This window comes from Candidatus Nitrososphaera sp. 86-2 (genome assembly GCF_056726185.1).
Window position 1 is genome coordinate 2,378,272 of the sequence record NZ_JBWZON010000001.1, and the last position, 54,426, is coordinate 2,432,697.

63 protein-coding genes and 1 pseudogene (2 of these 64 cut by a window edge) are annotated in these 54,426 nt (G+C 52.9%); 33 read left to right on the forward strand and 31 right to left on the reverse strand.

Annotated features, from left to right (window positions below):
• From ACYOR7_RS13960 to ACYOR7_RS13970, 3 genes are all read right to left on the reverse strand, one after another.
• Window positions 1-1,677 carry the 5' portion of a type II/IV secretion system ATPase subunit gene (locus ACYOR7_RS13960; RefSeq protein ID WP_479914337.1) on the reverse strand. Its footprint begins 24 nt before the window's first position, so the window shows 1,677 of its 1,701 coding nt (coding positions 1-1,677); its start codon is at window positions 1,675-1,677; the stop codon falls past the left edge of the window.
• Window positions 1,678-1,703: 26 nt separating this feature from the next.
• On the reverse strand, window positions 1,704-3,275 hold the full coding sequence (locus ACYOR7_RS13965; protein WP_479914338.1) for a hypothetical protein: 1,572 nt from the start codon (window positions 3,273-3,275) through the stop codon (window positions 1,704-1,706).
• Between the two features lie 571 nt (window positions 3,276-3,846).
• Entirely contained in the window at window positions 3,847-4,308 is a 462-nt protein-coding gene (locus tag ACYOR7_RS13970; RefSeq protein ID WP_479914339.1) for an archaellin/type IV pilin N-terminal domain-containing protein, read from the reverse strand.
• 337 nt (window positions 4,309-4,645) lie between these two features.
• Between ACYOR7_RS13970 and ACYOR7_RS13975 the strand changes: the two genes are divergently transcribed.
• Entirely contained in the window at window positions 4,646-5,881 is a 1,236-nt protein-coding gene (locus tag ACYOR7_RS13975; protein WP_479914340.1) for a cation:proton antiporter domain-containing protein, read from the forward strand.
• A 94-nt stretch (window positions 5,882-5,975) separates the two neighbouring features.
• On the opposite strand, the gene ACYOR7_RS13980 is transcribed toward ACYOR7_RS13975, so the two are convergent.
• Together ACYOR7_RS13980 and ACYOR7_RS13985 are read right to left on the reverse strand one after the other, a co-directional pair.
• Window positions 5,976-6,407, reverse strand: a complete 432-nt coding sequence (locus ACYOR7_RS13980) for a hypothetical protein (protein WP_479914341.1) — start codon at window positions 6,405-6,407, stop codon at window positions 5,976-5,978.
• Between the two features lie 154 nt (window positions 6,408-6,561).
• Entirely contained in the window at window positions 6,562-8,094 is a 1,533-nt protein-coding gene (locus ACYOR7_RS13985; protein ID WP_479914342.1) for an MCP four helix bundle domain-containing protein, read from the reverse strand.
• Between the two features lie 117 nt (window positions 8,095-8,211).
• Here ACYOR7_RS13985 and ACYOR7_RS13990 point away from each other — a divergent pair, with 117 nt between their 5' ends.
• Entirely contained in the window at window positions 8,212-8,907 is a 696-nt protein-coding gene (locus ACYOR7_RS13990; protein WP_479914343.1) for an RAD55 family ATPase, read from the forward strand.
• A gap of 89 nt (window positions 8,908-8,996) precedes the next feature.
• Here ACYOR7_RS13990 and ACYOR7_RS13995 read toward each other — a convergent pair whose 3' ends face one another.
• On the reverse strand, window positions 8,997-9,191 hold the full coding sequence (locus ACYOR7_RS13995; protein WP_479914344.1) for a hypothetical protein: 195 nt from the start codon (window positions 9,189-9,191) through the stop codon (window positions 8,997-8,999).
• 509 nt (window positions 9,192-9,700) lie between these two features.
• Here ACYOR7_RS13995 and ACYOR7_RS14000 point away from each other — a divergent pair.
• Window positions 9,701-10,432: an MEDS domain-containing protein gene (locus ACYOR7_RS14000; RefSeq protein ID WP_479914345.1), complete on the forward strand. Its 732-nt coding sequence runs from the start codon at window positions 9,701-9,703 to the stop codon at window positions 10,430-10,432.
• A gap of 775 nt (window positions 10,433-11,207) precedes the next feature.
• On the opposite strand, the gene ACYOR7_RS14005 is transcribed toward ACYOR7_RS14000, so the two are convergent.
• Complete coding sequence (locus ACYOR7_RS14005) at window positions 11,208-11,387, reverse strand: hypothetical protein (RefSeq protein WP_479914346.1); 180 nt, start codon at window positions 11,385-11,387, stop codon at window positions 11,208-11,210.
• Between the two features lie 180 nt (window positions 11,388-11,567).
• Here ACYOR7_RS14005 and ACYOR7_RS14010 point away from each other — a divergent pair, with 180 nt between their 5' ends.
• Window positions 11,568-12,125 (forward strand): hypothetical protein, encoded by a 558-nt coding sequence (locus ACYOR7_RS14010; protein WP_479914347.1) that lies wholly within the window; start codon window positions 11,568-11,570, stop codon window positions 12,123-12,125.
• Window positions 12,126-12,277: 152 nt separating this feature from the next.
• Window positions 12,278-12,433 (forward strand): hypothetical protein, encoded by a 156-nt coding sequence (locus tag ACYOR7_RS14015; RefSeq protein ID WP_158384970.1) that lies wholly within the window; start codon window positions 12,278-12,280, stop codon window positions 12,431-12,433.
• A gap of 32 nt (window positions 12,434-12,465) precedes the next feature.
• Here the strand turns inward: ACYOR7_RS14015 and ACYOR7_RS14020 are convergent, their stop codons facing one another.
• From ACYOR7_RS14020 to ACYOR7_RS14035, 4 genes are all read right to left on the reverse strand, one after another.
• The gene (locus ACYOR7_RS14020; protein WP_479914348.1) at window positions 12,466-14,601 is read right to left on the reverse strand and encodes a hypothetical protein; all 2,136 of its coding nucleotides are present in this window, start codon (window positions 14,599-14,601) and stop codon (window positions 12,466-12,468) included.
• A gap of 194 nt (window positions 14,602-14,795) precedes the next feature.
• The gene (gene uppS / locus ACYOR7_RS14025) at window positions 14,796-15,617 is read right to left on the reverse strand and encodes a polyprenyl diphosphate synthase (RefSeq protein ID WP_479914349.1); all 822 of its coding nucleotides are present in this window, start codon (window positions 15,615-15,617) and stop codon (window positions 14,796-14,798) included.
• A 493-nt stretch (window positions 15,618-16,110) separates the two neighbouring features.
• The gene (locus tag ACYOR7_RS14030; RefSeq protein ID WP_479914350.1) at window positions 16,111-16,833 is read right to left on the reverse strand and encodes a HEPN domain-containing protein; all 723 of its coding nucleotides are present in this window, start codon (window positions 16,831-16,833) and stop codon (window positions 16,111-16,113) included.
• Entirely contained in the window at window positions 16,820-17,050 is a 231-nt protein-coding gene (locus ACYOR7_RS14035; protein WP_479914351.1) for a hypothetical protein, read from the reverse strand. The genes ACYOR7_RS14030 and ACYOR7_RS14035 overlap by 14 nt, the downstream gene beginning before the upstream one ends.
• Before the next feature lie 268 nt (window positions 17,051-17,318).
• Here ACYOR7_RS14035 and ACYOR7_RS14040 point away from each other — a divergent pair, with 268 nt between their 5' ends.
• Window positions 17,319-18,284, forward strand: a complete 966-nt coding sequence (locus ACYOR7_RS14040; RefSeq protein ID WP_479914352.1) for a hypothetical protein — start codon at window positions 17,319-17,321, stop codon at window positions 18,282-18,284.
• A gap of 150 nt (window positions 18,285-18,434) precedes the next feature.
• Here ACYOR7_RS14040 and murI read toward each other — a convergent pair whose 3' ends face one another.
• Both murI and ACYOR7_RS14050 read right to left on the reverse strand, forming a co-directional pair.
• Complete coding sequence (gene murI / locus ACYOR7_RS14045; RefSeq protein ID WP_294808274.1) at window positions 18,435-19,235, reverse strand: glutamate racemase; 801 nt, start codon at window positions 19,233-19,235, stop codon at window positions 18,435-18,437.
• 144 nt (window positions 19,236-19,379) lie between these two features.
• Window positions 19,380-19,577, reverse strand: a complete 198-nt coding sequence (locus ACYOR7_RS14050; protein ID WP_479914353.1) for a hypothetical protein — start codon at window positions 19,575-19,577, stop codon at window positions 19,380-19,382.
• 284 nt (window positions 19,578-19,861) lie between these two features.
• On the opposite strand from ACYOR7_RS14050, the gene ACYOR7_RS14055 reads away from it, so the two are divergent.
• The 3 genes from ACYOR7_RS14055 (at window position 19,862) to ACYOR7_RS14065 (ending at window position 22,753) form a co-directional block, all read left to right on the forward strand.
• Window positions 19,862-21,268 (forward strand): polysaccharide deacetylase family protein, encoded by a 1,407-nt coding sequence (locus tag ACYOR7_RS14055; RefSeq protein ID WP_479914354.1) that lies wholly within the window; start codon window positions 19,862-19,864, stop codon window positions 21,266-21,268.
• A gap of 213 nt (window positions 21,269-21,481) precedes the next feature.
• Window positions 21,482-21,694: a hypothetical protein gene (locus tag ACYOR7_RS14060; protein WP_479914355.1), complete on the forward strand. Its 213-nt coding sequence runs from the start codon at window positions 21,482-21,484 to the stop codon at window positions 21,692-21,694.
• 474 nt (window positions 21,695-22,168) lie between these two features.
• Window positions 22,169-22,753, forward strand: a complete 585-nt coding sequence (locus ACYOR7_RS14065; protein WP_479914356.1) for a hypothetical protein — start codon at window positions 22,169-22,171, stop codon at window positions 22,751-22,753.
• Here ACYOR7_RS14065 and ACYOR7_RS14070 read toward each other — a convergent pair.
• Both ACYOR7_RS14070 and ACYOR7_RS14075 read right to left on the reverse strand, forming a co-directional pair.
• Window positions 22,750-23,223 carry a hypothetical protein gene (locus ACYOR7_RS14070; RefSeq protein WP_479914357.1) on the reverse strand — a complete coding sequence of 158 codons (474 nt, stop codon included), beginning with the start codon at window positions 23,221-23,223 and terminating at the stop codon, window positions 22,750-22,752. The two genes, ACYOR7_RS14065 and ACYOR7_RS14070, sit on opposite strands and share 4 nt — an antisense overlap.
• 19 nt (window positions 23,224-23,242) lie before the next feature.
• Window positions 23,243-23,875: a hypothetical protein gene (locus tag ACYOR7_RS14075; protein ID WP_479914358.1), complete on the reverse strand. Its 633-nt coding sequence runs from the start codon at window positions 23,873-23,875 to the stop codon at window positions 23,243-23,245.
• A gap of 11 nt (window positions 23,876-23,886) precedes the next feature.
• Here ACYOR7_RS14075 and ACYOR7_RS14080 point away from each other — a divergent pair, with 11 nt between their 5' ends.
• The 4 genes from ACYOR7_RS14080 (at window position 23,887) to ACYOR7_RS14095 (ending at window position 26,836) form a co-directional block, all read left to right on the forward strand.
• Entirely contained in the window at window positions 23,887-24,177 is a 291-nt protein-coding gene (locus ACYOR7_RS14080; protein ID WP_294804965.1) for a hypothetical protein, read from the forward strand.
• A gap of 189 nt (window positions 24,178-24,366) precedes the next feature.
• Window positions 24,367-25,800 (forward strand): hypothetical protein, encoded by a 1,434-nt coding sequence (locus tag ACYOR7_RS14085; protein WP_479914359.1) that lies wholly within the window; start codon window positions 24,367-24,369, stop codon window positions 25,798-25,800.
• Between the two features lie 166 nt (window positions 25,801-25,966).
• Window positions 25,967-26,614, forward strand: a complete 648-nt coding sequence (locus ACYOR7_RS14090) for a Snf7 family protein (protein ID WP_294804962.1) — start codon at window positions 25,967-25,969, stop codon at window positions 26,612-26,614.
• Window positions 26,615-26,623: 9 nt separating this feature from the next.
• The gene (locus ACYOR7_RS14095; RefSeq protein ID WP_294804960.1) at window positions 26,624-26,836 is read left to right on the forward strand and encodes a hypothetical protein; all 213 of its coding nucleotides are present in this window, start codon (window positions 26,624-26,626) and stop codon (window positions 26,834-26,836) included.
• Between the two features lie 114 nt (window positions 26,837-26,950).
• On the opposite strand, the gene cobM is transcribed toward ACYOR7_RS14095, so the two are convergent.
• The 4 genes and pseudogenes from cobM to ACYOR7_RS14115 form a co-directional block, all read right to left on the reverse strand.
• Complete coding sequence (gene cobM, locus ACYOR7_RS14100) at window positions 26,951-27,727, reverse strand: precorrin-4 C(11)-methyltransferase (RefSeq protein ID WP_294804959.1); 777 nt, start codon at window positions 27,725-27,727, stop codon at window positions 26,951-26,953.
• The gene (gene cobI, locus ACYOR7_RS14105) at window positions 27,714-28,439 is read right to left on the reverse strand and encodes a precorrin-2 C(20)-methyltransferase (RefSeq protein WP_479914360.1); all 726 of its coding nucleotides are present in this window, start codon (window positions 28,437-28,439) and stop codon (window positions 27,714-27,716) included. The genes cobM and cobI overlap by 14 nt, the downstream gene beginning before the upstream one ends.
• A 32-nt stretch (window positions 28,440-28,471) precedes the next feature.
• Window positions 28,472-28,666 (reverse strand): ferredoxin, encoded by a 195-nt coding sequence (locus tag ACYOR7_RS14110; protein WP_479914487.1) that lies wholly within the window; start codon window positions 28,664-28,666, stop codon window positions 28,472-28,474.
• 201 nt (window positions 28,667-28,867) lie between these two features.
• Window positions 28,868-29,101 (reverse strand): annotated as a pseudogene (locus ACYOR7_RS14115) (DnaJ domain-containing protein); the annotation flags it as partial.
• A 292-nt stretch (window positions 29,102-29,393) separates the two neighbouring features.
• On the opposite strand from ACYOR7_RS14115, the gene ACYOR7_RS14120 reads away from it, so the two are divergent.
• The 3 genes from ACYOR7_RS14120 to ACYOR7_RS14130 all read left to right on the forward strand — a co-directional run bounded on the left by ACYOR7_RS14120 (window position 29,394) and on the right by ACYOR7_RS14130 (window position 31,343).
• Complete coding sequence (locus ACYOR7_RS14120; RefSeq protein ID WP_294804953.1) at window positions 29,394-29,633, forward strand: hypothetical protein; 240 nt, start codon at window positions 29,394-29,396, stop codon at window positions 29,631-29,633.
• Between the two features lie 287 nt (window positions 29,634-29,920).
• Complete coding sequence (locus ACYOR7_RS14125; protein WP_294804951.1) at window positions 29,921-30,508, forward strand: HD domain-containing protein; 588 nt, start codon at window positions 29,921-29,923, stop codon at window positions 30,506-30,508.
• Between the two features lie 58 nt (window positions 30,509-30,566).
• A complete protein-coding gene (locus ACYOR7_RS14130; RefSeq protein ID WP_479914361.1) occupies window positions 30,567-31,343 on the forward strand; it encodes an SIMPL domain-containing protein in 777 nt (258 codons plus the stop codon).
• Window positions 31,344-31,393: 50 nt separating this feature from the next.
• Here ACYOR7_RS14130 and ACYOR7_RS14135 read toward each other — a convergent pair whose 3' ends face one another.
• Window positions 31,394-31,696 (reverse strand): hypothetical protein, encoded by a 303-nt coding sequence (locus tag ACYOR7_RS14135; RefSeq protein WP_294804947.1) that lies wholly within the window; start codon window positions 31,694-31,696, stop codon window positions 31,394-31,396.
• Between the two features lie 84 nt (window positions 31,697-31,780).
• Between ACYOR7_RS14135 and ACYOR7_RS14140 the strand changes: the two genes are divergently transcribed.
• Together ACYOR7_RS14140 and ACYOR7_RS14145 are read left to right on the forward strand one after the other, a co-directional pair.
• Entirely contained in the window at window positions 31,781-32,059 is a 279-nt protein-coding gene (locus tag ACYOR7_RS14140; RefSeq protein WP_294804945.1) for a peptidylprolyl isomerase, read from the forward strand.
• 1 nt (window position 32,060) lies between these two features.
• Window positions 32,061-32,309: a hypothetical protein gene (locus tag ACYOR7_RS14145; RefSeq protein WP_294804942.1), complete on the forward strand. Its 249-nt coding sequence runs from the start codon at window positions 32,061-32,063 to the stop codon at window positions 32,307-32,309.
• A 16-nt stretch (window positions 32,310-32,325) separates the two neighbouring features.
• Here the strand turns inward: ACYOR7_RS14145 and ACYOR7_RS14150 are convergent, their stop codons facing one another.
• Window positions 32,326-33,276, reverse strand: coding sequence for a hypothetical protein (locus ACYOR7_RS14150; RefSeq protein ID WP_479914362.1), 951 nt, complete (start codon window positions 33,274-33,276; stop codon window positions 32,326-32,328).
• A 190-nt stretch (window positions 33,277-33,466) separates the two neighbouring features.
• Complete coding sequence (glnA, locus tag ACYOR7_RS14155) at window positions 33,467-34,873, reverse strand: type I glutamate--ammonia ligase (RefSeq protein WP_479914488.1); 1,407 nt, start codon at window positions 34,871-34,873, stop codon at window positions 33,467-33,469.
• 135 nt (window positions 34,874-35,008) lie between these two features.
• Between glnA and ACYOR7_RS14160 the strand changes: the two genes are divergently transcribed.
• From ACYOR7_RS14160 to ACYOR7_RS14170, 3 genes are all read left to right on the forward strand, one after another.
• Window positions 35,009-35,572, forward strand: coding sequence for a DNA replication complex subunit Gins51 (locus tag ACYOR7_RS14160; RefSeq protein WP_479914363.1), 564 nt, complete (start codon window positions 35,009-35,011; stop codon window positions 35,570-35,572).
• 35 nt (window positions 35,573-35,607) lie between these two features.
• Window positions 35,608-35,895, forward strand: coding sequence for a hypothetical protein (locus tag ACYOR7_RS14165; RefSeq protein WP_294804934.1), 288 nt, complete (start codon window positions 35,608-35,610; stop codon window positions 35,893-35,895).
• Between the two features lie 121 nt (window positions 35,896-36,016).
• Window positions 36,017-36,598, forward strand: a complete 582-nt coding sequence (locus ACYOR7_RS14170; protein WP_294804932.1) for a hypothetical protein — start codon at window positions 36,017-36,019, stop codon at window positions 36,596-36,598.
• Between the two features lie 89 nt (window positions 36,599-36,687).
• Here ACYOR7_RS14170 and ACYOR7_RS14175 read toward each other — a convergent pair whose 3' ends face one another.
• Entirely contained in the window at window positions 36,688-36,981 is a 294-nt protein-coding gene (locus ACYOR7_RS14175; RefSeq protein ID WP_294804929.1) for a TfoX/Sxy family protein, read from the reverse strand.
• 97 nt (window positions 36,982-37,078) lie between these two features.
• The gene (locus ACYOR7_RS14180) at window positions 37,079-37,579 is read right to left on the reverse strand and encodes a hypothetical protein (protein WP_294804927.1); all 501 of its coding nucleotides are present in this window, start codon (window positions 37,577-37,579) and stop codon (window positions 37,079-37,081) included.
• A 291-nt stretch (window positions 37,580-37,870) separates the two neighbouring features.
• Here ACYOR7_RS14180 and ACYOR7_RS14185 point away from each other — a divergent pair, with 291 nt between their 5' ends.
• Window positions 37,871-38,611, forward strand: coding sequence for an SDR family oxidoreductase (locus tag ACYOR7_RS14185; RefSeq protein ID WP_479914364.1), 741 nt, complete (start codon window positions 37,871-37,873; stop codon window positions 38,609-38,611).
• Between the two features lie 2 nt (window positions 38,612-38,613).
• On the opposite strand, the gene ACYOR7_RS14190 is transcribed toward ACYOR7_RS14185, so the two are convergent.
• The gene (locus ACYOR7_RS14190; protein ID WP_479914365.1) at window positions 38,614-38,763 is read right to left on the reverse strand and encodes a hypothetical protein; all 150 of its coding nucleotides are present in this window, start codon (window positions 38,761-38,763) and stop codon (window positions 38,614-38,616) included.
• Between the two features lie 69 nt (window positions 38,764-38,832).
• Here ACYOR7_RS14190 and ACYOR7_RS14195 point away from each other — a divergent pair, with 69 nt between their 5' ends.
• On the forward strand, window positions 38,833-39,996 hold the full coding sequence (locus ACYOR7_RS14195; protein ID WP_479914366.1) for an NAD(P)/FAD-dependent oxidoreductase: 1,164 nt from the start codon (window positions 38,833-38,835) through the stop codon (window positions 39,994-39,996).
• Here ACYOR7_RS14195 and ACYOR7_RS14200 read toward each other — a convergent pair.
• Window positions 39,988-40,548: a hypothetical protein gene (locus ACYOR7_RS14200; protein WP_479914367.1), complete on the reverse strand. Its 561-nt coding sequence runs from the start codon at window positions 40,546-40,548 to the stop codon at window positions 39,988-39,990. The genes ACYOR7_RS14195 and ACYOR7_RS14200 overlap by 9 nt on opposite strands.
• 31 nt (window positions 40,549-40,579) lie before the next feature.
• Window positions 40,580-42,304: a DNA polymerase/3'-5' exonuclease PolX gene (gene polX / locus ACYOR7_RS14205; protein ID WP_479914368.1), complete on the reverse strand. Its 1,725-nt coding sequence runs from the start codon at window positions 42,302-42,304 to the stop codon at window positions 40,580-40,582.
• 407 nt (window positions 42,305-42,711) lie between these two features.
• On the opposite strand from polX, the gene ACYOR7_RS14210 reads away from it, so the two are divergent.
• From ACYOR7_RS14210 to ACYOR7_RS14235, 6 genes are all read left to right on the forward strand, one after another.
• Complete coding sequence (locus tag ACYOR7_RS14210) at window positions 42,712-42,849, forward strand: hypothetical protein (RefSeq protein WP_479914369.1); 138 nt, start codon at window positions 42,712-42,714, stop codon at window positions 42,847-42,849.
• A gap of 157 nt (window positions 42,850-43,006) precedes the next feature.
• Entirely contained in the window at window positions 43,007-43,441 is a 435-nt protein-coding gene (locus ACYOR7_RS14215; protein ID WP_294804913.1) for a hypothetical protein, read from the forward strand.
• Window positions 43,442-43,463: 22 nt separating this feature from the next.
• Window positions 43,464-44,012 (forward strand): deoxycytidylate deaminase, encoded by a 549-nt coding sequence (locus tag ACYOR7_RS14220; protein WP_294804912.1) that lies wholly within the window; start codon window positions 43,464-43,466, stop codon window positions 44,010-44,012.
• Window positions 44,013-44,028: 16 nt separating this feature from the next.
• Window positions 44,029-44,700: a hypothetical protein gene (locus ACYOR7_RS14225; protein ID WP_479914370.1), complete on the forward strand. Its 672-nt coding sequence runs from the start codon at window positions 44,029-44,031 to the stop codon at window positions 44,698-44,700.
• A complete protein-coding gene (locus tag ACYOR7_RS14230) occupies window positions 44,697-45,560 on the forward strand; it encodes an N-acetyltransferase family protein (RefSeq protein ID WP_479914371.1) in 864 nt (287 codons plus the stop codon). Before ACYOR7_RS14225 ends, ACYOR7_RS14230 begins: the two co-directional genes overlap by 4 nt.
• A 17-nt stretch (window positions 45,561-45,577) precedes the next feature.
• Window positions 45,578-46,384, forward strand: a complete 807-nt coding sequence (locus ACYOR7_RS14235; RefSeq protein WP_294804906.1) for an alpha/beta fold hydrolase — start codon at window positions 45,578-45,580, stop codon at window positions 46,382-46,384.
• Here ACYOR7_RS14235 and ACYOR7_RS14240 read toward each other — a convergent pair.
• The gene (locus ACYOR7_RS14240; protein ID WP_479914372.1) at window positions 46,381-48,840 is read right to left on the reverse strand and encodes a M1 family aminopeptidase; all 2,460 of its coding nucleotides are present in this window, start codon (window positions 48,838-48,840) and stop codon (window positions 46,381-46,383) included. The two genes, ACYOR7_RS14235 and ACYOR7_RS14240, sit on opposite strands and share 4 nt — an antisense overlap.
• 52 nt (window positions 48,841-48,892) lie before the next feature.
• Window positions 48,893-50,800 (reverse strand): AMP-binding protein, encoded by a 1,908-nt coding sequence (locus tag ACYOR7_RS14245; protein ID WP_479914373.1) that lies wholly within the window; start codon window positions 50,798-50,800, stop codon window positions 48,893-48,895.
• A gap of 123 nt (window positions 50,801-50,923) precedes the next feature.
• On the opposite strand from ACYOR7_RS14245, the gene ACYOR7_RS14250 reads away from it, so the two are divergent.
• The 4 genes from ACYOR7_RS14250 to ACYOR7_RS14265 all read left to right on the forward strand — a co-directional run bounded on the left by ACYOR7_RS14250 (window position 50,924) and on the right by ACYOR7_RS14265 (window position 53,229).
• Complete coding sequence (locus ACYOR7_RS14250) at window positions 50,924-51,592, forward strand: hypothetical protein (protein ID WP_479914374.1); 669 nt, start codon at window positions 50,924-50,926, stop codon at window positions 51,590-51,592.
• A 72-nt stretch (window positions 51,593-51,664) separates the two neighbouring features.
• Window positions 51,665-52,303, forward strand: coding sequence for an NADPH-dependent FMN reductase (locus tag ACYOR7_RS14255; protein WP_479914375.1), 639 nt, complete (start codon window positions 51,665-51,667; stop codon window positions 52,301-52,303).
• A 61-nt stretch (window positions 52,304-52,364) separates the two neighbouring features.
• Entirely contained in the window at window positions 52,365-52,703 is a 339-nt protein-coding gene (locus ACYOR7_RS14260) for an ArsR/SmtB family transcription factor (RefSeq protein WP_479914376.1), read from the forward strand.
• The gene (locus ACYOR7_RS14265; protein WP_479914377.1) at window positions 52,684-53,229 is read left to right on the forward strand and encodes an SRPBCC family protein; all 546 of its coding nucleotides are present in this window, start codon (window positions 52,684-52,686) and stop codon (window positions 53,227-53,229) included. The genes ACYOR7_RS14260 and ACYOR7_RS14265 overlap by 20 nt, the downstream gene beginning before the upstream one ends.
• A gap of 150 nt (window positions 53,230-53,379) precedes the next feature.
• Here the strand turns inward: ACYOR7_RS14265 and ACYOR7_RS14270 are convergent, their stop codons facing one another.
• Window positions 53,380-53,904 (reverse strand): tRNA (cytidine(56)-2'-O)-methyltransferase, encoded by a 525-nt coding sequence (locus ACYOR7_RS14270; protein ID WP_479914378.1) that lies wholly within the window; start codon window positions 53,902-53,904, stop codon window positions 53,380-53,382.
• On the reverse strand, window positions 53,870-54,426 hold the end of the coding sequence (gene hflX / locus ACYOR7_RS14275) for a GTPase HflX (RefSeq protein WP_479914379.1). It continues 583 nt past the right edge of the window; 557 of the gene's 1,140 nt are visible here — the last part of the coding sequence; the start codon falls outside the window, past its right edge — the gene reads right to left on this strand; the stop codon is at window positions 53,870-53,872. Before hflX ends, ACYOR7_RS14270 begins: the two co-directional genes overlap by 35 nt.

Consider the following 54,426-nt stretch of genomic DNA (forward strand, 5'->3'; position numbering starts at 1 on the left):
GCCGGATACTTCAGCATAGAATTCGGTGGGCCTTTCCTGGTACCTCTCAAATATCCTGCCGAGCTCCCTAAAGTTCCTGATGTCCTTGTGCTGCAGCCATCGCAGGACCATTTCACGTCTCTTGATGTCTTCGATGAGCTCCTCCATGGACCTTCCAGTATCTCTGCTGATGGCCTTCAGCTTTTCGCTGCCCGTGAATGAACTCTTGGTGAGCACGTGCCTGTCTGTTACAGGATCCCACTCGAAGATCCTGTTGTATTTGTTATAGTCCATTATCTCTGTCACCGAAAGTACTCTTCTGGTTCTAGTAGTCTTTTTGGTTACAGGATCCGTCACAGCCGTGTTTCTGACCACGAACATCAAGTCGAGGAATTTGATGTGGATTGGCGCTACATCCATCGGCTTTGAAGTGAGCCTCTGGACAGCAGATTCCACTTCGTCGGCATGAAGGGTGCACATGCCTCCGTGTCCTGTACTAATGGCCTGGAAGAGTACGTACGCCTCTTCTCCTCTGACCTCACCTACGATAAGTATGTCCGGCCTCATCCTCATGGATGCCTTGACGAGGTCAAAGAGCGCGACTTCGCCCATCTTTTCCGAGCCTACGCCGTAGCCCAGTCTTGAGACGAGAGGGACCCAGTTCTGGTGATGGATGTTGATTTCCTGAGTTTCTTCGATGGTGACGACCTTGGCGCTTGGACGCGTCAGAGAAACCAGTGAGTTCAGGAGCGTGGTCTTACCAGATGCCGTGGATCCGACGATTATAGACGAGACGTTATGCTCCATCAACAGCCAACTGTACGCGGCTATCTCGTGGTTCAACGTCTTGAAGTTGAGAAGGTCGATTATCGTGAATGGGTCTTCTCTGAACTTTCTAATGGTTACGGTGCTCCCGTACCTAGAGACTTCTTTTCTAAAGGTGGCCACCAGTCTGTGCCTTCCAGGCAACGTGGCATCGACAATTGGGTATGCAGTGGAGATGTGCTTTCCGGACATGTGTACAAGCCTGATGATGGTGTCGTCAAGCTCCTTCTCTTTCTTGAACATCAGGTTGGTCTTTAGGCTCTCGTATTTCTTGTGCCAAACGTAGAGGGGCTTGTCGGTGCCGTCTATGGAAACGTCCTCCACGTTGGGGTCGTTCATGATTACTTCAAGGGGCCCAAAGCCCACCATGTCACGTGTGATGTAGTAGTAGATCTTGTTCCAAGTCACGTTCGGTGTAATTCCGAGGCTCATCGCGTATTTTGTGATTATTTTCTTGGCCTGTTCGTCAAAGTACTTTCTCGGGTCAACGCCCTCATACGGGGTTTTGAGCTCATACTGGATGACATCTACCAGCTTGCCGTAGATGGCCTTCTCCTCTCCCGTAAGGGATGGCTCCTCGATAAGGTAGACGGGCGAGCCTATTTCGTCTCTGGCTATGGTTATGTATTCCACGGGCTCTTTAACCGTGTACCTTTCCATCACGGACAGCGAAGCATCCTGCACGGCCTTCGAGTCTGCCATGATGGGCGAAGCAAGGACCGCGCTCATCTTTTTCAAAGCTTCCGTACCGGATTTCTTCCCGAACAAGGAAAACTTTATTCCCTGCCCGTTTTTGCTCAAGTTCTTTTTCTCCTCTTTTACTGCAGGCGATACGTGCCCTTCTTTTTGATCGACGTTTTTATTCACGATCATTGTAATCTGGCCTCATCTTTCTCCTATCATGTAACCTGGAATGTCATGTAGTAGGCATTCCTCGAGCTGTTCGAATCGTAGGTGTCTGTTACAATTATGGTATAGTAACCCTGGCTAATCTTTGTACCATCGGGGTTGGTGAAAGGAATTGAGATCTGTATGTTACGGGTAGGATTTCCGGTATTGACGTTTACATTCTGTGCCAATATTTTCTGAGTTCCATCGGGATAGACCCAAGTAACAGATATAGGATCAGTGGGATTTGGATTGGCCGTATTGACGTGGACATAGGCTGTCCTAGTGCTTGCTGTATTGAACAGATTATTGGCAGTTTCATAGTACTTGTAAGTAGAAGGATTGTTCGCAGAAGAGCTGAAGGATGGACAGCTGGTGTTAGAATTGCTGGTCAATATGCACGCCTGCAAATCCGGTACATTTCCTGAAGCTGCTGTTCCTACGGAAACAGCTTGGTACGGAATAGTTTGAGCATATTCTGCATTCGATTGAGAGAAGATGCCTCTGGCCACCATGAAGAGGCCGTTTATGTTATTGAACTTGCTATCAGGCTTCCATGAAGGTGTTGTGTTATGTGGAGATGTCGAACAGAACCACATTTCCGTCCATCCCATACTTCTTGAAGCATTTAGCGGAGTAGTTGGCAGGATAGTCTTGTGAGAAGTACTTTCATCGTATGCATACAAGGTTAGGCTTTGCTGAGTCTTGTCGGCATAGCAAATGTAATTGGGATCCGGCTGACCTGAAGTGGTTTTGCCTACATTTACTATAAGAGCGGTATTTCTATTCAACAGGATGTCTTGACCTGATGGGTCCAAGTTTCTCGCTTTCTCGACAATTACGGTATTTAGATTGGAAGGCAGGTCAAATGCAGGATATCCTGTTGCACTGCCATACGTACTTGTCGTCTTTACTTTCCAGCCAGTCTGGTCAACCCCATTTCTTGAGGCAAGCTGTGGAAATAGAGCTCCAAAGGCCTTGAAATCAAGTTGCAAGGAACCTGTTCCTTGTATGATTCCTTCATTAACAGCTCCTACTACTCCTGGATTGTTGCCCAGGTTACCAAGGTTGACTGGCGTAACTGGAACTGCACAGCCAGTTCCATTAAAGTTACAGCTCGAGCTGATGATATTTCCTCTCTCGCTGATGACATCTACACGATAGGTCTTGCCCGAAGCTACAGGGCCGATGGATTGCACTGTGGAGCTCCCGGTGTTGACCGTCATCGCTATTGCAGTGGCGTTTATGGGCACAGTTGGCGCGCACCCTGCTCCCTCTATGCAATACAGGATCATCTGGGAAGCCCTTAACGGAATTGGACCCTGGTTACCTATGTTGACATTCAGATTATTGCCGGAAACCGACGCGACGCTAACATTGTATTGTTCTGTGGCTTTTTTTGCGTCTTCGTCATGAGCGGCTATCTCATAGCCTGCCCTGGCTTTGTCGTTGTTGGCAATAGTGATAAAGTAGACTAGGACTGATGTCAGCAGGACTCCTACCAAGATTACTCCTGAGATTATCCCTGCGACTCCACGCCTGCTTCTCACGCTTGTTTTTGATTTTGTGTGGTTGTTTCTCATTTTTTACTCACTTTTCCTGAAAGTATGTCTGGTGTGCCCCGGTGCTACTCGTGATCTGGATTTCGTAGGTGCTGCCAGCTGATAGTGGAGTGCTGCCTGAATTGAAGGAGAGTTGCTCAAGATGCTTCGAAAGAATGGGATTTGTTCCTGTCAATTGTGCCTTGTCGACTGTGACTGGCGCGAAGCTAGGAGCGCAGTCTTTACAAGTGAGCACAATGTTGGCTATTTCCGTCTTGGATATTCCACTATTGTAGATCCATACGGTGACCTGATTGGTCGAGGGATAGTCAAATGCAGCATTTACAGGTACAAATCTGTCATTCGTATAATTTCCAATACTTGATACAACCTGCGCGTAATTCTGAGTAGCTGACCCTACTCCCGAGTTAGCAAAAGTCCACAATCCTAGGCCCAAAGTAATGGTTATGGCAAGGATTATGGTCGTTGAAATGACTGGGCTGATTCCAGACCGACTCTTCTTCCTCTTTGGGGAAAGTTTAACGGAATTATTATTAAAGATCATACTTATTTTTTGATCAAAGAAAAAAGGGGGGAGCGTCAACTGCCTCACCTAAGCAGTGACAACTACACTCTGTGTCAGCACAAGGCCGCTCTTGAAAGTCATCTTGACAGTAAGTGTCTGTCCCGCCTCGAAGGTGGTGCTTCCATTAAGACCCGATGCAGTGTATGTTTCAGAGGTTCCTGGCTCGATTACTGACGTTGGGCCCGATGCCACAATACCCGCTCCTTGAACCACTGGGTTAGGAACTGCCTGTATCGATAGCATTTCGTCATTGGTGTTGCCGCTATTGTGCAGTGTCACAACTCCATCGCCGGTAGCTGCAACAACACTTATTGATTCGACTGTCACGGACCCACCCGCACTAGAGTAAGTGCCAAAAAGACTGGATGAGAAGCCTGCCAGCGCTGCGGCTATCACGACTGCCACTGCAACAAGTATGACTGTTGCAATAACAGGCGAGATACCCTTTTTCGCCTTGTTGTTTCTTGCGTTAAATGTCTTGTTAGACATACCACCAATACTAGAACATAATTCTATAAGCTCCAGCTCCTTTTGCCGTGTATTTAGTTAGGCGACTACTCACCTAATCACTACAAAATCGAACAATCTTCTATGCCTTAACACCTACTTTAAATACTAGTGCAAATCTCCCGCGCAATTTCAACATGGGCCCCTGTCGAGGAGGCAGGACCGGGGAGCTGCTCTTTCTCACATTTTGCACTTTGCTAACGGCAAAAAAGATCTGCAAGATACAGTGCTTCTATACACAACTATTGGATCACACAAGCCCGACAGCCAAAATTTCTAGCGTACACTTTTAACCTATGCTGCCTACTACGTAATTGCGATGGTGGCAGAAGCGGCGCAGGTTATACAGGATTTTGCAATCGTGATGGTCATCGCTTCTGTCATGGCCCTTGTCTTTTACAAGATAAAGCAGCCGATGGTCATAGGCTACATTGCGGCAGGGATGCTTATCGGTCCGTACACTCCGCCGTTTTCACTTATCTCCCACCCCGAAGTCGTCAACCTCCTCGCTGAAATAGGAATAGTCCTTCTTCTGTTCGTCGTCGGCTTGGAATACCCGATAGCCAAGCTGCGGTCTGTCGGCAAAAAAGCGCTCGTGATAGCGATGACGGAAGCCTTTGGCACGTTGGCGCTGGGGTACTTTGTCGGCCAGGCGATGGGATTGGCGTTGTTTGACAGCCTGTTTCTGGCCCTTTCAATCTCCGTCACGAGCACGGTAATAGTGATGCGCGTGCTCGAAGAGCTCGGCATGCTACAGGACAAGGCGTCGGTCCTCCTCCTTGGCGTTGCAGTAATCGAGGACATTATCATAGTCTCAATACTTGCCGTGCTGCAGTCCGTCGCGTCGACCGGCAGCCTCTCGATACAGGAAATAGGAATATCTGTCGGGCTCGTGCTGGCTTTTATCGGCGGCGCATTGTTCATCGGGTCAAAGACGGTGCCCAAGTTCGTAGACCTTGTCGGCCGTACCAACCACCACGACTTGGTGATAGTGGCCGTTCTGGGAGTCGCGTTTGGCCTGTCGTTCATCGCAAACGAGATAGGCATATCCGTCGCAGCCGGCGCCTTTTTTGCCGGCGTGCTCGTTGCAGAATCCAAGTCCCACGCGGTGGCCCGGGTCCTGTCGATGCCTCTGCGCGACATGTTTGCCGCCCTGTTCTTTGTCTCAGTGGGCGCGCTCATGGACATCTCGCTGCTTCCGCTGTTCATCGTGCCCGCACTGATACTGATTGCCACGTCGTTTGCGGCAAAATTCCTGACTGTATACTTTTCCGCCAAGTTGCTGCGCACGGACAAAAAGACGTCGATGAAGGCCGGCTTTGCACTGTCTGCGTCTGGAGGCGAGCTGGCGCTCGTGACTGCAAAGGGCGGCGCGGACGTCGGGGCGACAAGTGCGTTCATTCTTCCCATGGTCGGGACGATGACCATAATCACCACATTTCTTTCGCCCTACGTCATCAAGTTCGGCTGGAAGCTGGCAAATTCCTTAAAGGAAGAAAAAGAGAAAAAAGAAGAAGAAAAGAAGAAGCAAGACGACTTGCCTCCTTCATCCTAGCCCAAGAGCTTTTCTTGTTATTATGATATGTGTATGGATCTCTTGAGGGAGAATGACTGGCTGACAGAAAAAAAAGTCTGTGTTCAAAAAAGGTTCAGTTGTGAAGCAACTGGCGAAGCATAGTGTTGCTCTCAGCTTGCAACTCGGCTTCTTCGCGCCAATCGTCAACGTAAATTACTGCAAGATGGTGGGCAACCTCTTCTCTCGTGTGGTCACGCATCAGGTGCTGGCGCATACTTTCCGGCGCATAAGAGCGATTGCATATGTAGCATGATGGGCCCTTGATGGATTTGGCTTTGTGCCCATCCAGCACCTGATTGATTCTTGCCGCAACAATTTCTGCGCTGTCGCCCAGCATTTCTTCAAGGTAATTTGTAAACTCTCCTCTGTATCTGACAAGGGAGTTCAAATCCATCCCGTACCTCTCTTGGATGTAATTTAGGATCACCCTTCTTGATTCCTTTCCTACAAGCGCTAAAGCCTCTTCAATGACTTCTAGTGTCGCGCCGTTGTTGTCAGAGGACACGTATTTGAAAAATGAGTTTCTCATATAAGTATTTTGATGCACCATGTAACGGCAGCAGATTATCATTTACTTCATTTCCAATCAATATAGAAAAAATATGTTTTTTTGTTTTGTAGAGCTATTATTATTGTCGTTGTTAGATATTGTGTTTTCTTTACCTTATGAATGCGTTGCAAATGGTCGCAATAGCCTCTACCTCGTTTTGAGGATGCGCATTTTCATTAATCAAGATAATGATTCTTGATTTTGGATATGGCGAAACTTCGTCAGATACGCTTTGAACTAGCGAGAACACCTTTGCGAATCCAAGTTTGTGAATCAGTTCAGTAATGTTATCCAAGATTATTACCGAGTTTGGGTTTTCCCGTAAAGTGCGCTTGATTGCTTCTAGTATCAGCGATGTCTGGCTGATCGATATTATCAAAAGCCCATCTTCCGATGTTGTAATAGGGTCTTGGGATGATGATGAAAGGATGTAGATTGCCGCACCAGATCTGCGCCCAAGTGAATACAAATTGCTGGTTCTTTTCGTTATCAAAACCAGATTAGTGGCAGTAGTCTTTTTCCCGCCCGTAGTAGTAGATGATGATGTCGACGACGGCTGCTGGCCGGTAGTTGTAGTGGCAAGGTAATGGTCAAGCAGCGAATCTGCCACTGTCGTTTTTGATTTTTGACCTTCAGATGGCTGTTGGCGGTTCTCTTCTTTCAATTCCTTATATTGGCTAAAATGCAGCAGTATCATTGGCCCCTTTTCCAACAGTTCTGCCACTTGCTGCTGCAGCATCAGGTCTGTTGAGGATGTATCATTATTGTTGCCGTTATTATCATTATTATCGAGTGAGCCAACAGCAGTAGTAGTAGAAGGGATTGTCTCTGCACCCATTTTCTGTACTTCGCTGTTGGCCGTTGTTGCCGTCACCTGTAGTGGCATTTTGGTACTGCTGCCTTTTGAAATGAATTTCTCGATCTTCTTTCTTGCTTCTTGCTGTAATTCATCGACAGATGGGGCCAGTCTCTTGGAGATGAGGAGAGCCGCCGCAACTCCAAAGGCTATGGAAGAGCCCGACGCGATAACCCCAAATAGATATGCCTGCTTGGCGACCGACTGGGATTCGTCGTACATTATAAATGCCAAGTTGTTGTTCAAATCTACAACCTTGCTATAGGTTGTTGCCAGCCTTGAAAACTTGTCTGCGGCAATAGTGTTGGAATAGATGGTTGCATTTTCTCTCAGCCCTTCATTGGATAAAGTGATAATCCTGTTCTTTGCTTGCTGATAATCACGCCAATCGTTGTTTACTTGGGCAAGCAGGGAATGCTCGTACGATGTCAGGTTGCCCATCCCACGATGCTGGAGAATGTCTGTCTGCATTGGAAAGTCGTCTATCTCTTTGTACTCTATGAGAGTCTTTAGAAAGTTGCCTTCATTTTGATTTATTTGCTGCAAAATTCCCTGTCTTTCTTGTTCATTGGATGTGGCGATAAACTGATCCATATTCAACCTCATATCCACCAATTCCTTCTGTCCGTCAGATAGATTACTGATAATAGTCACGGTTCCGAGATAGATGTTGGATATGCTCTGCTCCAGCTTTGAAAGGGAGATGAATGATATGGCAGACAAGAGCGAAGCAGGAACTAGCGAAATTATGACAAAGGATAAGACAAGCAATGTCTTAGTCTGCATCTAAAATATACTTGCTTCGTTTCGACACTTCCGACTAAAAAGTGCTTGTTTCAGGAGAGCCTTTGAATTTGGAATAAGAGAGTATAAAAATGCCTTGCGGGTCGATAATAGATCATATTGTCAAATGCATCGTTGGCAAAAACCTGGATCCCCGGATTTGATAATTTGATAGGAGGCGGGTTTCCCCGCTCGAGCTTTATAATACTTGCAGGCCATCCCGGGACAGGCAAGTCTACTTTTGCAATCCAGTTCTTGTTGAATGGCGCCACCATGGCAAAGGAAGCAGGCGTTTACGCCTCCTTTCTTGAACGCGAAGAAATTTTCATCCGTAATATGTCAAAGAGCTATGGTTTCGATTTCAAAAAACCTATGGAGGAAAACGTACTTCGTTTCCTAGAATTCACGCCGCTGGCATCAGAAGCAGTGTCAGACACGCTGAATAAAATAGTCAAGACGGTCATGGAAACTGGGGCCAAGAGGCTGGTGATAGATTCCTTGAACGCGCTTTTTGCAGAAATCCCGCCTGCAGAACAGCGAAGGATTCTAGAGATCGTTCTTAACCGAATAATAAAAGACCAGGGGTGTACTGTCGTTGCCATACTGGAACAGAGTATCGGCAAAACCGAGATTGGTTTTGGGATCGAGGAATTTGTTGCAGATGGGCTGGTAATCTTTGAATCCTACATTGAGAGCCACGAAGCAAAGAAAAGGGCAATGATCAGAAAGCTGCGTGGCACCCAGCATAGCTCCAGATATCAGACCATTCTTTTGAATCCAAAAGAAGGAATTTCGTTTATACAGCTAGCCGGGTAGAAGGTACGTATATGCGTATACGCGTGTACCTGTCATGGCGTATATGCACACATACGCAAGATCTGCATTCGCTGACACGTTTTAGCGTGCTACTGGAATGATAGCGAAATGCCGCGCTTTTTGTCGACTTCGACGATGAACTTTTCATTACTCATGACCGGCACCGAAGAAACTATCTGGCTGCCGCATGACAGGCATTTTGACTCGTAGCGCTCGCCTAGAATCGACGCACACCAGTAGCAATTATCGCAGATTAGGAAATGGATGACATCGGTTATTCTCATGCTGCGAGATCTTTTCTGTTCCTGCAATGTGGCATTATTATTATTCTTGTTATGATGATGATTATACGTATTGCAATTATTTCTGAATTCGTATAATGAAGAGTTAATCTTGGAAATTATTATTTCTGCACTATCTCCAAGAGTCTCGCGCAGATAATTTTCAAATTCGTCTTTGTACTCTACGATTAACTTCGTGTCCATACCGTATCGCACGTTCAAGTAATCAAGGATAACCTGTTTTGATCCTTTTCCAGTCAGTTCAAGAGCTGATTTAATGATGTCTAGAATTTGGGAATTGTCGTAGTCCTGAGGCATCGCACGCCATTATTTTAATTCACCATATTTAAAGATCATGTGTACAAGTGATGCGAACAAGATTCTCGTAGCAGCCAGGTAATCGTGAACGTTTATAAGATCTCCGAGTGAGTTTCACCTCAACTATCTTTATGCTACGTCAAACGCACTCGTTATGTTTACTTCAACGGTCCGAGTATGTTCGCCTTTACAATATGGTTGGCAGGTACCTTGCGGAGGGATACGCGGTGATTTATGCTGCAGAGCCTGACTTGGACAAGGTCCTAGAACGAATGTCAAGAGCCGGCATTGACGTTGAACGGTATGTCAAGAGCGGTACACTACAGGTAGTGACAAAAGATTCGATCTATGTTACTGACGATGAAAAAAACCTCATTTCCTCAAAATCACTAGAATCTTGGCAAAATACTATTTCAAGGATAATGAATGATACTGGGGCCAAGGGTGCTCTGGCAGTAGGCAGCGTGGATGCTTTTATCCAGGACGGTCAGCAAGAGCGCGTCCAAGAATATGAAGAAAATATTGGCAAAAGATTTCCAACTATGATTGAGGCTGTATGCTGCTACAATGCGGATTCGCTTTCAGACACATCCGTAAGTGCGCTAATCGCCATTCTAAATGCCCATGAATATACTATTCATGACGATGCGAGATATTCCGAATGGAAAGGCGATAAATTACAAAGCATACTGACTTCTGCATTCAATAAAGTACTTGGTTCTACGACTTCTGATTTGATGTTAAAGACTCTAAAGTCAATTTACAAGATAGATGAGAAAGCAATCATTTCCGATCCAGAAATTTTAGAGAATGCCGTAAGCAAATTCTTTAAAGATTCGTCGCCTGCCATCTTGGCGGCCGTCCTAAAAGATCTAAAGGCTGAAATAGCATTCTATCGCCAAGCGCCCGCTGTGTCAGCAAGCTGATAAAACTTGCTTGATCTTGCGTACAAAAAAACACGCACACGTCATGAATGATGATGATGATGATGATAATGTATAATTAATAATAAAATAAACGCCAACTGGCTTTCGAAGACATGTGGCTTTCCCTTCGAAACTGCCTCCAAGGGTCCTGGCAGCTCCGTGGTTTGCCCCTGTAAGGTGCATTTGGACTATCTCCCACCCCTTCGGGTGGTAGACCACCTTTTCCAGCATCTTGCAGGCACTGCTTTTTAACCTAGGCCCAGCAGGCCTTTACCTGCTGCGCGGCGCCGAACAGTGCATCGGTCTTCTTTTTCGGCCAGTTGGCTGTCTCTCTTTTGCAGAAATTAGCCTTAAGGCTTTCTGTCATTATCTTTAGTTTAAATGAAACGTCGGACGCACACGCAACCCATCAAAGTCTATTTTTTATTTTACAAGGCCCAGCTATAATGATTATGTGTGCGCTGCTATATCCGGCCTGACAGAGATGCAATTTACCGCAGAATTCTTGCACTCTGGGCAAATAGTTGGCTTCCAGTTTGCAACAATGCCGGAGGCAGACCAGTAGCATGACGGGCAGAGCAAAAAGTTCAGCTGGCGGAGTTGTGACTGTTGTTCGACGCTTGGCTGTATCTGCATAGATTCCATAATTCGGCCCCTAGACGCTTCTGTTTCTATAAAAAGAGCTCAAGAAATAAAAGACTTTTGCAATTGTCGAGAGAGCGCCGGCTCGATTGGCAGCGCAAAACATCGCATGTAGCCTTGCACATTATTATTACTATCCAGCCGGCTTGAAACTTGCATCGTCGCCGGAATGATGCTGCAAACAGTACCATCTGGTCCTTTCCTCCAGCCTCTGCAGCACTTGGCTTGCCTGCTCAGGCGTGACAAGCCCGGAATCAAGATAGGTCCTCATCATAAAGAAGATGGCGCCTTCCAAAGCAGCTGATTCGCTCATGTATGCTAATCATGCTCCTAAAGCTCGCTATTATAGAAACGTATACCGGTCAAAATGCAAAACAATCACGATTTAATAAGGTCAACCACCAACTTTTTCGAAAGCCAAACGCGGGATTTCCGGCCAGCCGGCGCCTCTTAATTTAACACATAATTACAAGATCTTCTAATAATAAAGAAAGTGATCGAGGAACAGCACCACATAGTGTCGCCGTATTCTATGCTGACTCTGCTTGTGCCAATAGCCGGCCTCGTCTTTGCGCTTGTCTACGGAAACCTGCTTGTCCTCAACTATGTGCACGTTATAACTGGAGGTACGTGGACCGGCATTGACCTTTTCATGGGTCTTGTGATGAGCAGGGTGATGAAGGGGTTGGAGCCGCAGGCAAGGACGCAGGTGATAAAAAAGCTGGTGCCTGTCATGCTCTTTCTCATGCCGTCCCTTGCGTCAGTGGCGATAACCTCCGGCATAAACATGGCCGGCAGGCTGGGCCTTTTGACGCTGGAATCGCCCACCATAATCGCGGCCATAGTCATCGTGATAATCCTCTCCGTCCAGGGCTTTGGGATGATAATGCCGACCGAGGCCAGAGTCTATCTGGAGCTCCGCAAAAAAGAGCCCGACCGGGACAAGATAATCAAATGGGGCATGAGAAACATCAAGCTGGCCGGGAGCCAGGGGATATTCCAAGTGGCGCTCATATTCGTGATGGCAAACCTGGCGCTTGGCATCGTGTGAGATATTTAAATTAAAAATAACGCTTGTCCTGATTTTTCCTGCAAGCAAAAGCCACTTGCTTGACGCCAGTAGCCACTTTCCACTAACTTTATTTAACCCCCTGCGCTCGTTCTATTCGAGTCTTCTATGTTTAGGGATGCGAGGGACAGTATGTGAGCTACTCTGACAACCGTAACGAGGTGTTCATATCAAAGCGGAGAATCGACACAACTAGCAATTATGTCATCGAGCAAACAGACGTCAGCCTGAAAAGCAAGGATCTCTCGATCGATGAGTTGATAAAGAAGGCAAAAGAAGCCGTGCATTAACCCCTGCTTTTTTCAGCTTCGCTACCCGAGAGTTAGCCTTGCAGAATGTCACTCAGCTTTGGAAGAGAAAAGTCTCGATCGCCGTTTCTGTGTCCGCGACTATTGTTATCGCCGTCGTCATGTTGCCTGCCGCCGCCTCTGCTGTCGCGTTCACTGTGCTGGCCTTTATCGTCATTATCATTTCCTGAACTGCTGTCCTGCCCATTGTCACGTTCGTGGTGATGTCCGTTGTGCTGGCCGTCGTCACCACCCCCATTATTATTATCATCATCCTCCTCGCGATTATTATTATTATCATCTGCCGACAAATGCCGGCCTCCGTTGTCTTCCTCCTCTTCCTCATCAACCGCTTGGTTGCCACCATCATCCACTGTCGGTCCTTGCTCATCTCCACCACCACTATTGTTATTGCCCGCTGCCGCCTGCTTGTCGCTGCCGCCACTATTGCTACTATCCTGCGTCACCGCCTGTTCCTGCGTCGTCTGTATCTCTGCGTTAGAGGAAAGGGTAGTAGTAGTGTTAGCAGCAGCGGGTACGCTGGCCGTAGTATCATTTACGGATGGTACAAAGGCGGGCACGCTGGCAATTGCAGTCGCGTTTTCAGGTGCTGTCGCCTCTGCTGCAATCTCGCCACCACTACCCTTCTCATCTCCTCCTTGTCCTTCTGGAGGCATCAGCCCGTTGGCAATGTCCTCCCTCAAGTAGAACATCACCTTCTCGTTCTGGTTAAAACGTCCATCTTTGAGCTCGTCCATAAAATCCTCGAACGAAACGTCGGTCCCAAACTGCTTTGCAAAGCTGCTGTCTCTCTCAAAGAGGTCGATTGTAAAGAGGTTTGGTGGCGGGTTTGGCGGTGGGAGGAATATGGTGACGTTCCTGAACACGGGATCAAACGTCCCGTCAAGCGGCTTTGACAGCTGCTGCATGTCCTCGTCGGATAGCGTTTTTCCCCTAAGCGACGGGTCGAGTATCATCATGTCCGCCCCGTTTACCATGATGTGGCCCGGGATATACGAATGGATGGCCCGCAGCGACAAGTCGCCTGTGAGGTTCTCGCTTCCGTCCGGGTTTTCTTCGTGCTCACTTGGCGCCGGGTCAGGCAGCGGCTCCCCAAAGGTGTCCTGGTAAGCCTTTGCCACCATCTGCAGGTAGACCTGCACTACCTGCTCCCTTGCGTCTTCTGGCTTCATCATTTTGTCTATCACTAGGTCGAGGTACATCTTGCCGAGCTTTACCGCCACTGTATGCAGCGCGATGTTCTCGCTGTTCCTCGGCTCGCCTCCAAGGATTATCTGGTCCTCGCCGTGGTCAAGGACCGTGCTGAGGTTCAGCCTCTCGTCCTCTATGCTTCCCGGGTTTGGCCCGTCGCGGATGGTGTTGTAGAGGTCGTGCGATACCAGCTGCAATACCCCCAGATCTTCAAGCGTGACCCTGTCGCCCTTGTTGTAGACGCCCACGAGGTTCACAGACGTGCCGTTATCTGGTATCGTGACGTCGCGCGTTACGCTCCTGTCGTTGACGTTGTCCTGCCAGTGGTTGAAGATGGTGCTTATCGGGGCGACTCCAAAGGTCGAGGGGCCTCCTTCGCCGAGGGGGACGCCTTCTGCATTCTGGTTCCCGACGGTCACCTCATACGTCCTGCTCGATGCGCCGGTAAACGAAAAGGGCGTCAGTCCAGAGGCCACGGTCTGTATGCCCGACCTGACGGTCGTCCACATGTGGAGCTCTTCGCCGTTAGCCGTCACCGCACTCACTGTGAGGTTTGGAGGCGTGGAGACCTTTTTGAAAAAGGCCACCAGCGTAGTATCTTTGGAAAGCAGCACTGCCTTGATGTTGCTCTTGCTGCCATCCTGCCAATGGTCAAACGCGTAGCTCTGGCTGTTGCTCACCTTGATGGTAAATATCGTGCCAGCCTGTCCTGCGGCTGTCTGAGGAGCAAACCCCGACTTGACCATGTCCGGGTTGGATGACCGGATTTCCACCAACACGTTGACTGGATTGCCGTCCGGCAGGGAAAACGCGTTTATGGTGAGGTTCTCCGATTCTGCTGCTTGTGCCGTGCCTATTATCAGCGGATACGCCGCATAGCCTGTCAGCAACAACAGGATTGCAAGCGTGCATCCTGTCGCCGCCCTCGTACTTGAATTATTGGTATTATTAGTGCTCATATACCCCTGCGAAACAGGAGAAAGATACCTTAAAGAGATTATGGAAGGCCAAGTCCAACACATGTTATCTATAAATATTATGTGAGAAAAATGTGCGTCGTTGCTACAAGATCTGATGCGATGTCTTGTCATGGCATCGCATACGAGATAGATGCAACGATAGGTGAAAGCGATAGTGCAGAACGGCTGAACTTCTATTTTCCGTACCGGCGCACCCTGCGCTGGTACGTCCTGATGGCGCGCATCAGGTCTATCTTGCGGAACTCCGGCCAGAAAACGTCCATGAACATGAGCTCACTGTATGCGCTCTGCCATATCAAAAACCCGCTCAGGCGCTTTTCTCCCGATGTCCTCAGGATGAGGTCCGGCGACGACTGGGGCAGGTGCGACGTGTAGAGGCACGCCTCTATCGTCTTTTCGTTGATGTCCTCCACCTTAATCTCGCCGTTCTTGGCCATGACTGCAATCTTTTTCACGGCATCCACAAGCTCCTTCTGGCCACCATACGCGACTGCGATGTTGAGGAACATCTTTTCGTACTCGGCAGTCGCCTCCTCCAGCCTGCTCAGTATCTCCTGCAGGCTGCGAGGGAGCCTGTGCTTGTCGCCGATGGCCTTTATCTTCATCTGCCGGCTGTGCACCCTCTTGTCGTTGTACAGCCTATTCAGCTTGACTTCGAGCAGCTTGTAGATGTTCTCAAGCTCCTCGTCGTTGCGCTCCAGGTTTTCGTTTGAAAGGATGTAGAGCGTGGTTATCCTGACTCCGATGTCGTGTATCCAGTTGAGCAGGTCCTCGGCCCTGTCGGCGCCATACGCATGGCCCTTTTCCGTGTCGAGAAAGTGGTAGCGGGCCCACCTCCTGTTGCCGTCCAGGATTATCGCGACATGGTTTGGCAAGGGCTGACTCAAAATCTCATTTTCAAGCCTACGCTCGTAGTATGAGTAGATGCGGCTTGCGTGGAGCAGGGTGTCCATGACCGCCCTGCCTCCCCTGTCAAAATCCTCGCTGAGGCCCATCTACACCTGTGTGATTCTGTGCAACTATATTTCAATATTCAGGAGAATTGAACCATAACCGACGAAAGGTCAGATGCTTGCACGGCCCGCCCAATGCACGGCTTGCGGGCCGGCGCACCTTTTTTGCTAGTTTCCTCGATTCACGTCACGTTTCAGCTGCTATCAACAGCACGACTGAAAGCCTCTCCATCCCTCGCAGGCAGCACGGTTGCAACTGGCCCGCATCTCGCACCATTGTGCAAGCGCTGACCCATGCCGCCCACATAGCCAGTATGTTGTTATCTCCCTCCTCCCGCTCTTTTTCTTCTTGTTTCCTGCGTCACCTGCATCTGCTTCAGCAATTTTCCTCATCATTCGTCTTGCTGGCCGAGGTTCTGGGCTTTCGTTTCGCATCCCTTGCTTGCTGTGTCGTTTAATGAAGGCGCTAGTCAGCTTTGTGGACGCTTCTATTGATTCTGCATTAACCTACCAAAATCTTGGTTCTGTTTAATCTTCAGGTGTTATTTTCAGTTGTTGAATTTCCGTTGGCGAAGTATGGAATCAACTTTTGATCAAGCAATCTCAACATTTCTGGAGTATAATCTAGATACTCTTTTACCATATCAAGTAGTTTATTGCAAGAATCACGGATAATATTTTGGTTCAAAGTCTTTAGGTTGGTATAGTTGTATTCACCTAGCGGATACCTTGATACACTATCAATTCTTTCAAAACATCTAGGCAAAAATATCCAAAGACCATGCATCCGAGAAACATTGTCTTTTACTCGTGGTTCGGCTTTGATGATTTGATATGATTTATGGTATGCGGCAATCATTTCATGATACCTTGACACATGATATTCTTGTTTGGTATTGGATACTCTCTCAACGAAGTTAAGTGCAGTTTCTATCTCGGTTGATGTCATAGTACCATCTTTCTCTCTTCTTTTCTTATCCTCGTCAAGAAGATGCCACCAAAGGTCATGGGTGGATGCCCTATTATTATGCCCCAGTTTCTTAGATCGCAATTCACCTTCAACCTCCGTAGCATCTCTTTTCCTTAGCTCGATCTCTGTATATGCCAGAATAGCCTTGGTGCATTTCTCATAACTTTGTTCGAGATAGAACAAACATTGTGGCAATAGCGCGTTTTGCGCCAGTATTTTCGCAGCTTCATAATCTTGTTCTGCCGCATCGTAAAGCATACTTGGAAACAGGGATCTACTCTTGCCCATTTGTTGTGGTCTTATTTCCAGCTTTTGGTACTGCTGTATTTAGCAATTCCTTCCAGCCTATAATCTGGAATCCTGCCGCATTAGCGGGTGTCTTTCCGTCAAGGGCTATGTGCGGCTTTACAAAATTGTACTGTATCCTGTTGCCTTCTGCAAGCGGCGTTTTCTTCGTTTTCCATCCATGCTGAACCTTTACTCTTTCTCTGAGCGTTCCATTCATGCGCTCAATCCTGTTATTCGTCTGGCGCTTGGCATTTTGAAATACGTTCAGCCTGAACTGTACGCTCTCAACGAATACGTGTACACGGTATCGGGAGCGAGGCCATGAGCGTTTGCCGCTTGTGAGTGTAGATCGAGTAGTTGAGTCAACATTAAAGTGGTTACTGATATTCCGCGCTATTGCTATAGAGGGCAAGTTATTCTACAGGGTGCCCTGAAAATGGCCATGTACCTTTTACCATCCACGGCAGAGAATAAGCCGAGGGACAATGTTAAAGGGCATAAGAGATCTTTTTGATAAAAGAAACGATGAAGATGAGAAGGATGATGACGACCATCACGACCGCCACCATTATCCTCCTGCGCCGCCACCGCCGCAGCCTGCAAGTGGAATAGGCGGAGATGCAACAGATCCCTTTGGCCTTGCGAAACTAAACCCGACAAAGGCTGGCGGAGTAGAATGGTACTCGAAATTCAACAACGGCCACACGCGTACACTTGACGATGGAACCGACCCGTACGATCCGTGGCTTGACTTTTCTCATGGAGAGGGCGAGTACGAGATAGACGGTGAAGGCAAACTGACGGCCACGGGCTCCTACGTGCGCATCTACGTTGTGTCGCCGGATCACGAGAGGGAATGGGACGAGAACCTGGAGATAACCGGCGTCCTCACAAGAGTGAGCGAATTTGGCGACGAAGAAGACTCGTATATTCAGATCTTTTGCCGCACAAACCATGGCATAGATTACGATGAAGACGAATCCCTGAACGATGACAGGGGATACGGCGCCATCTTTCTCTACGACGGAGAGTGGTCTTTTGAAAAGGAGACTGCACACCACCTAGACAACGGCTATGCATCTGCAGAGGATTGTGGCGAGTTTCCACTTGGCGACTCATTTCCTGAGGACACGCCGGTGCCCTTTAAGTACATAATACGGAATAACCGTGCAAACACGTACACGACCCTGGAACTCTGGCTGGGCAACAGTGAATCCGCTGACGGAAAGCCTTGGAAAAAAGTTACGTCGTATACCGACACCGGCAACAACTGGGGCCATGGCTGCGACGCCTGCAGCTCTGGAGTCAATCCTGGGTTGAGACTGACCAGGCATCTCGTGCTTCCAAGCAGCCCTTCCGGCAAGCCCTTCTTGTCCGTTTACTTTAGAAATGAAGAGGGCACCGTCATATACGAGAAATTGTCCGTCCGGGAAATCGACCCGCTTCCATGACGCTTGATGAGACTATGTTGTACCGGTACCTCCCATCTTCCAGAGGAAGACATCCTGTTGCCTTCTACCAGGGGTGTTTTTATGGTTTTCCGGCCGCGCCGCATCATTACCCTTTCTCTGAGCGTGCCGTTCGTGCGCTCGAAAATATCGTTAAAACGTCAAAAACACTTCTTCCACGGGTTCTCTCACGCCCATCGCGCGGATTGACTTTTCAAACTCGCGCTTGCCGTCCGAGACTAGGATCTGCAACCTGCCGCTGCCGCTCTTTTTGGCCATCCTGTAAAAGTTCAAAAACTTTCTCACGTCTTTGGCGACCATCTGCGCAGGGTCGACGAACCTGACGGTGGGCAGGAGCGCGTTGAGGTAAGTTTTCACGAACGGCAGGTGCGTGCTTGAAAGTGTCATGACGTCTATCTTTTCGTCCACGCCGTCGCCAAGCACCCTAGACACCACGTCAAACGTCCTGCGCTCGTTTTCAAGATGCACGCCATTTTCCACGAGCTCTATTATGGGCGACGCGTTGAACTTTGTCACGAGTATGTGCTGCGGCACCTCTCGCCGTATCTGGTTCTCAAGCTCCTTGCTGTTTACGGTCCCCGCGCTTGCCATTATTCCGATGTGTTTTTTCTTGGTCAGCCTGACGGCCTCCTTGAGGGGCGGCCGGACGCCTATCACTGGCATTTCCCCTACCCTTTTTTTGACCTCTTCGAGTACCTGCACGCTCGGCGTGTTTGACGCCATGACAACGAGCTTGGGCTTGTAGCGCTTTAGGTAGTTTATAGTGCTTGCAGTTATCTCCAAGAGCTGCTGGTGCGACTTGTTGCCGTAGGGAAAGTGCGCCCTGTCAGCAAAGTACAGCAGGTCTTCTGCCGGCACTGCCTTTTTCAGCTCGCGTATTATGGAAAGCGAGCCTATGCCAGAGTCGAAAACCGCTACGGGATTGTTGGTCAACAGGATTTGTTCGTCAGGTGGGGTTATTAATGTAGGTTCTCATTGCGCTAGGTCCGAATGCCGGCCACCTTTTTTGCAAGCACCTCTATCCTGTACGACCTTTTCACTCTCACCACGAGCATGGACTTTTCGTCTAGGCCACAGTCAAACAGCGTATGTCCGAGTCGTCATAGCGGCCAATGATGTAGTGCAGCCTGCCAAGGAACGTCTCGTGGTTTTTTTTGCAAGCGACATCATGACGAGCCTCTGCGTTATCACACCTTCAATCCCGTGAGGCCCTGGCAGTCTCGTGCTGGGCCGGGCCTTCCATTCCACTATCGACCCGTCCTGTACTAGAAACACCGCAAGGACGTTCTCATGCAGCCTGGCTATTGCATTGCATATCTCTTTTTGCTGTATGGTGTATATACCCTGATCTCGGCTTTCTGGGGTATAGATAAGATTTTTCCCAGATCTATATGAAATTCTACTAGAGCCGGGTGTGGGAAACCTCTCTGCTGATTTCCCTACTGGTGAACAATATACAGTTATCCGCGGCATAATAATAACAAGAAAACATGCCTCCTAGACCTATTTTTGGCAGCCTTGCTCATTTTTCAAGAACTCTCAAATCCGCGTCTTTCCGTGTGCTTGGTTCACGACGCCCGCTTGCCTTTGCAGTGTTATTGTCTGCAATGCTTGCCATGAGCGCGGCCATGCCCGGCGCGTTTGCACAGGGGCCTGCCTCCAAGGCTATCGACAGGACAGGAAACGTCGTGCACGCTGTTGCCAGCGCAGGCGAGCCCGCAGCCGACATTGTCCGGATACAGGACAGAAGCGACGACGACAACAATAACAGACACCACAATGGCGGCGACGACGACGGCAACCATGGCGAACGCGACAGTAGTAGCAGCAGCGGCAGACACCATCACCGTGGTGGTGATGATAACAATAATGATGACAGCGGGGGCGGCAGCAACGGCGAAAGAGGAGGGGGAGGTGGCGGCGACCGCTGCAACTGCATAGTGATGCGCCTGGACGACGTACAGGATGAATGGGTGAGAGACGTGCAGCTTGCCGTCCTGGACAAACTGATCTCCGAGCAGGTCCACACCTCGACTGCAATTATAATGAATGAATTCGGCAACGACTCGGCGATAGTATCGAAGGTCCGCGAAGGCGGGGACGCAGGGTTATTCGAGTACGTTATCCACGGCTGGGACCACGTCGACTACTCTACCCTTTCCTTCGAAGAGCAGAAAAGCACGCTGATGCAGGCCAAGGCCAAGCTCGCAGACGTGCTTGGCACTGATTCGGATGTCTTTGCCACGCCCTACAACAACTTTAACGAGGACACGCTAAACGCCATGGACCAGCTAGGCATGAACATCATAAGCTCCGACGAGACGGACCTCTTTCCGGCGGCGCCCAGAGAGTCGCCGCTATTTCCAGGCATTGCGCACATGCCGCAGACGATAAATTTTGCGGACCAGGTCGGAGAGGTGAAGATCCTCCGCCCTCTTGGCGAAATAATGTCTGCCATCCGCACGGACATACAGGACAAGGGTTATGCGGTTCTCACCCTGCACCCGCAGGACTTTACAAAATACAAGGGTACAGAGGTGCAGAACGAGGTCAACTCAGTGGCAATGACCGAGCTGGATCAGTTTATCAAGACTGCCCGAGTCGAGGGGTTCTCTTTCGCGGGGTTCCAGCAGGCACTTGACAACAACCACCCCGACCTGTCGACCGTGCCTGACATGTCAAACCCGTACGAAAGGATACTGACTCCGGGCAACGGCACGTCGTTCCCGGCAAACTCGACGGTTACAGTCACCGGCAGGGCGCTTGACGACACGGGAATAGAGTCGGTGGAGGTAAGGACTACGGATTCCTCGTACCGCGCCGCATCCGCCGACAACGACTTTGAGGAGTGGACGAAAACCATCCGGATGCCGTCAGAGCCCGGAAGCACCGACATCATTGCCAAGGCGACCGACAATGCGGGAAAACAAACTTGGACCCAGATAACAGTCCACGTCACGGCATAGCGCAATGACCTTTCGGCTGTGATGCCTGCTCTCTCGATGCAACTGCGGCTCGCGCAAGCTTTCGATGCGGCCATGCCTACACAAGCGCCTTTTGGGCCCCTTTGCAGTGGAAAGCCTCTGTGGTTTTGTTCTATTTTTCGCTGGTACGGGACAATGCACCTAATATTCACGCTATACTTTGATATACTCAACCATCCGCCTCTATCGTAGACAATGCCGACGACAAGATCGCCGCGGGACGTCCGGGTCAGGGCCATGCTGGCGGAGCATGGCATCGAGAGGCGGTTTCTGTCGATGCTGACCGAACCGCAGGCGCGGGATCTCTTGGAGTGCATCCTGTTTCTCAAAGAAAAGCACAAGCACCTGATTCATGTCCTGCCGGCTCGTCATCGTTATCATCATAACGCGGTAGACTGTTGCAATTAATCCCCCGCGCTGTCTCTAACATTCTCTGTAGTGCCAATCGAAAGACCATTTAAATATTAGGCTAACCTAATTAGGCTTGCCTAATTTCCAGGAAGTCTGGCATATTGGCATCTACCAGCAAGTCTCAAATCACCTCCCGCCCAGCAAAAACATTCACGCTTCAGCTGGGCGGGCCTAACCCTTCTCTTCATTTACAAGGCTTGATGGCGGGTTCGACTAGAAGAGAGAGATCTCGATGATGTGCCAAATATGCATACATAATTTCACCTAGAGCATTATCATAGGGAATTCTTCTCAAATATTGTTGCAGATCAAGTCCAGTTTCTTTTGTATGCAGGACTGGACCTATGTTTTGTGTACGCAAGGGCAATCACGACAACGCTGGCCAGCGTGGTTGCTGCAATTATTATTGTCATCAATAATCTGCCAGCTGCATATGCTTGCAGAGCTCCCGAGCAGCACATGAACGTTTTCGTGGTCACTGATGACACAGGGTGTTCTGCAGAGCTGATAAAAAAGGGGATGCTGCTTCCAGACCTTGAAGGCAACAAGCAATATTTTCCAAAGGATTATGATGTGACATGCTTTGATGGGCTGGTCAAAAAAGATGCAAACACCTTCCAGTACATAGAGCAGGTGACGGTGCCTGCGCTTCGCAAGGCCGCACAGGAAAAGGCGGGAAATATCGAAGAGCTTTACATCTTTGTGTACCAGCAATCGCTTGAAAAGCAGTTTACGGATTACATTTCCATGCGCTTTGGAGCCGACCGCGCAAGCGCGGTAGACGGCTGGGCAAACGTCTCTGAAAATACGGCGTTCTCGCCTGTGTGGGCGGCCACGATATACCACGAAGGAAGGCACCTTGCAATACATGGCACCTGGCACGATGACGCAGGCAGGCTCCTTCCAAACAACCGGATAAGCTACTATCCCGGCTTCGGCCCAAGCCAGGATGCCGGGGCAGGGCTGCTAAAGTTTCTCAACATCCGTCCTGCCAGCTTGCCTATTTGCGGCAGCAGCATTATTCATTATAATTCTCCTACTGCCCTGAACAGCTAAAGATCGTTTTTCCTTATCCTGTCAATCATCGTCCCCGGCTTGACGTCCTGCACCGCCAGAAACTCGACTGCGTCTACGAACGCGTACTGCGCAAGCACGTCAAACTTTTGCGGCTTGGTTATGTCCTGCCAGCCGAACTTGATGTACGTGCGCCCGTCGTGCGTCTCTTTGAACTTGTGCAGGGACGCGAGGCTTGAAAACGACCTGTAGATGACATAGTTTATCTGCGCCGGGTTCATGGAAAGCGGGTATGCGATGAACTCGTACTTGGCAGAGTGCTCTACGAACGCCGCGTGAAACACCGGCAAATCGCCGTGCATCTCCATGACCCTCGACCAGCCCTTCTCGGCGTTGTGCCGCGAGTCAAATATCGGCGCCACAACGTCCTGCCGCTCGTCTCCGAAATAGCCCATGCCGAGAAACTCGGAGAACCTGACCACCGGAGCGCGAGGCCCTTCTTCCTGCAACACGCGCAAAAACGCACTTTCGCTATATATTGCTACTTTGCTGCTGCGTCCGTCCCTTGAACCACACATACACCGGTATCAGCGGGTGTGAGCCAAGCTCCTGTTCGCTTTTCCTGTTGTAGCATACCATCACCATCCTGCCCAGAAGTGAGCCCCGGATGTCGGCCGTCAGCTCGCCCTCCTTCAGCGGCCCGTACAGGACAAAGAAGTAGTCCTGCCGGTAGAATGCGACGTGCTGCGCAAAGCAGTCAGAGATGATTGCCGGATCGCCTGCGAGCCTGCCTGCACCGCTCTTTTTCTCCACCGCAAGCTGGAGTCCGCGGTTTAGGTACTTGCTCCTGATGTATTCAGAGTCGAGCTTGCCTGCAGAGCTGTTGAGGTAACTGTCTATATCAATTGACACCTGCCTTGCCGTACGCTGGGCAAGCCCCGCCGCCTCGGCAACCTCCTCTTCATGCCTGACGCCGGCCGACCTGCCGTACAGGTACATGACGCACGCAAGCTCGCCCTTTTCGATGAACGGGAAGCCCCTCCTGCCTGCGACAAACTCGGAGATGCGCTCTGAAACGTCGTCTGGGAGCACCATTGCCATGTGCGAGTCGGCTACTATCACGACTCCTGACCGGGACACTAACACGTTTATAGTCCTAACCACGATTCAGAGCCATGTCTCAGATAGATGGCACTAAAAAGGTCTATGTGATTGTGCACGGCCAGCGCAACTTGGCAGAGCCGGTGAAGGCAAAGCTGGCGGCCGCGGGTTTCAAGAACGCCGAGATGGCGTCCTTGGACAAGGCCGGCAACACCGGCGAGTACGTCGCCATGCTGTGGCCGCCGATGGCGGCAAAGGAGATCATGGTGAGCGTCATAACCGGTCCTGCCGAGCCGGGCAATAGCCGCGGCATGGGCGCGTGGGGCTCTGTGGCCACCAAGGAAGTAATGCGCCTGCCGCTCTGACGCAAAAAAGAAGAAGAGGCCCGCCGAATCCCTCCGCCCAGATGGGCGCGGCATCCGCCGTTTGCGCAAGAATGAGACAGTCCTGCCCGCGTTCGCAGAGCGTGGCGAAAAGTTCCGGTATTTCATGCGCCGTTGACGTGTTCATTGATATACATTACATGTATCCGGCAATCGGAACGCAGAGAGCATATGGGCCGCAAAAACAGGGGAAGAGAAAACCCACCGAGACATTCTAGAAGCAGAGCAACAGGCCGCCGATCCGGCACCGTCGGCCAAATAATCGGGCTAGGCCCCAATGACACCCACAAGCGGCTCGTTTTTGCTGCCGCCCTGTCTGCAATGCTGCTTGCATTGCCTTTTCTTTCTGCAGGTACCGCTTCTGCGTTACAAGAAGACAAAACCGCGCCTTCGATAACAATAGATCCGTCTACAGGCGACAAGAGCGGCCTTGCCGCATCTGACATGGCGATAATAATAAACGGCCAGGCGTCATCGTCGGGCTCTTATGGCAACAATAATGATAGCAGCAAGATAAAGCTCGTCGAAGTCAGGACGGAAAACACCCCGTACGAGCCTGCAAAGCCCGCCTCGCCCGGCGACTGGTCGGCATGGACATACTACTACCGCATGCTGCAGCCAGGAATCCATGAAATACTGGCGCGCGTGATTGACGACGATGGAAGCCGCCAGTGGTACGTCATGCCAATACAGGTTTCCGAGGTGCCAAGTCAGATGACCGCCGCGCCTGTGGCAAACCCTTCTCCACCCACCTCGCCTTCATTATCATCACCCCCAGCAATAACAACAGACAAGTTTGGCGTCGCCGAGCTTTACCCCACAGCCGCCGGCGGGCTGGAATGGTCGTCAAGCTGGGACAATGGCAATCCACGGACAATAGGCAACGAAGTCGACCCTGACGACAGCTGGTTTGACACGGACCATGGCGAGAGCACCTACACCGTCGACGGCACGGGCACGCTGACTGCTTCGGGCAACTATACCAGGATGTACGTGCACGACCCTGCCAACGTGAGGCAGTGGTCGGAGAACCTAGAGATAACGGTGTACGTAAAGAGGGTGAACGAGACGCAGCTTGTGGACTATTCCGGGCCGGAGCTGTTTGCACGGACCAACCACGGTACGAACGCCGACGAAAACATCAACCTCTGCGACGACAGGGGCTACGGCGGCGTGGCGCTGGACAATGGCAAGTGGGCGTTTGTCAAAGAAATAGCCCACCACTTGCCAAACGGCTACACCGAGGTGGCGCCCAAACAACCTTGGAGCGAGCTTCCAAAGGACACATGGGTGGGCATAAAGTACGTCCTGCGCAACATGGACAACGACACCAAGGTAAAGCTGGAGCTGTACCGGGACATGACTTTCGGCGCAAACGGCGGCAAATGGGAGAACATGACCGAGTTCGTGGACGACGGCACAAACTTTGGGGTCGGCATGGAGCCGTGCAAATCCCTCGTGGACCCCGCGCTGCAGCTCATACACTCGTACGTAGACGCCAGCAGCGAGTCGAAAAAGCCGATGCTTTCGGTCTACATAAGAAGCGAGTTTGCAACGATGGGCTTCTCCAACTTTACAATCCGGGAGATAAACCCGCTCCCGTGAGCGCGTCGTCGCCTCTTTTTTGCGATGTTCCCGGTGCAAAAATGTAGTTTTTGACTGCATTTTTCCTCTATAACACATGCGTCTCAACAACGCTGCTTGCTAGCTGACCTGCCGGTTTACCGGATTATACACCCGAAATTAAAAACGAAAAACAGCATGGCAATCCATGACTGGCTTCGACAAGAACTGGAGCAATCAAAGCAAGGCTTCGGCCAGCGATAAACTGAGGGAGACCCTGAGACCTCAGGGACCGCTGAAACCGAGGATCGAGACGGCTGTAAACAAGCTTCAGCTGCAGACATCAAAATTAGACACAATGATCACCAAGATGAACGAGAGGGACGCCTCACTGTTCAGGAGGGTGGTGGACGCGATGCAGAGGCACGACGCTGACACTGCAAAGGTCCTCTCAAACGAGCTTGCAGAGGTGCGCAAGATCTCAAAGACTCTTGGAAACGCCAAGATGGCAATCGAGCAGGTGCAGATGAGACTGTCCACTGTGCACGACCTTGGAGACGCGATGGTGGCACTTGGCCCGGCGATGGCCTCAATAAAGGGCCTAAAGTCAGGGCTCACACGGTTCATGCCAGGCGCGGACACCGAGATTGGCAACATGCAGAACCTGCTCAGCGGCATCATGATGGACTCGCTGCAGGGAAGCGGCATGGGAGTCGAGATAAACCAAGGTTCAGGAGGCGACATAGACCAGATAATGATGGAAGCGTCTGCCGTCGCGGAGCAGAGGGTGACGGACAAGTTCCCCTCTATTCCTGTCGGAAGCGCGAGAGTGTCCGCGGAGGGACACCAGCAATAGTAGGTGAGCATGATGGCTTCAAGAGCAGGCATCATAGGGATATTTGCGGCCGTTGGCTTTGCGATAGGCTTCATGGCCTACCTCGCAACCCCTGCGGTGGGGCAGTACCTCAAGGCCATATGGCCTATGCTGGACCAGAGCATCATCATGGCCATGGTCTGCGGCGGGGCTGGCGCAGCAATAAGCACCATAACCGTGACTGCATGGGCGAAAAAGGCCTAAAACCCTCCTCTCTTTTTCCTTTTTCAATTTATTCCAGAGACGACACAGCATTTCTAGCTGCCGGGATCACTTTTCACTCGTTATTATTATGGCAGAAACGTCTGCCTACATCTTTCACTTTTCTGCCTTTCTGTAGCCGTGGGTAAAGCCGGCGTCGTACACCTTGGCGTGCTCGTATTTCCTGGGCGCAATCACGTCGCCTACGATGATCAGCGCGGTCTTGATTATCTTTTCCTTTTTCGTCTTTTCGGCAATGTCGGAAAGAGTGCCCTTGATTATCTTTTCGTCCTCCCACGTCGCCCGGTACACGACTGCCGCCGGCGTCTGCTCGGTGTACACGCCGCCTTTCAGCAGTTCTTTTACTACGTCGCCTATCAGGTGCACGCTCAAGTAGAACGCCATCGTGGCGCCGTGCTTGGCAAGCTCTGATATGGCCTCGCGTTCGGGCACCGGCGTGCGGAGCTCCGCCCTCGTTATTATCAAAGTCTGCGTGATGCCTGGAAGCGTCACCTCCAGCTTTAGGTCTGCGGCCGCGCCGAGGATTGCAGTCACCCCGGGCACCACCTTGCACGTGATGCCGTCTGCCTCAAGCTTGTCTATCTGCTCCCGGATGGTGCTAAAGAGCGCGGGATCGCCGTCGTGGAACCTGATTGCAAGCCTGCCTTCAAGGGCGCTGTCGCGGAGTATCTGGTAGATTTTCTCCCTGTCAATCAGAGCCGCATCGTGCAACTCGGCGTCCTTGCGGGCGTATTCCAAGTTCTTGGGGTTGAAAAGCGAGCCTGAATAGATGATGACATCTGCCTGCTCGACGAGTTTTTTTGCCTTGAGCGTGATGAGCTCCGGGTCGCCCGGCCCCGAGCCGACGAAATACACAGTCTTACTTTCTTGCATTTTTCTTTGCCACCATTATCGAGAAGTATTTCTCCGTCGGCCCTTTCCTGCCGCGCTGCTCTGCAAGCGTCGTCATTTCAAGGATCTCGCCTTTCGAGTCTACGTCCTGCGCTATGGCAAGAGACGCGTCGTCGGGAAATCCAGCCTCGCCCAGCGTGGAAATCACGTTGTCAAAGTACCTGCCGTCCTTTAGGAAAATCACGGTGTCGCATGCCGCGGCAGTCCTCTTTACTCGTTCCATGTCATAGCACGCCGGGACGACAGCCACGGTCTCGTCGCCCTCTGCCAGGCTTATCTTGACCTTGTTTGCAATCGCAAATATCGAAGCCACTCCGGGCACTATCTCCACCTCGACATCCGAGTGGCTCTTTTTCAGCTCGCGGTGTATGTATATCCACGTGCTATAGAGCGCAGGGTCGCCCACCGTCAGGTAGACGACCTTTTTTCCGGACCTGACTGCGGAGGCAATCTCGCCGGCATTCCGCACCCAATAGTCCTTGAGCGACTCTTTGTCTTTTACCATGGGAAAAACCAGGCTGACTGACTTGGCAGCCTTGTCGACGTACTGCTCGACTACCGAAAGCGCGATGCTGGGCTTGCCCTCCCTTGCAGTCGGCGCAAATATCACTTCTGCGCCCTTTATCAGATTCACGGCCCTGACTGTCAGGAGCTCAGGGTCGCCGGGGCCGCAACCGACGCAGTAAAGCTTCATGAGGTACACGCAGTCTCGTTCTGCAATTTAAGTTATGGGAAGAGTTGCTCGCCGGTGTACCTGTCTATTATCCTGATGGCCTTGGTGGGGCACATCTGCGCCGCCGCGTGAATCGTTTCGTAGTCGGCGCCGGCCTCCGACTCGACCCTCGCCTTTGGGTTGACGCGCTTGTTCTTTTCCACGACGAACACCTTTGGCGCAAGCGTCTCGCAGCTGCCAAACGCCATGCAAAGCGACGGCTCGACGATTATGTGGAACCTGCTCTTTGGGGTCTCTATGTACGTGGGGCCGCTGTAAAAATCAGTATCCTTTTTTGCCTCGGCTTTTTTCGCCCTGGGCTGATGCTGCTCGTGCTCTGCATACTCGGCATGTTCTTGTTGTACGTGCTGATGCGGCTCTTGCACGGGCGCCTCCTGTTGCTGCGCCGCCGGCTCTGTGGCCACGTCGCCAAAGCTCGAATTGTCGTACAGCTCGCGCTTGTGGCTGTCAGACAGGACCTCGTACGCCGCGTTTATCTTTTTTATCATGTCCTCGGCATGAGACATGCCGTTCCTGTCGGGATGGTATTTCCTTGCGAGGCGCCTGTACGCCTTTTTGATCTCTAGCTGGCTTGCCCTCTCTGGCACGCCAAGTATGGCATAGTAGCCTTTGCTGTCAGCCAAGATCTGAAGCAGGTGTGTATTTCAGCATTATTATGTCTTTTACGGGACGTACTGTCCTGCAGCCTGGCCGGCCCTCGCGCCTGCAGCCTACTCGTTCAGCGAAACATACACCCGGATAATTCTGCCGGCAGCCTGTCCGAAGCACATGTCGAGAAAAAAAACAGGCGCAGCAACAATATCTACATCTCTTCTTTTGATAATGATGATAGTAGTCCTGGCCTTCCAACCGCCAGGCAGCGCGGCCGCAGAAAAACAGTAGGACATCCACACTCGGGTGTTCATAACCAAGCCTTTGTGCACCGACGAAAGCGCGTGGGAACTCAGGCAGGGCATAATGCTGAACAAGTACGGATATGCCCCGTACACCAACTCGTCCCTTGAAGTGTCGTGTTTTCCGCACGTCAGCCTGCTGACCTTTGACCGCACCGTGAAAAACCTGAGGATCATGTACCCGAATGACATGTTTGTCTTTGTGTACGACCTTTCGTCGACAGCCGACAAGAAAGCCGGCTCACTGATCTCGGACCGGTGAGAATGGAACCTCTGGCTAAAGACGTATTCAACCGTCCCATCCACTTTTGACTACAGCCTCCTTCTGGGCAAGGCGTGGATCGACAAGGGATACGCGATTGCAGATCACAATTCAGAGGTCATAAACCATGAATGGGCGCACCTTGAAACCTGCAAGATCCACGGGCCGCACACCGACGAAGGCAACCCCGCAACCTGGCAGCCGTTCATTTCTAAAAACGAAACTAGGCCTTGGTGCGCCGGGCGAGCGCCGAATCACATTATAAAGGGTCAATACTGCTCACTGTCGTGGAACAGAGTTTCAACGATTTCACTAAGGCCGGCTTTGCGCGCCTTTTGAAGCATTTTGAGGATAACACCGACGATGTCGTCAGGCTGACGAGGGCCTTTGCCCTTGCCACCAAGGCCCACAAGGAGCACTTTATAGACAACAACGAGCCGCACGTGAACCACTCGCTCCGGACTGCACTCATACTTGCAGAGGAATTGCAGATGCGCGACATCGACGTTGCCTCTGCTGCGCTCTTGCACGACGCACTCGAAGGTGTGCAGGAGCAGGAGGTGAGGGAAGAATGTGGCGACAGGGTCGCAGAGATGGTGCGCACAGTCGCAGAGCCCCGGCCAAGCAAGCATGAACAAGGGCGCGACAAAATCCTGGACGAATATTTCACCAAGCTTGCCAAGGGCTCAAAAGAGGCGCGCTGCGTCAAGCTTGCCGACAGGCTAGACACTGCAAGGTCGATGAAGACCCACGCCTACCGCGAAAGCGCCCTGCGCTTCAAGGAGGAGGCACAAAGGCACGCCGTGCCACTCGCGCAGGCGACCGACGAGCGCCTTGCATTCAAGCTGTCAGTCGCGCTGTACGAGATCAAGTGACGCGACTTACAGAATTTTTGTTCAAAAGACTTATCAAAAATCCTTGTCTATGCTTTACATGTTTGCACCCTCTTTGGGCAGAAACGGCGCGCTTGCCATTGGGCTGACAGCAGTCGCCGCTGTATTTCTTGCAACGACAGGCAACATTTACGGCAACGCGTTTGCGCAAGTGATTCCGTCACCACCACTACTGCCGCAGCAAGGCAACCTTGAGCACACTATTTTGGTCTCTGGCACCGCCTCCGCAAAGGCAATCCCTGACCGGGCCATCGTCATCTTTGCAGTCGAGACTAGGGATGCCACGGCCGGCGCGGCCCTTGCCAAGAACTCGCAGGCCATGAACAACGTCCTTGATGCGCTAAAGGAAGTAGGAGTGCAAAAGAACGAGACTAGCACGGCGTATTTCAACATCTTTCCGATATACAACTACACGCAGAGCGGAAATGTCCAGTCGCTCCAGGGCTACACGGTGACCAATTCACTCACGGTGTCAAGCGCCAACACCGGCAATGTTTCTTCTTGGATTGACGCTGCGGTGCACGCAGGCGCCAACAGGGTCGACAACGTCCAGTTTGTATTTTCAAGCGAAAAGATGGCCAAGATCCAGTCCGACCTTATTGAAAACGCCATAGGCAACGCAAGAGCCAAGGCCGACACGATAGCCGCAAAACTAGGAGTACAGATAACCGGGGTGCAGAACATAATTTCAATCGACTCGGCCCCTGTTCCTGGCCTGTCCTTTACCGCGCCGTCTCTCGGGCCAACCGGAACCCCGATAGTAGTCGGCGGTCAGGAAGTCTCTGCAAGCGTCAGCATCGCGTACACGATACGCTAAAAAAAAGAAAAGCCCGGGCGCCCCGGGCCTCCATTTTTTGTTCTCTCTAACTACAGTATGTGCATCATGCCGCCGGCAACGACGTTGACGAATTCTACCGACGCAAGCTCTTTCGTCCTTGCTATCACCGCGTCCATCCACAAGCTGTCGATGCCCTGGCTCCATATTGTCACCTTCTTGTAAAGCCGCTGGTTCCCGTGGAAAAAGCCGGCGCAGTCCTCGATAGTCATGTTGGGGTACTTTTGGCTCACGTCCTCAACTACTGCTGCCGCCTCTGCTGGCAGGTACAATATTGTAAGCGTGGGAAAAGGGATCGCCTCACCTGGCGCGGCCGGCGACGTGTCTTCTGACATAGGTTTACGCCTGCTGGCGCTTATATCATGATTTCGGGCAAGGGGCAAAGGTTAATTCCCGCCCCGCGCCTGTTTCCTGCTGCCATGTCAAACAAGATCAAGTGTTCGCACATACTTGTCCAGAAGCAGAGCGAGGCCCTTGCCGTCCTAGAGAGGCTGAAAAAGGGCGAGAGCTTTTCCAAGCTGGCGCAAGAGCTTTCGCAGGACAGGGGGTCCGGCAAGCGCGGAGGCGACCTTGGCTACTTTACAAAAGGCATGATGGTCAAGCCATTTGAGCAGGCCGCGTTCAAGCTGGAAAAGGGCCAGCTGTCCGAGCCGGTCAAGACCGAGTTTGGCTACCACATCATAAAAAGGGTGGACTAGCTTGGACGCCTACTTGGAAGAAGAGCTGTACGATTTGCTGACGTATTGCATACAGAACCCATCTACTGATGTTGAGGGCAAAAAAGGGCGCGTCGCCGAAATAGGCAGAGAGCTTGCGGCCGACGGCGGCGCGGACGCAATGGAAAACATGTTCTTTGCGATTGAAAACCGCATACAGGGCGAGATAGGCGCCGACGCCCGGCCGTACCGGGCGTGGTGGAACGGCATCGCCCCAGAGTGGAAGTATTGATGATGATGATGACTGACTAGCGCCGCGCCTTTACCAGCACAAACACCGCTATTGCACCCATCATGCCTCCAAGGGCCATCAGCACCTGCAGCTGGAAGCCCAGCACGGGCGTCGGCGTGTTTTTGCTGCTTGCAGTCACGTACTCGACTCCGTTCTGCTCCTCCGCCTTGGCATAGCCGGCGATGGTCACCTGCCCGCTTGGCGGTGGCGTGCTTGCGTGCACTGTTACCTGCGAGCCGTCCACGTCAATCGTGGCGTCCATCTCTTCCGGCACGTACTTGCCTTCGCGGAAGCTGCTCTCGCCTATCGAGTATACCGACACCGTCGCCCCCTCGCCCGGCCTGAACACGCCATAGTTCTTCAGCTGCTCGCCCGTCACGTCAAAGAGAAAGTGCCACTGCTTCATCAGCAGGCTGAACCGGGCAAAGTTGAGCAGAGGTTCCTGCATGATCTTGTCCGCGCCCGCCAGCTTGCCCGCAAGCCCCGGCACCATCGCGTCGAGCGCGCCGGCCGGCTGGTTGACGTTTATTATCCCGTTGCGCTCTGTCGCAACGCTGACCGGACCCTGCACGGACAGGCTGCGCCACGCAAGGTCAAGGATCGCCGGCGCACTGTCCTGCTCTTTTTGCAGCACGTACTTGCTCATCTGCGCCCTGACATCGACCTTGTACGACATCTGCGCCCTGTCGGAATAGCCCTTTACCGTTGCCACATAGTCCACCGTCGTGTTTTCAAGCTTTAGCGGGCTTGACCTTTCCTGCGCCGCCCTGTTCAGCGCGTCGACTACCGCCTGCGCGTCCTTGCCTTGCACGGAAAATTCCAACCTCTCTACCTTGCCGGCAAGCATCTCGCCAAGCGAGCTACCTTCGGGGTAGCGCAGCTCCATAGTGCGAAGCGCCATGAACTGCACCTGCGAGCTATCCTGCGCAGGGAGCATGAGTGCATCCATCTGGTTTGCGTGTGCCACTTGCACAGTAAAGCCGGCAAAAAGAAGAACCGATGCAACCGCGGCAGCCGAAATTATCGCATGTTGTTTCACAGTGTGTATTGGCGAGACGTTTTCTTATCGCTTGTTTTTGAAGCGGTTTTGGGCGCGTCTCATGCGCGCCTTCATCTCAAGGATGTGCTTCAGGGGCTCCCTTCAGGTGAGCGAATGCCTAGACGTCGGCGTACAGCGCAAACTCGTGGGGGTGAGGCCTCACCGAGACCTCGACGTTCTCCCTCTCCTCGTGCTCGATTATCTTTTCAATCGTATCGTCTCCAAGTATCGGCTTGAGGAACGCACTGTCGACTTCAAGCGCCTCGTACGCCTGCCGCAGCGAGGCCGGCAGCTGCGTGATGCCGAGCTCGCGCCTGCGCTTTGGAGTCATCTTGAAAATGTCCTCGTTCACAGGGTCGCCGATGTCGCGCTTTTTCTTGATGCCGTCAAGGCCGGCGGCCATGACTGCGCAGAATGCGAGGTACGGGTTGCACGACGGGTCCGGCGCGCGGAACTCTATCCTCTTCATTGCGGCAAACCTCTGTCCCTTGTAGTGCGCCGGGATGCGAATGATCGCAGAGCGATTGCCGGTGCTCCATGCCACGTACACGGGCGCCTCGTAGCCGGGCACCAGCCTGCGATACGAGTTGGTGGTGGGCGCGACTATGGAGGCAAGAGCCTGCGCGTGCTCCATTATTCCGCCTCCGAAATAGCGTGCGGTCTGCGACATTTCAGCGTAATCGTCTTCTGAATCGTAAAAGAGGTTCTTGCCCTTGTTCCAGAGGCTGACGTTTACATGCATACCCGAGCCGTTGTCAAGCGCAATCGGCTTCGGCATCATCGTCGCCATCATGTTGCGCTTTTGCGCGATGTTCTTTACTATGTACTTGTAGCTCTGGACGCTGTCGGCCGCGTTCACCAGCGTGTCAAAGCGTATGTCTATCTCGCACTGGCCGGCAGTCGCCACCTCGTGGTGGTGCGCGTCGCAGACGATTCCAAAGTTGTTGGAAAGCACGTCGACGCACTGGTTGCGGTATTCCATGAGCGTGTCGCCAGGCGCGCTTGGCAGATAGCCGTCTTTCAGGCGCAGGGCATAGCCGACGTTGTCGCTTGACCACGGCGCCTCTTTGGACGTGATGTGGTAGCTCTGCCCCCGGTACGGAGTCATCGTGTTTACCTCCAGCTTGTCAAAGACGAAAAACTCGACTTCCGGGCCCCAGTACGAAGTGTCGTAGCCCTGATCGGAGCAGTACTTCTCTGCCTTTTTCGCAAGGCCGCGGGGATCGCGGGGAAAGATGTCCCTCTTTGCTCCTCCGCTCAAAATGTCGCAGATGAGCCTTGCCGTCGGCGCCTGCTCTATCCACGGAATGGTCGCATAGGTAGCTGGGTCCGGCCTGATTATGAGGTCGGACTCGTGGATTTCGGTAAAGCCCCTGATGGATGAGCCGTCCACCTTGGGCAGGCCGTCTGTAAAGTCTTCTATGCGGAACATCTTGGCGTCCATCGTTGTGTGGTGAAACCTGCCAAAGAGGCCGGTGAACTGGAGGTCGATGAACTTTATCTTGTCCTCCTTGAGGCGCTTCATCACGTCCTCTGCAGTAAATGTTAACGGGACTATCTTACCGTCAATTAATTTATAAGGCAACCAGCTAACCTCTCTTCCAGTAGGACACAAGAATCCTATAATTTAAGGCTTCTATGTGCCTGCCGGCGATCAAAAATGAGCGAAAACGAGGGCGACATATCACTCAAGCACATCTACGAGCTTCTCAAAAAGGAGGTAGAAAATCCTGCTCTGCAGCAGCTCGAGCCGGACACTTACCAAAAAGTCGCCGCATCGCTTGCCAGCCTAAAGGGCCAGGGGTTTGATGGCGCCGAGGCAAAGGTGCGGGACCGCATGGTGGAGCTCCTTTCCGCCTCCGCGAGGCTGCTCTTTGAGGTGCGTCGGCGCAAAGTGCACGAAGGCAGCGAGCCCCTTGACTATTCGAGGCTGACTGACGAGGAGAAATACGTCCTTGATGGGCAGCAAGAGGCACAGGACAGGCTGGACGAAGTGGTCGCTGCAGCCACAAAAGGCAGGCCAAAGGTGCTTGAGGCGATATCTGGGCGCGTGCGCGAAAAGCGTATTATCGTGCGTTTTGTCCGGGCGCAGGAGCAGTTCGTGGGTGTAGACATGACGAAATACGGTCCGTTCCAGCAGGAGGACGTGGCGACGCTCCCGCTTGAAAACGCGCGCTCGTTCATAGAGTCGGGCGCGGCGGTGCAGGTGCACGCCCGGCTGTAAAATTAAATACCCAGTCTGCATACTTTTCTCTACAATTGACGCACAACGGCGTTGACATTGTCGACTTTGTGCTTTACACAGTCTACCCGACTGCCGCGTTCTTTGCGATAGGCATCGCCGCAAAAAAGACCGGCCTGCGCCAGCTATATGTCTACTTGATGCAGGCGTTCGTGTGCTTTGCATTTTCCATCGCATACATCGTGCTCATACCGCTCGGAGGCGGACAAGGAATAGCGGTCCTGCTTGCGATGTTTGGTGGCCTGCTCTTGTTCATGGCAAGGAAGCAGAAAATCCAGCCGGCAGAAGAGCAGAAACACTCCTGATAAAATTTTTACACATTTTTTGTTTATTTGTTGATAAAAATATTTTGTATCAAAATTGTCTATGATATATTACAACTAAACGGGTAAGTACCCTAAAATATTTGAAGCACGTACATACTACATGCAGTTAACAAGGATCAATTCAGCAACCCTAGTTGACTCTGTCAAGGCCGGGATAGCCGCAGGCCAGGCCGCCGCGTGGGCAATATTTGGGCTGATTCTGGCTGTGGACGCGACCTTGGTGACTCCGCCAGGCACCTTTTACAAGATGATAGGCATGGCGTTGGGGCAGGAACCTTCCGCCGGCGTCTACATCGGCTTTCTCATGCACATGGTGACTGCCACGGTGATAGGCATAATCTATATGATAATCTCAAACTCTGTGAAAAAGCTGCACATCAGCTCTGTGCCCAAGGGCCTTGCGACGGGCGTCATCACCGGAGTGGCAGTGTGGGCGGTGCTGTTTCTCCCGCTGAACTTTGGCTTGGTGCAACCGATGCTGCAGGGAATAGTCGCGCAGGGGCCGCAGGCGCCGCTGTATTCGCTTGCGACAAGACTAATCGCGCTCTCAAGCACGATCCTCGCCGGCTCGCTTGCGCTGCACATTGTCTTTGGCGGTGTGATGGGGTTCATCGGCAGGATAGCGACTTCGTCGGGCGAAATCCTGGGAGAGCAGGAGCAACAGCAGGAACCGGAGCGCTAGCTAGCTTCTTCGTCCCTTTGTTCTATTTTTTTTCGACCGCGCGGCCGCGCTTTTTTTGCCGGCGGCAGCGGGGGAAACACAATCGATGCTCATTTCGACGCACTTTGTCCATACCGCGTCTTTCTGCCAGTCGCCGGGGCTATACAGACAAAACCCTTCATCGGCTTGCCAGCAAAGTACATCGGCCTTGCGTGGAGCGGCGCAATCGCCTCTTCGTTTCGCCCGGCTCTTGCGTGGAGCGCAAGATCGTCGCCGCGTATCCAAACGCAAATCTTGCCGTTGATCATAAACGACAGCCCTCCAAACATCTCTTTCTCGCTGTAACCTTTGCGGCCTGCAAGCATGGCGCGGAGCCTGTCTGCAAGCTCTATGTTATAACCCATCCGGATGCTTTGCATACCAGCCGGGATCGTAATAGATTTTCTGCTCCGCCTTTTTCAGCACACGCTAGTTTAAAAAAAAGAGAAAAGATGAGCGGCCTTAGCCGCTTGGTTGCAAGGCGGTGGCCTTGACAGAATACGTCACGGTAAAGGGTTTGCCGCTAAGCGTGTGGAAGGCAAATGCTGATCCAGTAAAGTGCGTTGATCCGCCGGCCGCCGGCGTGTTGCTGTTTGTTTTGTACAGCGAGATTGCAACCTTGCCGTCTCCAAATGGCGCATTTAGCGGTTCGCCGTGCGAGTCGTCAACACCTGTGCTGTTATATTGATGTAGCACTACTATTTCTACTGGCTGGGATGCTGTCCAGGTGACGTCGCCGTCCCATATCATCCCGTCGTCCCTTGGTGGCAAGGCAAGCACGGCTTGGTGCATAGAGTGTCCCGGAAGCGGGTCAGGCGCGGATTCGCCGGTCTTTTGCGCTACAAAGAGTTCGTTCTGGTTTACTTGTGCCTGCACGTTTTTCTGCGAGGCTGCAACAGCAGCGCCAAAAATAATGACTGCTGCAATGGCTGACATGCCTGCTATCATGGAAGTTCGTTTCATGTTCATGGCAAGTCAGTGTTGTGTAAACTGTATATTTATCAACACAAGTAACCAAATTATCTATAAAACAAAAGGAAAGAAAGCAAGAATCATACTATCTGTCGATAAACGTGCAATATGCAAAAAGCTAACTTGAGTTGATAGGTATTATCAATTAAAGGACGTACACCGTCGGTCCGTAATCACGTGATGTCCATTTGTGACTGCCGGCCACAAGAACTACACACCTTACGGATCGTCTAACTCGGCCTAACACATATTACGACAATCCTGCATCACAGCACTCATAATATGATAAAGGGCAAGGTTGCAATAGTCACAGGCGCAAGCAGCGGCATCGGGCAGGCGGCGGCGCTTGCGCTGGCGAGGGCCGGGGCAAAGGTTGCCGGCGGCGCAAGGCGCACGGACAAGCTTGACGCTTTGAAAGCAGATATTGAAAAGGCAGGCGGCGAGGCGTTCGTGCAAAAGCTGGACGTCACCAAGAAAGCCGAGTGCGACTCTTTTGTCGATGCCGTGGTCAAAAAGTGGGGCTCAGTCGACATCCTAGTCAACAACGCCGGCCTTATGCCACTTTCGTTTTTCAAGAACATGAAGGTCGACGAGTGGGACAGGATGATAGACGTCAACCTAAAGGGAGTGGTCTATTGCACAGCCGCCGTTATACCGCACATGATGACCAAAAAATCCGGCCACATTGTCAACATGTCTTCCATCGCCGGCAGGGTCGTCTTTCCGGCGGGAAGCGTCTACTGCGCGACAAAGCACGCCGTGACTGCCTTCAGCGAGGGCCTCCGCCAAGAGTTCAGCCAGCGCTCCAACATCCGTGTGACCTGCATCGAGCCGGGCGTAGTCGACACGGATCTCAACAACAGCATCACCGACGCGTCGCTGGCAAAATTCGTCGAGTCGACAAAGCAGATGGAGTCGCTAAAGGCGCAGGACATCGCAAACGCCATCCTGTTTGCTGTCGATTCGCCCCATTACGTCAACGTAAATGAGATAATGCTGAGGCCGACTACGCAAGAGCGCTGACGTCATTCAAAGTGCCTGTGCATACCGTAGCGCTTGACGTACCTTAGCAGGTCGTCATAGCTGGAAAAGCGGCGCTGCATCTTTTCAAGGGCCACATCGTCGTACGTAAACCGGGCCGCATCTTGCATTTTTTCGGCGACCGTTTCTTTCATCGTGCGCACTATCTAGTGCAGGTACTATGCTAAAAGGTTTTTACCAAACGCGACCTGTTTACTGGCATTATGGGCAAGCAAATAGTCATCCTCGGCGCCGGCTTTGGCGGCCTTGCGTGCGCAAACGCGCTGCGAAAGGGCCTCTCACAGGACCACCGCGTGATTGTCATGGACAGGAAAAAGTCGTTCATGATGGGCCTGGTCAACCTCTGGATACTTGCTGGGAGCAGGAGGCCCGACGAGCCGCAGGCGCCTCTTGCCGGCCTGAACGCGCGGGGAATAGAGTACCTCAACGACGAAGCGACCAAGATCAACGTTGCCGCAAAGAGGGTGCAGGCCAAAGAACACGGCTGGGTTGATTATGATTACCTGGTGGTTGCGCTTGGAACCGAGCTTGCTCCTGAAAAAATAGAGGGGTTTGTGGGCAGGGGCTACAACCTGTACGACGCAGGTCAGGTGCAGCCGCTGCGCGAGAAACTTCTTGCGCTAAGGCAGGGCAGGGTAGCGTTGTCGGTGATGGGTATGCCCTACAAGTGCCCGCCGGCACCGTACGAAGCTGCCATGATAATAAGCGACATTCTGGAAAAGAACGGCACCAGGAAAAACGTGCAGGTGAACATGTACGTGCCGGCGCCAATAGCGCTCCCCGTCGTGGGCCCCAAGGTCAGCAAGGAGGTGGTGGACATGATAGCCAAGTACGGCATCTCCTTCCATCCAAACTGCAAGCCAAAGATAGTCAGGGACGGCGAGATCGAGTTTGAAAGCGGCGAAAAGGCACCGTACGACGTTCTTGCCGGCGTCCCGCCACACCGGTCGCCCGACGTGATAAAGACCTCCGGCCTTGCGGCTGCTGCGGGCGAGTGGGTGCCTGTCGACAGGCTCACCCTGCGCACCGGTCACCCCTGCGTGTTTGCAATAGGCGACGTGGCCGAGGTAAAATCCGGGGCAGTCACGGTGCCCAAGGCAGGCATCTTTGCAGAGGGGCAGGCCAAGGTCGTGGCGCAGGAGATAATCGACGAGGTAAACTCCGCACCCACGTCATTATCATCATCCGCGGCGTATAACGGCCAGGGATTCTGCTTCATGGAAGTCGGCAGCAATATGGCCGGCTTTGTCGAGGCCGACTTTTACCACGAAGGCGGGCCGGCTGTGAGGCTGGAGCCGCCGTCCGCAGAGAACTACGAGAAAAAGCAAGACTTTGAGAAAAGCAGGCTGAAAGAGTGGCTATTGTAGCAGTTGGTCGCGCCTGTCCGGCTTGGACATGGTGTAAAAGCCGTGGGCCGCTATGAGAAACGCCGCAAGGGACATCTTGGTCGCAAACACCAGGTTCCACGGCGTCTCGGGGTTGGGATACTGGACGCTCTTGTTGTCAAAGTCAAGCACGCCCTTTATCGCGTCAGCGGTTATGAGCGAGTTCCAGATGATAAAGTTGTAAACAAACTCGTACAGCGCCACGACTGCTATTATCAGCACTATAATCTGCAGTATCGACTTGAGCCATTTTGGTATGCTGCTCACCTTGTCGCCTCCAAGCCTCACAACGCAGTACCATGCGAGCACGGAAACTATCATGAGGTACGTCACCAGCTTGGCGACGCCGGGGACCGGCCACTCTGTGTCGACGAGCACCTTGCCGATTATGACCTTGCCTGTCCTCTGGTACTCGTCAAGGCTGACGTACATGGCGTAGAACGTTATAAGCGCCATAGCGGTGGCGCAGACGTAAAAGACGCCCAGAAATATCTTTCTCGTCCGCCTGTCGTCCTTTTCCAGAGTAGAGCGCACAGCTTACCTACCTAAACTCCTGATATATCGTTTACTTGAGCGCCGCAAGGAGCCTGTCGGCCGGCAGGGTATTGAGGACGTCCGCGGCGGTAGCCCACCCGCGCCGGGCCTGCCCTATCCCAAACTGCAAGAACGCGTAATGGAGGGGGTGGTGCGCGTCAGAGTCTATCGTAATCTTGACTCCCTTTTTGACAGCCGTCCTGACGTACTCGTCCCTGAGGTCGAGGCGGTTGTAGTGCGCGTCTATCTCCAGCGCCGTGTCTGTGTCCTTTGCCACGTCCGTCAGCCGGGCGATGTCGACTGGGTATCCTTCGCGCCTGTTGATGAGCCGGCCAGTCGGGTGGAAGATAATGTCCACGCTTGGGTTTTTTGCGGCGCTTATTAGACGGGCGGTCTGCTCCTCTATTGACAAACCAAAGTGGGAGTGTATGGCGGCGCCCACGATGTCCAGCTTGTCGAGCACGTTGTTTTCTATGTCAAGCGACCCGTCCTTGCCGATGTTGACCTCGGCAGACGCAAGCACCCTGACGCCTTTTAGCCTGTCGTTTATCTCTGATATTTTCTGCGCCTGGTCCAAAAGCTCCTGCCCGTCGAGGCCGCCGGCCATCGCAAGGCTCTTTGTGTGGTCGGTGATGGCGATATAGTCGAGGCCAAACTCTTTTGCTGCAAGGGCCATCTCTTCAATGGTCGCAGTACCGTCGCTGTTGTCGCTGTGCACCTGCAGGTCGCCCCTTAAACTGCCGTATTCTATCAGACTCGGAAGCCTGCCTTTTATGGCAAGTTCTATTTCGCCGGTGTTTTCCCTCATCTCTGGCGCCACCCACGCAAGCCCGAGGGCCCTGTACACATCCTCCTCGCTTGCGCCGGCCACTCTCTTGCTTTCATCAGCAAAAATGCCCCACTCGTTGAGGCGCAGTTCCCTGGCAATCGCTATCCTGCGAAGCTCCACGTTGTGCTCCTTGCTCCCGGTGAAATACAGAAGAGCAGAGCCCCAGCTCTCCCCAGGGACAGCCAAAAGGTCGCAGTCAATTCCGCCCTGCAGCCTCACAAACGCCTTGGCCGGACCCCTGCTCTTTACCTCCTCGACTTCGGGCATTTTCACGAAAAAGTCCATGACTTTTTCCGGCTCTGACGCGCACACGATATAGTCTAGATCGCCTATGGTCTCTTTCATCCTGCGCGCCGAGCCTGCAAGGGCCGCGTGCTTTACTCCCTCAAGTCCCTTCAGGCGCGCCTCTATCTTCTTGGCAAGTGGCCACACCTCGCCTATCACGCTCCTTCCTCCGCTCTTTTTTGCAAACTCTATTTTCTTCAGGATGTCCTGCTCTTTTCTTGCCGTGATTCCCGGCACGGTTTTCAGCTGGCCTTCAAGCGCGGCTTTTTCAAGACCTTTCAGGTCAGTCACCTTTAGCTTTTGATAGATAGCCTTGAGCGTCTTTGGACCGATGCCCTCTATGGCGCCAATCTGGCTGATATCTATCGGGATTTTTTCTTTCAGCTCGTCAAGGTGCTTTATCCTGCCGGCCTTTAGGTATTCTTCAATTTTTGCAGCGATTGCCTTTCCGATGCCCGGAAGTTCCAATAATGCATTGATGCCGCCCTTTTCATAGATTCCAGAAACGTCTTGCTCCAGCGCCTCGATGGCGTCTGCCGCCCTGTAGTAGGCGCGCGACTTGAACTGAGCGTTCTCTGAATCCTCCACTTCCGTCAGAAAGCCGATGTCGCGCAGCGCCCTGGCAACCTGTCCGTTTTTCAATCAAACACCTTTGCCGCGCATGGTTCTTAACGTTTATCAGTGAGCGTGCAGGAAATACAGGCACTGTTACTGCAGAACGGTAATGATGATGGCTTTCTAGCTCTGAGCCGTTCGCAACTATATTATTCTTCTAAAAGAACATGGGAAATGGGACTTGGTGGAAATGCCGTAACTGACCACTTCCCATGTTCATGTGAGTCGTTACCTGCAGTTGTCTGGAAGGTGATTTTACTATTGATAATACGCCCTTTTGCGCTATCATAAGCAGTAGCTACTACTCAAAAGCGCCGCTGATACGGTTTGCACAAGCTGATTATTCAACGCGCTTTTGATTATTATCAAGCCCCGCTGAACCGTACGGGCGCGCTATGAGCACCGTTAATCTCTAATCCTTCCGATATAACGTCGTGATCGAAATGATCGAAGCAATCGGATACGTGGCAATGGGCTTTGTTGCGACATTCGCGGCAATGGAAGCTGCTTGGAGGATAGCAAAGCGCGACGCGCCTGCCTTGCAGGCGGCAGCAGCGGCAAGGGTCCGGTAAAATGGAGCCTTATGAAATCGCCGGCATCGCCGGAGTCGCATTTGTCGCATGGCTCGTGAGCTCCAAGGTGCTGGACGACGAGATGCGCCTGCGTCTGAGGAGAAAATCCTCTAGGTAATGTTATAAGGCAACGCATCGGCAGCTGCCCTGTACATATATGCCGTACCAGGACGCCGACGAAGGGCACAGGATTCTGATAGACGACGTTCTAGCGCACTGCAAGCAGGTCTTTGACCAAGGGTTGCAGCTTGAAGCGATACTCTTGGCGCATGAGTACCTTGAGCAGAGACTCAACAACTTTTACAGGCACGGCGATGTAATGGTGCACCGCAAGTTCAAGCACATCATCGACGCGCTGCATTCGGGCCGGCACCTTTCAGACGAGGACTATGCGGTGTTGAACGAGTTCAACAGGCTGCGCAACGTAAACTCTCACCGTGTTCTCGACGATACACTGGAGCTGCGTGGCGCGAAAAAGGGCGACATGGCAAGGGCGATGGACCTTGCGCAGGAATGCGACGCGATAATATCAAACCTGCCAAAAAAGAAGACGGCAGGAAAAAAGAAACGTAAACAGCAACAGCTTTTATAGCAATCCTGCCAACTAGCCCCTGATGCAAAGGCCCGACTGGGACACCTATTTCATGCTGCAGGCCGAGATAGCCAAGCTCCGTTCAAACTGCCTGACGCGCCATATCGGCGCAGTCATTGTCAAGGAGAACAGGCAGATAGCGACGGGCTACAACGGCACTCCTCCGGGAATAAGGAACTGCTTTGAGGGCGGCTGCCCCCGGTGCCTTGCCCGGGTGAGGGGTGAGGTCAAGTCCGGCGAGAGCCTTGACCGGTGCCTGTGCACGCACGCCGAGGCAAACGCGATAATGCAGTGCGCCATGTTTGGAAATGCCGGCAGCACCCGGGGCGCTACCATGTATTCCACTTTTGCGCCGTGCATAGAGTGCAGCAAGATGGCTATAAGTGTCGGCATCAAGAGGATAGTGGTGCTTGCAGATTACCCCGAGGACGGGACGCAGCTTTTGCGCGACGCGGGGGTGGAGCTTGTCAAGATTGACCATGAAAAACTGAGGCCGTGGCTCAACGTCATCCCGCAGGACCCCGAATCGTCGGCCAAGGCAGTCAGTAGCAGTAGTAGTAGCAGCAAGTAAAAGAAGATGGCAGTGAATGGACAACGTCCACATCACCCAGTTCAACGTGCAGCTGTATTTCCGCAGGCCGGCGCTTGACAGCGAGCTTTTGGGTACGGTGTTTTCAGGCGCGCAGGGCTTTGAGGCCAAGCCCGTCGCGGACGACTATGGCACGCATCCGATGCAAGGGACGATGTCTTTTTACCGCGAGGGATTCAGGATTGCGCCGGTGCAGTCAAATGTGCTTCCGTTCCGCATCCTGCAGGTGATGAGCTACCCAAACACGCTCAAAGAGCCGGACGCAGAGACTCTTGCGTGCCTGAATTTTGCCGCAGCTCAATTGCAAGAGCACCTGAAAATAGACATTGAAAAAGACGTTTACGCTGTGCGCGTAGTTTCGCACGCCATAGTGGACGGCGGCAGGGAGCACATGCTCGCAAAACTGTCCAGCATCGAAGGCGTGCCGTCGCTTGCCGGCAGGTACGTCGCCCACAAGAACCCGATGGGCGCGCTGCAAATAGTGACGAAAACAGGGAGCGAGTTGTCGCACAGGTCGTGGAGCGACATCCGCGTGAGCCAATTCAAGGAAAACTCGTACGTGGTGACTATTTTCCATGAGACCGAGTCGCTTTCCCTTGCGCTGGACTGGATAACAGAAGTGAAGCAATTTGTCGCGACAATTATCCAAGAGATGGAGCAGGCGGCATGAAGATACGGCGGGCAAAGAGCTCTGACAAGGAGGAGATCCTGAGCTTTTGCACCGACACGTTCAGCTGGGGCGACTATATCGATCAGGTGTGGGACTATTGGTTTTCAGACAAGAACGGGAGGCTGTTCGTAGTAGAGGACGGCGACAAGAAAATAGGCATGTCGCACGTCGCAATCTGCCCAGGAAGAAGGTCGGCGTGGCTTGAAGGAGTCAGAGTTCGCCCTGAATACAGAAGGTCCAGAATTGCCACAGAGCTCTTGGAAAGGATGCTTGCCTACGCGGGCAGGCATGGGGCAAGGCAGGCATCTGCTATAGTCTCTAGCGAGAACGCGCCGTCGCAGCGCATGATGGAGAAAAACGGCTTTTTGGCAGTTTCAATGTGGGTCTATTACAGCACCGACCAAGAGTTTGGCCTGCAAAAAACTGGGGCGAGGCTTGCCACCCTTGCGGACCTTGGCAGAATATGGGAGTACCTGCAAAAATCGCAGATATACAGGCTGTCTGCCGGCACGTACGTCAGGGGCTGGCACTGGTATCCACTTGACAAAAAGGCATTGCGGGAGCTAATCAAGGAAAAGAGCGTCGCAGTCACGGGCGATGTTGACGGCGTCGCAGTAATCAACGCTAGGGGCTACTGGAAGAGGAACGATGTTTTGCAAATAGTGTACCTAGACTCGGCATCGAAAAAATCTCTGCGGGATCTCATTGCGTTTGCCGCCAACATGTACAATGATGGCACGTACGAGCACATGCACGTGGTATGCTACGACAGCAAGAGCATCACGTCAATGCTCAAGAGCTTCAAAAAAGAAGAGGACTCGGAGCTGTTCCTGCTTTACCGCAAGGAATTTACGCAGTAATCCTTGCAGACATGCCATTGGACTTTACATTTCTGGACGTTGACGGGCTGCGCGTCCGCTACGTCGATTCTGGCGGCAGCGGCCTGCCATTGCTTCTAGTGCACGGCCTAGGCGGAGCAATCGAGAGCTGGACAAACAACATCGGCGAGCTTGCGAAGAAGGATCTTCGAGTGATAGCGCTTGACCTGCCCGGCTTTGGCTATAGCGACAAGCCGAAAATGAACTACACGATAAAGTTCTACTCTGATTTTGTCGCAAAATTTGTACAGGCCCTTGGCCTCGCGCCACTTGCGGTCGTAGGCTCGTCGCTTGGCGGCCACGTCGCCTGCGAGCTTGCTCTGGCACATCCCGGCGTCGTTTCAAGGCTTATTCTGGTAAGCCCATCCGGCGTGCTCCCAAAATCGTTCAAAGGGTCGCCGGCGCTCTGGCGCTACATGAAGGTGCTGGAGGCCAAGTCTGTGGAGGAGGCGAAAAAGGCGCTCTATGCGGTCGACAACAAGCCCGTGAGCGACGCGTACGCCCGGGCCGCCTATGAAAAAATTGCCATGCCCGGGGCAAAGGAGGCGTTCCTGTCTGCTCTTGCGGGGAGCGCAAGAGCCCCGCGCCTTACCGCTGGCCGGCTGTCAAAAATCGCGGCGCCTATCTTGGTGCTATGGGGCAAGGACGACACCATGATCCCCGCAAAATACGTCGAGCCGCTTGTGAAGATGAAGAAAAGCCGCGTCGTGCTTTTGGAAGGCTGCGGCCACCGTCCACACGTCGACAGACCGCGGCTGTTCAACAGGATGATTGCAGACTTTGTAAAGGAAGAGAAAGAGGGCTAGCGCAGGCCCCTCTCCAGCCTGTCTATCCTCTGCATCGTCTCCAGGCTCTTTGCCTTCATCCTGTCAAGCTCCTCGCGCATCTGCGCAACCTCCTTTGGCTTTTTCGCCGCGTCCTTTATCAGGTTGATGCACTCCTCCGCCACGCGCCTCACTCTGTGGTCAAGGTCTGTCTCGGCCACCCTTGCAAGGTCGGGTATCGCCTTGACGTACTCGGCGTCGGCAAAAGCCCTGCACGCGTTTATCCTGACTCTGAACCAGTTGTCGGAAAGCAAGAGCCTCAGCTGGTCAACAACAGCATTGTTGTTGTCTACGAACTTGGCAAGCGCAAACGTGGCGGCCTCCCTGACGCGGTGGTGGTTGCCTAGTTCGCTCTTTTTCACCAGCAGGCTTGCGATATCTTTGTCATCAGGGAACTCCTTGAGGCCGGAGATAGCGCCCTGCGCCACGATGTTCTGAAACGACGTCGTTTCGGCGGCCTTTTTCAGCATTGGAACGGCGTCGGCACTCTTTGTCCTGCCCATCGCAGTCACAGCTTCCGACTCTACAAAGTAGCTCTCCTCGTGCAGGTACGGCTTTAGCATCGCAACTGTCTCGTGGCGCCTGAAATCGCCAAGTGCCTTTACAACTGCGCGCCTTGCCTTTGGATGCCTCACCTTCAGGCATTTTTCAAGCGCCCTGTATGCGCGGTCGGTCCTGATTGTGCCCAGCGTCTTTGCCGCTTCTGCCGCTACTCCCCAAAAGTCGCTCATTATTGCTTTTTGCAGCACGTCGACGACAGAGTCTGCGGAATGCGCCTTTAGTGCGCGGGCGGCCTCGACCCTCTCGACTACGGTCTGGCCGTTCTGCAATTGCTTTACGAGCATCTCCTTTGGCGCCTTGACTGAAATGGTTTTCAGCACCTTGAACTCGGGGTCAACAGAGAACCATTCCACCTCCCTTTCTATCGGGATCTGAAAAGTGCTTTCCTTGTCCGTGACGTCAAACGTGTATGTCTTTTTGGCTCCCCTTTCAAAAGCCAGCTTTACCTCAAGCGCAAAGGAGAACGGCTTCTCTTGCGCCTGCTCAACCCTTATCCTGGCGGTTTTCTTGTCCTGCGAAAACTCGACCTTTAGGTCCGGATGGCCCTCACGGAACACCCACTGGTCAAAGAACTGCTGCAGGCTCTTGCCCGTTTCAAGCTCGAACACCTTTCTCAGGTCGTCGGTCTCTGCTGTGCCATTTGCGAACCTGTGCAGATACGTCTTTAGCGAGCGGCGGAAATATTTGTCGCCAACAAAGTGGCGCAGCATGTGGAGCACGCTCCCGCCCTTTTCGTACGTGTGCCTGTCGAAGAGGTCATCGGGGTGCTTGTACGTTTTTGTGACGATGGGGCGCACGTACCTGCTGGCTGCCTCGTCGAAATAGTCGTCCGCAGTCTGCATCACGTAATAGTGGAACTCGTCAGTGCCCCTGCTTGCCTCCCAGTACAGCGCCTCGCAGTAGGTCGCAAACCCCTCGTTGAGCCAGATGTGCTGCCAGTCCCTGCACGTCACAAGGTCGCCGAACCACTGGTGCGCAAGCTCGTGCGAAACGAGGTAGTCGCTTGAAAAGTCTACATGGGCCTTTTTGTCGTGCAGCGTGTCCTGAGTCAGGGTGGTGCAGCTGGAATTTTCCATGCCCCCATAAACGAAATCCTGCACGCACACCTGCGAGTACTTTTCGTACGGGTATTTCGTGCCGAGGTATTCCTCAAAGAACTGCACCATGTCGCCCGTCCTGTCAAACGACCTCTTGGCGTCGTGCGCAAGCTCTGTCGGGACGTAGTAGTAGAGGCTGCCCTCGTTTATCTCGACGTACTTGCCCACCACAACCGACGTGAGGTACGCAGGATGCGGGTTGCTTTCAACCCAGTGGTACTTCCATTTCTTTTTGCCGCCCTTCTCTGCCTTGTCGAGCCGGCCGTTAGATATTGCCGTAAAATCTTCCGGCACTGTGATTATTGTTTCGCTTGAGAACTTTACCTGCGGGTGGTCGATGCACGGAAACCAGTGGCTTGCCTCGACGGTCTCGCCCTGCGTCCACGCCTCGATGCGCTTGTACGGGTAGTGCTCGTCTGGCGCGACAAAGTAAAAGCCCTTCCTCGGCTTTGCAGAGTATGAAATCGTGATTTGCGCCCGCTCGCCTTCCTTGAAGGGCTTTGGCAGTTTTATCGCAAGCTTGTCGCCGATTATGCGAAAAGAGGCTTTTTTGCTGTCAAAAAGGACAGATTTTATTTCCAATTCGCAAGCGTCCAGCTCTATCGTCGCATCAACGTCCTGCACGGCGGCAACTTCCAGCTCTTGCCTGCACGAGATGGTGCGCGCGTCCAGGTCCGGCTCTATTTCCAGCCTCATGTGGCTTATAGTGAAAACAAGCGATGGGGCATAGTGCGCCCTGCTTCCTGCGAGCTCGAACTTTTTTCTGGTCTCTTCCTGCATGACCCCTGCTAGCAAGAGGCGGTAGGATAAAGGTTGCTGGCCATCTGGCTGGCTAGATCAGGTCGAGACAGTGTGGGTTTTCCACGGTAGAGACGTCCTGCCCCGACATGTCCTCGCCGGCCACCTTTGCCCTCACCAGCCTCCTCACAAGCTTGCCGGTCCTGGTCTTTGGGAGCTCTGGCACGAGCCTCACCTCTTGTGGCCTTGCGAACCTGCCTATCGCCTCCTCGACCTTTTTCGCTATCTCTGCTTTCAGCTTCTCGTCGTGGGCGTATCCGTCCTTTACCACCGCGCAGACCACTATGGTCTCGCCCTTGAGGTCGTCTGGTTTTCCAACTGCCACCGCCTCTGCCACCGCCGGGTGCGAAGATGCCGCGGCCTCCACCTCAGCAGTCCCTATCCTGTGGCCGGCCACCTTGATGACGTCGTCGGCCCTCCCGCGCATGTACCACAGCCCGTCGCTGTCAACCGACACGACGTCGCCGTGGTACCAGACGCCCCTGTATCTTGAAAAGTAGGTCTCGATGAACCTTGCAGGGTCGTTCAGTATCCCCCTGCTCATCGAGGGCCATGGCTTTTTTATCACGAGCACGCCCTCCTTTGCCGTCCTGCCCTCTTCGTCAAGCACGCCGGCGTCGAATCCCGGTATGGGGCAGCCGACCGTGCACGGGCGCAGGGGCATCACCGGGAGTGCGCTCAGTATGGCGCCACCCACCTCCGTGCCTCCAGAGAGGTTGATGACGGGGCACCTTTTTGCACCCACCTTTTCAAAGTACCAGTTCCAGGCTTCCTTGTTTATCGGCTCGCCGGTGCACGCAAGTATGCGGAGCGACGAAAGGTCATAGCTTTTGGTGTCGACGTTGCTCTTCATGAACAGCCGTATGGCAGTCGGCGCCGCGCCAAAGATGCTTACCTTGTGGTCTTGCACGAGCCTGCACCAGGCGTCCGGCGAGGGGTGGTCAAGCGCCTCTTCGTACACGAGCGCGGTGGCACCCACAATCGGGCTCCCGTACACAACCCACACCTGCCCCGTTATCCAGCCAATGTCCGCGTACCAGAACAGGACGTCGTCCGGTTTCAGGTCGATGAGGTACGCGGCCTGCTGCGCGGCGACTGCCATAAAGCCGCCGTGCACCTGCAGCGTGCCCTTGGGAAGGCCGGTAGTACCAGAAGTGTAGAGTATGAAAAGCGAGTCTTCAGAATCCATGACCTCCGTCCTGGCCTGTTTCTTGCCGTTTACAAAATCGCTGTAATTGACAATGTTGTTTCCTGTGTTTTTGCCTCCGACCGTCACCACCTTTTCAACTCCCGTTCCTTCTATTGCCTGCGACCACTGCGCCTTAAGGTCGATGTCCTTGCCCCGCCTCCTTGCGCTGTCTGCCGTTACCAAGAGCCGGGCGCCGGAATCAACGAGCCGGGAGCGCAGCGCCGGCGCCGAAAACCCGGAAAACACTGTCGTGTGCACTGCGCCAATCTTGGAGCAGGCAAAAATGGCAAAGAACGCCTCGGGTATCATGGGAAGGTAGATTCCCACGATGTCGCCCTTTTTCACGCCGGCGTCCAGAAGGGCCGAAGCAAGCCTGCCCACTTCCATGTCCAGCTCGCCGTATGTTATTTTCCTTGCACTATTTTCATTGGCAAATATGTACGCGATTTTGTCCGGGTTTTTCTTGGCATGCCTGTCTATCGCGTTTGCGACGATGTTGCACCTGCCGCCCAAGAACCACTTTGTCCACGGAACGCCAGCGGCAGAAGAATCATAGACCTTGTCGTATTTCTGGAACCATTCCAGGCCGAGGTCGTCATTGACTGCGTCCCAGTACCACGAAATGTCGCCGTTTGCCTTCTCTACGAGCTCTTTGTAGTCGGAGATGCCGTGCTTTTTCATGAAACGCGCGATGTTGCTGTCCGCTAGGTGGCCGGCACCGGGCTGGAACGCAAACGGCTCCTTTTCCTCCAAATTGAAAGCAAGCGCCACCAGACGTCTATTTTACTTAACTACCGGGCGGTATGGAGGGGTCAAGCTGGCCCGATATTGGCACGAAAAATTAAATGGTGATGCCCGGCCATACCTGCTGATAACTTGGTCGTCGAGGAGGTCCGGTACGATTTTGCAGACTATCCAAGGTACGCGGACGACTTTGTGCGCGACCTCGTGAAGCTGATGATAATGTCAAAGATGAATTCAACTGCGCGCAACACTTCCTCAAAGACGTATTTCCAAAAGATGGTGTCGCAGATGGAAGGTTGCGAGGCAAACGTGGTGAAGTACGGCCAGCCGCTGCTGTACGTGAAATACCGCGGGATCCAGTTCACGGACCAGAAGGTGACGTCGCAGTTTGTCCGGACCAAGGACCACGTAATAGACGTGACGATGGAGTCTGTCTTTGGCGAATTCGTCAAGACGTTTGACAGCCTTGCATCCCTGTCAGAAAGCAAGGTGAAATGGGGGGTTGCTGGGAACAACGAAAAGGAAAAACCCGAGCCGATGTTTGCGCTCTTGGATAAATTCGTGGAAGCGGTGGGCCGGCTGACTATGTTAGACCCGGAGAGCCCAAACAGCCTCGCAGGCAGGCGCTTTGGGATAAGGAACGCAAGCGTCGCAAGAAAGTCGCTACACCTTGAATTCCTGATAGACGGCCGGCTCCACATAATAGAGCTTAACCCGGGCAAAAAGAAGGAAAAAGCGGTGGAACTGCTGTTTGGAAGCTCTGAAGCCGCAAAGGCGATAGCCGCCCTCATGACGCAGTAAATAAGCAAGCATCAATTTTCCAACTCTTGTCTTTTGCATAGCCTTATATAACCAAATGGTTATACAAAGGGCATGGAGACAGGGGAAAACATGCAACCCACAATTAACGTCCTCGGCGTGGCCGGCAGCATGCGCTCTGGCTCGTACAGCACCAAGGCGCTGGAAATGGCGCTAGAGCTTGCCAAAAAGCGCGGCGCGCAGGTGCGTATGCTTGAACTTGGCAAAACGGTATTGCCACTGTTTGACGGAATGTTGACCAAAGAAGGACGCGACCCTGGCACGCTGGCGTCAGGACCGGTGGAAGAGGCGGCCAAGGCCGTCGCTTGGGCTGACGCGTTCATACTTGCGTCGCCTGATTACCACGGTTCGGTTTCCGGCACGTTAAAGAACTTTCTCGACCACTTTTACAAAGAATTTGGAGGCAAAGTGTTTGGCTATGTCGTCGCGTCGCACGAAAAAGGGCTGACTGCGATGGACCAGATGCGCACGGCTGTGCGCCAGTGCTACGGCTGGAGCTTGCCTTATGGGTTTTCAATAAACGGCGACTTGGACTTTGCAGACGGCCAGATAACAAACGCCGAGCTGTCAAGGCGCCTAGAGATGATGTCCCGCGACCTCGTGGTGTACGGCAGGCTGTTAAGGGACCAGTTTGCCGGCGACCTCCAGTCAAGCGAGCCGGATACCTTTGCGGCGCGCTACAGACAGCAGTAGCAGGGTTATCGATATGGTATATAACCAAAATGTTATATTACTGGATTGCTATCAAGCAAGCATGGATACGTTCTCGGCCGTGGCCGACCCGACCCGGAGAGCGATGCTGGATCTGCTCTTTGAACGCGAGCGGACGGCCGGCGACCTTGTCAATGCGTTTCCAGCGATCAGCCAGCCAGCCGTGTCAAAACACCTGAGGGTGCTCAGGGACGCGGGACTTGTCAGCGTGCGGGTCCACGCCCAGCAGAGGATCTACGCCCTCCAGCCAAAGCCATTGTCCGAACTGGACGCCTGGATCTCCAAGTACGAGGTGTTTTGGCCAAAGCGCCTTGACGCGCTGGAAGAGTACCTGTCCAAGAAAAAAAGGAATGAGGAGAAAAATGAACCGAAAACCAAATGATGACGCGAACAACAACAAGACCGGCAATGTCATTATTGAAGGCGGCTATGCTACCCTCCGGTACGAGCGGTACCTCCCGTACCCGCCTGAAACTGTGTGGAAGGCTATAACGGACCCAAAAGAGCTCGCCGCCTGGTTCAATACCAAGGCAAGCATCGACGCGCGCCCCGGCGGGACAATAGATTTTGTCACCGCGCCGGCAGGGTTCCATACAACCGGCCGCATTCTGGTCTGGGACCCGCCACGCGTCTTTGAACACGAATGGCGCATCGCTTCTCACCCGCATCTTCCAAACGGCGAAGCAGAATCTGTAATCAGGTGGGAGCTGGTGCAGGATGCCGCCGGTGCTACTCTTCTCACCGTGACTCACAGCCGGCTGACAAAGGCGACTGGCCTAGGATTTGCTCCCGGTATGCACGCGTTTTTGGACCGGCTTGCCGCACACCTCCAAGGAGAGAAGAAATTGCCGGACTGGAAGGAGCGATACGATGCTGTACAGGGGTCGTACCCCTCTTGGCAGCACTGAGTGCGGTTGTCGTCAAAAAGAAGAAGAAAAAGTGATGTGCACCAAGGTACACACTAGAGTGTGTCAGTCGAGGTGCATTTCCTCATCTCGCTGAATGGGCGATCGGCGCAGGTTAGTGTCATCACTGGCACAGGTGGGACCGGGGAGCGATTAAATCTTTTCCACCTGCTTGCCCTTTTCCGATGGCACTATCCTCAGCTGGCCGCCGGCAACATCTTTTTTCAGTTGCTTTCCGGAAAACACCCTGTCGAGGAATATCGCAAGCGCTGCAATCTCTGAGTGCGGCTGGTTCCCAACTGCAATGTTATAATCCGCAAGCTCGTACGCCTCCCTCGGCACTTTTTCCGCGCCGATTATCACCAAGAGTTTCTCCTCCTTGCGCACGTTTTCAATGGCGTCGTCGATGTTGATGCCATACATCGTCAGGTGCGCTATCTTGCCGCCGGATTTCTTCCAGCCCCGCGCCACTTCCCTCCAGCTGTCCACGATTTCCACCTCGAAATTCCCACCCCAGCGCTTGCCCACCGCATTAACAGTATCCTTCACCGACTGGTCGATGCCTGTCATGTAGATCTTTTCGGCGCCAAACGCCCGGGACACGAGGGCCGCGTGCGTAGTAACGCGGTCGTCGCGCACCAGCCTATGCCCTATCCTGAGCACTGCCACCCTTTTCATCTTGCACCACTTCCTCTTCCTCCTCTGTTTCAAAAAGCAAGGACCTTGCCAGGCTCTTCAACTGATCCATGTTGTATCCTGTCTTTGCAGAAACCGGGAGCACGCGCCGCGAAGCAAGCAGGCCGAGCTGGCCGGCTTTTTCAAAGGCGTCCTCCACCGTAGTCTTGTCCACCTTGTTCAAGACATAAACAATCCTTGTCTCGGGCACCTCAAACTCCCTTATCACTTCAAGCGAGCTGGCAAGCTTGCGCCTTATCTCTAGGACCGGCTCGCTAATGTCTATGACAAGAAGCACGAGGCTTGCGTACGACAGCTCTTCGAGGGTGGACTTGAACGCGTCAATCATGTACGCCGGCAGCTTGCTGATAAAGCCGACGGTGTCCAGCAATAACACCTTGTCGCCGCCAAGGTCGATTGCCCGTGTAAATGTGGAAAGCGTGGTAAATACGCTTGACGCCGTGCTCTTGTCCTCTCCTGTGAGCGCGTTAAAGAGCGTGGTCTTGCCAGCAGACGTGTAGCCGG

Excerpts from the sequence above, each read along its gene's own strand:
- ACYOR7_RS13965 (WP_479914338.1), bottom strand. The coding sequence starts at position 3,275 with ATGAGAAACAACCACACAAAATCAAAAACAAGCGTGAGAAGCAGGCGT.
- ACYOR7_RS13970 (WP_479914339.1), bottom strand. The coding sequence starts at position 4,308 with ATGTCTAACAAGACATTTAACGCAAGAAACAACAAGGCGAAAAAGGGT.
- ACYOR7_RS13975 (WP_479914340.1), top strand. The coding sequence starts at position 4,646 with ATGGTGGCAGAAGCGGCGCAGGTTATACAGGATTTTGCAATCGTGATG.
- ACYOR7_RS13985 (WP_479914342.1), bottom strand. The coding sequence starts at position 8,094 with ATGCAGACTAAGACATTGCTTGTCTTATCCTTTGTCATAATTTCGCTA.
- ACYOR7_RS13995 (WP_479914344.1), bottom strand. The coding sequence starts at position 9,191 with ATGAGAATAACCGATGTCATCCATTTCCTAATCTGCGATAATTGCTAC.
- ACYOR7_RS14000 (WP_479914345.1), top strand. The coding sequence starts at position 9,701 with ATGGTTGGCAGGTACCTTGCGGAGGGATACGCGGTGATTTATGCTGCA.
- ACYOR7_RS14005 (WP_479914346.1), bottom strand. The coding sequence starts at position 11,387 with ATGAGCGAATCAGCTGCTTTGGAAGGCGCCATCTTCTTTATGATGAGG.
- ACYOR7_RS14020 (WP_479914348.1), bottom strand. The coding sequence starts at position 14,601 with ATGAGCACTAATAATACCAATAATTCAAGTACGAGGGCGGCGACAGGA.
- uppS (WP_479914349.1), bottom strand. The coding sequence starts at position 15,617 with ATGGGCCTCAGCGAGGATTTTGACAGGGGAGGCAGGGCGGTCATGGAC.
- ACYOR7_RS14030 (WP_479914350.1), bottom strand. The coding sequence starts at position 16,833 with ATGGGCAAGAGTAGATCCCTGTTTCCAAGTATGCTTTACGATGCGGCA.
- ACYOR7_RS14035 (WP_479914351.1), bottom strand. The coding sequence starts at position 17,050 with ATGAATGGAACGCTCAGAGAAAGAGTAAAGGTTCAGCATGGATGGAAA.
- ACYOR7_RS14040 (WP_479914352.1), top strand. The coding sequence starts at position 17,319 with ATGTTAAAGGGCATAAGAGATCTTTTTGATAAAAGAAACGATGAAGAT.
- ACYOR7_RS14060 (WP_479914355.1), top strand. The coding sequence starts at position 21,482 with ATGCCGACGACAAGATCGCCGCGGGACGTCCGGGTCAGGGCCATGCTG.
- ACYOR7_RS14080 (WP_294804965.1), top strand. The coding sequence starts at position 23,887 with ATGTCTCAGATAGATGGCACTAAAAAGGTCTATGTGATTGTGCACGGC.
- ACYOR7_RS14085 (WP_479914359.1), top strand. The coding sequence starts at position 24,367 with ATGGGCCGCAAAAACAGGGGAAGAGAAAACCCACCGAGACATTCTAGA.
- ACYOR7_RS14090 (WP_294804962.1), top strand. The coding sequence starts at position 25,967 with ATGACTGGCTTCGACAAGAACTGGAGCAATCAAAGCAAGGCTTCGGCC.
- ACYOR7_RS14095 (WP_294804960.1), top strand. The coding sequence starts at position 26,624 with ATGATGGCTTCAAGAGCAGGCATCATAGGGATATTTGCGGCCGTTGGC.
- cobM (WP_294804959.1), bottom strand. The coding sequence starts at position 27,727 with ATGCAAGAAAGTAAGACTGTGTATTTCGTCGGCTCGGGGCCGGGCGAC.
- cobI (WP_479914360.1), bottom strand. The coding sequence starts at position 28,439 with ATGAAGCTTTACTGCGTCGGTTGCGGCCCCGGCGACCCTGAGCTCCTG.
- ACYOR7_RS14110 (WP_479914487.1), bottom strand. The coding sequence starts at position 28,666 with ATGGCGTTTGGCAGCTGCGAGACGCTTGCGCCAAAGGTGTTCGTCGTG.
- ACYOR7_RS14130 (WP_479914361.1), top strand. The coding sequence starts at position 30,567 with ATGTTTGCACCCTCTTTGGGCAGAAACGGCGCGCTTGCCATTGGGCTG.
- ACYOR7_RS14135 (WP_294804947.1), bottom strand. The coding sequence starts at position 31,696 with ATGTCAGAAGACACGTCGCCGGCCGCGCCAGGTGAGGCGATCCCTTTT.
- ACYOR7_RS14140 (WP_294804945.1), top strand. The coding sequence starts at position 31,781 with ATGTCAAACAAGATCAAGTGTTCGCACATACTTGTCCAGAAGCAGAGC.
- glnA (WP_479914488.1), bottom strand. The coding sequence starts at position 34,873 with ATGAAGCGCCTCAAGGAGGACAAGATAAAGTTCATCGACCTCCAGTTC.
- ACYOR7_RS14160 (WP_479914363.1), top strand. The coding sequence starts at position 35,009 with ATGAGCGAAAACGAGGGCGACATATCACTCAAGCACATCTACGAGCTT.
- ACYOR7_RS14170 (WP_294804932.1), top strand. The coding sequence starts at position 36,017 with ATGCAGTTAACAAGGATCAATTCAGCAACCCTAGTTGACTCTGTCAAG.
- ACYOR7_RS14175 (WP_294804929.1), bottom strand. The coding sequence starts at position 36,981 with ATGGGTTATAACATAGAGCTTGCAGACAGGCTCCGCGCCATGCTTGCA.
- ACYOR7_RS14180 (WP_294804927.1), bottom strand. The coding sequence starts at position 37,579 with ATGAAACGAACTTCCATGATAGCAGGCATGTCAGCCATTGCAGCAGTC.
- ACYOR7_RS14185 (WP_479914364.1), top strand. The coding sequence starts at position 37,871 with ATGATAAAGGGCAAGGTTGCAATAGTCACAGGCGCAAGCAGCGGCATC.
- ACYOR7_RS14190 (WP_479914365.1), bottom strand. The coding sequence starts at position 38,763 with ATGAAAGAAACGGTCGCCGAAAAAATGCAAGATGCGGCCCGGTTTACG.
- ACYOR7_RS14195 (WP_479914366.1), top strand. The coding sequence starts at position 38,833 with ATGGGCAAGCAAATAGTCATCCTCGGCGCCGGCTTTGGCGGCCTTGCG.
- ACYOR7_RS14215 (WP_294804913.1), top strand. The coding sequence starts at position 43,007 with ATGCCGTACCAGGACGCCGACGAAGGGCACAGGATTCTGATAGACGAC.
- ACYOR7_RS14220 (WP_294804912.1), top strand. The coding sequence starts at position 43,464 with ATGCAAAGGCCCGACTGGGACACCTATTTCATGCTGCAGGCCGAGATA.
- ACYOR7_RS14225 (WP_479914370.1), top strand. The coding sequence starts at position 44,029 with ATGGACAACGTCCACATCACCCAGTTCAACGTGCAGCTGTATTTCCGC.
- ACYOR7_RS14230 (WP_479914371.1), top strand. The coding sequence starts at position 44,697 with ATGAAGATACGGCGGGCAAAGAGCTCTGACAAGGAGGAGATCCTGAGC.
- ACYOR7_RS14240 (WP_479914372.1), bottom strand. The coding sequence starts at position 48,840 with ATGCAGGAAGAGACCAGAAAAAAGTTCGAGCTCGCAGGAAGCAGGGCG.
- ACYOR7_RS14255 (WP_479914375.1), top strand. The coding sequence starts at position 51,665 with ATGGAGACAGGGGAAAACATGCAACCCACAATTAACGTCCTCGGCGTG.
- ACYOR7_RS14260 (WP_479914376.1), top strand. The coding sequence starts at position 52,365 with ATGGATACGTTCTCGGCCGTGGCCGACCCGACCCGGAGAGCGATGCTG.
- ACYOR7_RS14265 (WP_479914377.1), top strand. The coding sequence starts at position 52,684 with ATGAACCGAAAACCAAATGATGACGCGAACAACAACAAGACCGGCAAT.
- ACYOR7_RS14270 (WP_479914378.1), bottom strand. The coding sequence starts at position 53,904 with ATGAAAAGGGTGGCAGTGCTCAGGATAGGGCATAGGCTGGTGCGCGAC.